Here is a 42,264-nt window from a genome sequence, read left to right as displayed (position 1 = left end):
AGATGTCAGCCTGACACGATAGGGGAGTGGCTCACGCCGCGGCTCCAGGCTCCCTCCCTGGTAGGCGGTGTGGTGGGCGGGAGGGGACAGGGCACATGAGGTGGGAAGAGATGGGCGAGACGCCCCGGGAGGACAGGCGCGGAGGCAGGGACGGCGGTGGTGTGAAGGCGTCCCCCGGTCGCTCCTCCCTGGTGGCCGTGCTGGCGGAGAAGCCCTCCGTGGCGCGCGACATCGCGCGGGTGCTGGGGGCGAACGAGCGCGGTGAGGGCTGGCTGCGCGGCAACGGCTACGTGGTGACGTGGGCCATTGGGCACCTGGTGGGGCTGGCGCAGCCCCATGAGATTCGCGCGGACTGGAAGAAGTGGAGCCGCGCGCTGCTGCCCATGCTCCCGGCGGACTGGCCGCTGGTCGTCTCCAAGGAGACGCGCAGCCAGTTCGAGGTGGTGAAGCAGGTGCTCAACGCGCCGGAGGTGTCCTCGGTGGTGTGCGCCACGGACGCGGGGCGCGAGGGCGAGCTCATCTTCCGGTACATCTACGACGCGGCGAAGTGCCGCAAGCCGGTCCAGCGGCTGTGGGTGTCGTCGCTGACGGAGCGGGCCATCCAGGACGGCTTCCGCCGGCTCGCGGACGGCCGTGAATACGAAGCGCTGGCCGCCGCGGCCATGGGGCGCAGCCGGGCGGACTGGCTGGTGGGGATGAACCTGTCGCGCCTGTACACGCTGGCGCACGGGGGGCATGGAGAGATGCTGAGCGTGGGCCGGGTGCAGACGCCCACGCTGGCCATGGTGGTGGAGCGCGAGCTGGCCATCCGCGACTTCGTGCCGCGTGACTACCTGGAGGTCGTGGCCACCTTCGCGCCCAAAGCCAAGGGTGTGCCGCCGGACGCGCGGTACCAGGGCACGTGGTTCCGCTCGGGGCCGGAGGGCAAGCCCCTGGCGCCCCCGGGCTTCGAGGGCGTGCGCGAGGCGCGGCGGCTGGACGCGAACGGGGTGGAGGCGCAGGCCGTCATCGACCGCGTGCGCTCCGGCCGGGCCGTCATCGAATCGCTGGAGTCGGAGGAGAAGAAGATGGCGCCTCCGCTCCTCTACGATTTGACGGAGCTGCAGCGGCACGCCAACCGGCTCCATGGCTTCAGCGCGCAGCGCACCCTGGAGGTGGCGCAGGCGCTCTACGAGAAGCACAAGCTGTTGAGCTATCCGCGCACCGCCAGCCGGCACCTGTCGCGCACGGTGGCGGACACGCTGCCGGAGGTGGTGAACGCCATCCGCGCGCCCTACGAGGAGGACCTGGCCGTCGGCACGGGGGCCCGGGCGCTGGGCAAGCGCTACGTGGATGACGCGAAGGTGACGGACCACCACGCCATCATCCCCACGCCCACGTCGCCGGGCGGGGTGCGGCTGTCTCCGGACGAGCAGCGCGTCTATGACCTGGTGTGCCGGCGCCTGCTCCAGGCGTGGCACGAGGACCATGTCTGGCGTGTCACCACGGTCATCACCGCGGTGACGTCGCCAGGGGCGCCGCCGGTGGTGGACCGCTTCCAGAGCACGGGCACCCAGGTGGAGCGGGTGGGCTGGAAGGTGCTGGACATTGGCGGCGGGCAGAAGGCGCCGCGGCTGAAGTCGGAGGGGCGCAAGGGCGAAGACGCGGAGCGGGAGCCGGACGACGAGCCCCAGACGCTGCCGCCGGGGTTGGCGCGCGCGCAGCCGCAGTCGGTGGAGGACGTGGAGGCGGTGAAGAAGCGCACGCGTCCGCCCCCGCGCTTCACGGATGCGACGCTGCTGACGGCCATGGAGTCGGCGGGGCGGGCGCTGGATGAGAAGGAGCTCGCGGACGCGATGCGCGAGACGGGCCTGGGGACTCCCGCCACCCGCGCGGCCATCATCGAGGTGCTGCTGGACCGCGAGTACCTGCGCCGCCGGGGCAAGGTGATGGAGGCCACGGAGAAGGGCATCCATCTCATCCAGGTGGTGCACCCGGATGTGAAGACGCCGGCCATGACGGGCCAGTGGGAGGCGTGGCTCCAGCGCATCGAGCGCGGTGAGGGTCAGCTCGATGCATTCATTCGCGGCATCGAGGCGTATGTCATCGAGGTGGTGGGCCATGGCGCCACCGCGCCGCAACGGCCTCTGCGCGACGAGGTCGTGGGGGCGCCACCTGGAGCGGGTTGGGGGCAGGGCGGCGCGGCGCAGGTGGCGGGAGCGGGAAGTTCGTTTGCTTCACACGGCGCTGGCGCGGGAGCGCGTGGCCCTGGCGGGCAGGCTGCGTTCGCGGGGGCCCCTGCCGAGCGCCTTGCGGATGCTTCGTCGGGGCGTGGACGGCAGGTGGCGTTCGCGGATTCGTCTGCCGAGCGCCTTGCGGATGCTGTGCCGGGACAGGGCCGCCAGGGAGCGTTCGCGGAGGCTCCGGAGCCGCTCTTCGGGACGCGGCGGAGCAGGACTTCGGGCTCCGTGGGTCGCTCGGAGCCGCGTGACGAGCCTCCGTCCTCCGCCATGTCACCGGGCGGTGGACCGGCCTCACGTCTTCCGCGAGCGGACGGCGCGGGCTGGAACGCTGGGGCCTGGGGGGACGCTGGCGCCGCCCGTGCTCCCGTGAACCGTGCGCGGACCACGGCGTCCGCTGCGTCCTCCGGGCAGCGGCCGGAGCGCATGCGGCGCGCGCCGACGGCGCCCGAGGCGCTGCGTCCGCTGCTGAAGGAGGCGTTCGGCTTCTCGGAGTTCCGGCCGTACCAGGAGGCGGTGTGCCGCGCGGCCACCGCGGGAGAGGACCTGCTGCTCGTGATGCCCACGGGCGCGGGCAAGTCCCTCTGCTACCAGTTACCGGGCCTGGCGCGCGCGGGCACCACGCTGGTGGTGAGTCCGCTCATCGCGCTGATGGAGGACCAGGTGGCGCGGCTCCAGTCGCTCGGCTTCGCGGCGGACCGCATCCACTCCGGCAGAGACAGGGCCATGTCGCGGCAGGTGTGCGCGGACTACCTGGAGGACCGGCTCGACTTCCTGTTCATCGCGCCCGAGCGGCTCGGCGTCCCGGGCTTCGTGGAGTTCCTGGCGCGCCGCACGCCCGCGCTCATCGCGGTGGACGAGGCCCACTGCATCTCCCAGTGGGGACACGACTTCCGCCCGGACTACCGGCTCCTGGGCGCCCGCCTGCCCCTGCTGCGTCCCGCGCCCGTCGTGGCCCTCACCGCCACCGCCACGCCGGACGTGCAGCGCGACATCGTCCAGCAGCTCGGCCTGCACGGCCCCGGGGGCAAGGCGCGCACCTTCATTCACGGCTTCCGTCGCACCAACATCGCCATCGAGGTGCGTGAGCTGAATCCCAGCGCGCGCGGCGACGCCATCCAGGCCTTGCTCCAGGATGAGGAGAACCGGCCCGCGATTGTCTACGCGGCCACGCGCAAGCACGCCGAGCAGTTCGCTGACCTGCTCGCGGGCGAGTTCACCGCCGCCGCGTACCATGCGGGCCTCCAGCCCTCGGAGAGAGACCGGGTGCAGGCCGAGTTCCTCCGGGGCTCGCTGGAGGTCATCGTGGCCACCACGGCGTTTGGCATGGGCATCGACAAGCCAGACGTGCGCACCGTCATCCACGCGGCGCTCCCCGCCAGCCTGGAGGGCTACTACCAGGAGCTGGGCCGCGCGGGCCGTGATGGAAAGCCGTCGCGCGCGGTGCTGCTGCACTCGTACATCGACCGGCGCACGCACGAGTTCTTCCACCGGCGGGACTACCCGGAGGCGTACGTGCTGGAGCGGCTGTTCCAGTCCACGGCGCCGCAGCTCGAGCCCAAGGCCGTGCTCCAGGGCCGCGTGCGAGGCGACCCCGAGGTCTTCGACAAGGCGCTGGAGCAGCTCTGGATTCACGGCGGCGTCGTCATGACGCCCGACGAGACGGTGATGCGCGGGCGGCCGAACTGGTCCGCGGCGTACTCCGCGCAGCGTGAGCGCAAGCTGCTGCACCTGGAGCAGATGGGGCGCTACGCGGAGGCCCATGGCTGCCGCATGAAGCAGCTCGTGGGGCACTTCGGTGACACCCAGGATTCGGGCGAGCCGTGTGGCCTGTGCGACGTCTGCGCGCCGGAGGCCTGCGCCACGCTGCGCTTCGCCGAGCCGACCTCCGCGGAGCGGCACGGGCTGGAGCGCATCCTGGAGTCGCTCCAGGAGCGGGACGGACAGGCCACCGGACGGCTCCACCGTGAGCTGTTCGGAGAGGCCCTGCCTCGGCGCGACTTCGAGCGATTGGTGGGCGGACTGGTGCGCGCCGGGCTGACGCGCCTGGCGGTGGACTCGTTCGACAAGGACGGGCAGGTCATCTCGTTCCAGCGTCTGGCCCTGACGGACGCGGGCCGGCGCACGCGCGCGGTGGACCCCCAGCAGGTGCTCCTGCCAATACCCTTGGAGAAGGCCGCCAAGCGCAAGCGGGGCAAGGGCGCGGAGGCGGGCGCCGCGAAGCGGTCCTCGGGCAAGAAGCGCACGGTCCGCGCCAATGGCGGGGCCACGACGCGGCGCACGGCCGAGCCTTCTGCGAAGATGGTGGAGGCCTTGAAGGCCTGGCGGCTCGCGGAGGCTCGCAAGCGGCGCGTGCCCGCCTTCCGCATCCTCACCGACCGGGTGCTGGAGGCCATTGCGTCGGCCTGTCCGGAGAATGGCTCGGAGCTGATGGCCATCCACGGGGTGGGGCCCTCCCTCACGGAGCGCTACGGCGCGCAGATTCTTTCCCTGGTGGCGCGCAGGAGCTGAGCCCGGAAGCCCGCGCATGAGGCGGCGTCCTTCCCACGAAGGGAAGGGCGCTTCTTCCCGCGCGCCACGCCGATGCCATGGCAAGGCCGCGGGGCGGGGCGCAAGGGACCGCGTCCACACGCCCGCAGGAACGGGCAGCGTGCGTCCAGGCAACGAATCTTCTTCACCGCGCTGGCGGGCAGTGCAGGCGGCGTCCGCCCATCGCCACGTTGGTCCGACCAAACCGGCGGACTTGCGAGCGGACGCAGGATGAAGAGGGGGCACGCGATGGACCTGGGCTTCGAGACGATTGGAAACGCCACGCTCATCTGCCACGACCACGGTCCGGTGCTGGTGACCGACCCGTGGACGGACGGCAGCGCGTACTTCGGGAGCTGGACGCTGTCGCATGAGATTCCGGCGGCGCAGCGCGCGGCCATCCAGGCCTGCCCCTACGTGTGGCTGTCCCATGGCCACCCGGACCACTTGAGCATGGAGTCGCTGGACGTGCTGCGCGCGCGCACGCTGCTGGTGCCCAACCACTTCGGCAACCGCATGCGCGATGACCTGCGCGAACAGGGCTTCAATGTGCATGTGCTGGTGGACCGGGTGTGGACGCAGCTGTCACCGCGCATCCGCGTCATGTGCCTGCCGGACGTGAATCAGGACGCCGTCCTGCTGGTGGACATGGACGGGCGGCTGCTGGTCAACCTCAACGACGCGGGGGACCGCGGGGCCGGCCGCTTCGTGCGCAAGGTGGTCAGCGGGTATCAGGAGTCGTACCTCCTGGCGCTGTCCGGGTATGGCGACGCGGACATGATGAACTTCTTCACCGAGGACGGGCAGCGCATCGCGCCCCACGCCGCGGCGAAGACGCCCGTGGGGCGGACCATTGCCCGGCAGGCGGAGTTCTACGGGGCGCGCTACTTCATCCCCTTCAGCTCCATGCACAAGTACCAGCGGGCCGACAGCCGCTGGGCCTCCGAGTACACCACCCGGCTGGAGGACTACGGCCGGGGCTTCGAGTCGCGCACCTGCTCGTTGCTGCCCGCGTTCATCCGCCACGACTTCATCCGCGGTCAGACAGAGCGCATCCAGCCTCCGGAGCGCGTCTTGCGCCCGGTGGACCCCAAGGCCTTCGGGGACGACTGGAGCGAGCCGCTGGACGCGGACGAGGTGAAGACGCTCACCACCTACTTCCTTGGCGTGGAGCACCTGGGGCGCACGCTCGACTTCCTGCGCTTCCGCGTGGGCGGCCGGGAGCACGTCGTCACGTTCCAGAAGCGCCGCTTCCACCGGGGCATCACCTTCGAGGTGCCGCGCGGCTCGCTGATGACGGCCGTGCGCTATCAGGTCTTCGACGACCTGCTCATCGGCAACTTCATGAAGACGACGCTGCACGGCGACTTCGGCGCGGGGCGGCTCTACCCGGACTTCAGTCCCTACGTGGCCAAGTACGCGGACAACGGGCAGGCGCGCACGCGCAACGAGCTGCGGACCTACTTCGCGGACTACCGCAGGCGCGACCCGCTGGGCTTCCTGCGCGCCCAGGTGGAGACGCATTGCGTGCGGCCCCTGCAGACGCAGTCCGCGGAGCTGCTGCGCGCCTTGTTGCCCCAGGACTCACGGGGCTTCCGCGCCGCCAAGGAGACCTTCTGGCGCGTCCGCCGCGCCCTGCTCTAAAGGTACGGCGACAGCAGCCGCGCCAGCCCATCCCGCAGGCGGATGGGCAGGGCGCGCGCGTCCACCTGCTCCAACGTGAGGGGCCGCGCGTCGCGCAGCCGCGCGGCCACCACGCCCTCCAGCTGCGTGGCCAGGGCGGCGTCGTAGCACTCCACGTTGAACTCGAAGTTGAGCCGCAGCGAGCGCGGGTCCCAGTTGGCCGAGCCGATGAGCGACCACACGCCGTCCACCACCAGCAGCTTCGTGTGGTCGAAGGGCGGGGCGGTGAGGAAGATGCGGCAGCCCGGCCGCAGCACCTGCCACAGCTGCGCCCAGGTGGCCCACTGCACCAGCGGGAGGTTGCCCTTCTGGGGGAGGAGGATGTCCACCTGGACGCCGCGCAGCGCCGCCACGCTCAGCGCGGTGATGAGGACCGTGTCCGGCAGGAAGTAGGGCGTGACGATGCGCACCGACGTCCGCGCGGTGGCCAGGGCCCCCAGCAGCACCGTGCGCAGCGTCTCCAGGTCCTCGTCCGGGCCGTCCGCGATGCCCCGCGCGAGCACGGTGCCCGCTTCGGTGAGCGGCGGGAACCAGGCCTCGCCCGTCAGCCGCTCGCGCGTGGTGAAGGCCCAGTCCTCCGCGAAGGTCTCCTGGAGCTGGCCCACCAGGGGGCCTTCGACGCGGAAGTGCAGGTCCACCGCGGCGTGCTCGCCGGGCCAGAAGGCCTCGCGGATGTTCATGCCGCCCGTGAAGCCCACGCGCCCGTCCACCACCAGCAGCTTGCGGTGGTTGCGCAGGTTGGCGAAGGGCAGCCGGTAGGGCATCAGCGATGGCAGGAAGCGCGCGGCGCGGACGCCCGCGCGCCGCAGCCGGCCCAGGATGGGCGGCCACGTGTAGCGCGAGCCCACCGCGTCCACCAACACCCGCACCTCCACGCCCCGCTTCACCGCCGCCCCCAGCGCCTCCACGAAGCGCCGGCCCGCCACGTCATTGTCGAAGATGTAGCTGCACAGCGACAGCGTCGTACGCGCCGCGTCAATCGCCTCCAGCATGGCCGGGTAGGCGTCCCGGCGGGACTCCAGCACGGTGACGCGGTTGCCCGGCAGCAGCGGCCGGCCCACCACCGCGTCCCCCAGCCGCACCAGGGGAGCCAGGGGGGCGGCCTCGGGGTGGTGGACGCTCACCGTCTCCGCCTTCATGGGCGCCACCTGGGGCGACAGCGGGAAGCGGCCAGGCGCCTGTTTCAGCATCAACGAACGCGCCCGCCGCCGGATGCGGTTGATGCCCAGCAGCAGGTACAGCACCCCGCCCAGCACCGGCACCAGCCACGCCAGCCCCACCCACCCCGCCGCGGCCCGCACGTCCCGCTTGTGCAGCACCGCGTGGGCGCTGGCCACCGTGCTGATGAGCACCGTCAGCGCCGCCACCACGTGGGGCCAGGCCACCTCCAACCACGCGGGGATGTCGAACAGGTGCATGGCGAACGGCGGGGTCCTCCCGCTTCCGCCTATCACGCCCGCCTGGTACGCGCAGTCCTCCGCGCCCCAGGGCGTCGGGAATCAACGCCCCCGCGGCCGTTGCCCCCCTGTGTGTCGGCGCTGAAGGAATCCCACCCCACTGCGGTGAAGGGGTTGACGCAGGATGTCTGGGAATGCATTTTGCCAATGTCTGGCATTTTGCAATGGGGGCTTCTCCTCGGGCGCAGCGGACCTGACCCACGGGGCAGGTGACCGATAACCAGACAGCGCTGTCTGGTTTGTGTGCGGCTCCCTCGAAAGAGGCGATTCCTCCGTGAGGACGCCACGTTGCCGGGCGCGGCGTCAGGAGTGTTTACGTTGTTTGACTTCAAACTTGGAAGGTCGTCGTTCCATGTAATGCCGTGAAGTCTTGCTTTGTCCTCTGGGCGTCAGCTTGGCGCGGCGGTTGCTCATGGGCGGAGCGCTCCAGGCCGCGGCTGGCGGAATCGCCGGGCGGCCGGTGCGTCCCCCGAAGTAGGCGTCAGAGGAAACCCCAAGATGCTCAAGTTCCGCTCCGTTGCGCTGGTGGCTGGTGTGGCCCTTCTCGGTTCCGCGTGTGGTGGCCCGGAGGCCTCCGAATCCGAGCAGCCGAAGATGACGTGGGAGGAGTTCCGGGCCTCGGTGTACGAGGACCCCGAGGGCAAGCTGATTTTCGACGGCGACATGGCGCTGGACAGCGAGGAGGAGCTGCGGGCCTTCTTCGACAACAGCGTCGCGGCGGAGACGGGCACCAGCCGGGGCGGCCTGGCCGTCTACAACACCAGCTCCAGCAAGTCCCCCACCGGTGACGTGAAGTGGAGCGCCACCCAGGCGCGGAACCTCACGTACTGCGTCAGCAGCACCTTCTCTGGCAACAAGTCGAAGGTGGTGACGGCGATGAACAGCGCCACGGCGGCCTGGGAGGCCACCGCGAACGTCAACTTCACCCACGTGACGGCGCAGGACACGGCCTGCACCGCTTCGAACAACAACGTGCTCTTCGACGTGCGTCCGGTGAACTCGGGCGGCCAGTACCTGGCGCGCGCCTTCTTCCCGAACTCGGGGCGCTCGGGCCGCAACGTGCTGGTGGACAACTCCGCCTTCGGCAACATCTCCCCCTGGACGCTGACGGGCATCATGCGCCACGAGCTGGGCCACGTGCTGGGCTTCCGCCACGAGCACACCCGCTCGACGGGCAGCGGCTGCTACGAGGACAACGCGTGGCGCGCGCTGACGACGACGTATGACCGCGCGTCCGTCATGCACTACCCGCAGTGCGCGGGCACCCAGACGGGTGACCTGGTGCTCACCACCCTGGACAAGCAGGGCGCTCGCGCGCTGTACCCGTAGTCCCACGATGCAGGACCGTCCCCCTGGCCGCGCCGTGAGGCCCGGTCAGGAGGGGCGCGCTGGCTGGAGGGCACCCCTTGCTCGGGCGGGTGCCTTCCGGCCTCATCGCGTTCGCGCGGGGCCCGCCGTCAGGACGGCGCGCCGACGCCCTGCTCCTCGGCCGCGTGGGCCGACTCGAAGTAGATGAGCGTCTTCACGTGGTCCGCGTCCTCGATGTCGAGGCACTCCAGTTCGCCGCTCTCGCTCTCGTCCGCGTAGATGTGGTCGGGCTTGAGGATGCGGTGGGTGACCTCTCCGCCCGGCCGGCCGACGATGATTTCCACGGACCCCTTGTCGCTCCCCTTCGGCTCGAGGGCGATCTCCACCAGCGGCAGCCTGCCGGCGAGCGGCTGGTCACCGAAGTCGGCGCTCTCCGTCTCGATGCGCACCCAGTGGTCGCGCTCCAGGTTGCTCAGCAAGGCCAGGTAGTCCCCCCAGCCTTCCTTGGGTATCTCCCGAGTGTGGTGCATGTGTCTGCCCTCCAGATTCCGTTGCCCAGCAAAACCGTAAGGCTTGTGCGTGCGGGGTGTGGAACGGGCCTGCTCCCCTGGCACGTCACCACACGCCGCGGCCGGGCGCCGGGTCCGCTGACCGGAGGCAGCGTGGCTATGCGAGCCGGGCCTGGACCTCGCCGGCCTCCAGCGTCAGCCGGAGCGTGCCGTCGTTGCCCTGGTGGCCAAAGTGCTCGTAGGCGGCCCGCTCCAGCAAGGGAGCGAGCGTGGTGCGCAGCCCTCGCGCGCCTGTCTCCCGCTTGAGCGCGCGGGCGACGACGAACTCCCGCACGTCGGGTGCCACCTGCAGGCGCAGCCCTTCTTGTTCGAACTCCCGCTCGTAGGCACGCAGCACGTTGTGCTGGAGGATGTCGCCCAGGGTGGCCGCGTCCAGGGGCGAGAAGGAGACCAGCCGGTTGAAGCGGCCGATGAGCTCCGGGATGAAGCCGTAGCGCGCGAAGGCGGTGGTCTGTTCCAGCTGCTCCTCCGTCACCCGCGTGGCGATGCTCTCCGCTCGCGCCGGGAGGGGTTCGCGGCCGAAGCCCAGGTGCTCGCTCCGCGCCAGCCCCTCCGCGGTGGCGCCCAGGCCGCTGAAGGCGCCGCAGGCGATGAAGGTGACGCAGGCCAGCTCCATGGTGTCGGGCCGCTGGCGGCTGGTGAAGCCGAAGTCGGGCGGGAAGTCCGCGCTGGGGGCGGACAGCATGTGCAGCAGGCCGCGCTGCACGCCGAAGCCGCTGACGTCCTTCGTGGTCTGCTGGCCAGCGAAGCGGCTGTCGGAGCGGCTGGTGGCGAGCTTGTCGAACTCGTCCATGCACACCACGCCGCAGCCGGCCCAGGCCGCGTCCCGGTCCGCGGCCTCGTACAGGCGCGACAGCAGCGTGCTCACGTCGTCACCCACGTAGCCCGTTTCGGAGAACTGCGTGGCGTCCGCCAGCACGGTGGGCACGGCGAGGATTTCGCGGAACAGCAGCTCCACGAGGAACGTCTTCCCCGAGCCGGTGGGCCCCAGGAAGAGGCAGTTCTCCCGCATGCCCGGCTCGGGGGCGAGCCCCTCCAGGTGCAGGTGGCGGATGCGGCGCAGGTGCCGGTATGCCAGCACGCACGCCGCGCGGCGCGCCTCATGCTGCCCCCGGTAGCCCAGGTCCGACAGCCGCTCGTCGATTTCGCGGGGAGAGAGGAGTTCGATGGCGGCGACGCGCGCGCGCACGTCCTCGTCGGGCGATTCGGGCAGCGGCTCCAGACCAGGGCGGGTGATGCTCATTCCAGGGGACTCCAAGCAGGGGCGGGTGGCGCCGGAGGGCGCATCATCCTGGCGGTGGGCGGGGCCGACAAGGCGGGCCGCGCGCCCGCGCACGGCCGGCTTCGCGCCCGGGGTGTCGTCGCGAACACCGTCGGCCGGTCCCCATTCCTTCCGGGCACCATGCCTGCCCGTGAACATCCGCCGCCAGGCGGTCGCGTCCGGCCGCACGGAGTGCTCCTCAAGGACAGGGGTGACGCATTAAAGGACTCGCCCATGGGTCCAGCGGATGAGTCTTTGGCAGCGCGGTCGAAGGCCCCTCTCTTGGGGGCGTGGGTGGAGGCGGACGGGCAGGTGCGGTGGCGGGTCTGGGCGCCTGGCCACCAGCGCGTGGAGGTGGTGCTGCACGACGCGCAAGGCAACCCCGGCCGCGTCCTGCCGATGACGCCGGAGCCCGGCGACTGCTTCGGCGCGGTGCTGGAGGGACAGGGCGCCGGGCTTCGCTACAAGCTGCGCGTGGACGGCGAGGGCCCCTTCCCGGACCCGTGGTCGCGCTCGCAGCCCCAGGGCGTGCATGGACCGTCCGAGGTGGTGGCGGCCGACTTCGCCTGGACGGACGCGGGCTGGAAGGGCGTGGCGCCCCAGGCGCTGGTCCTCTACGAAGTGCACGTGGGCACGGCCACGCCCGAAGGCACCTTCGAGGCGCTCATCCCGCGGCTGGCCGGCCTCAAGGAGCTGGGCATCACCGCGCTGGAGCTGATGCCGGTGGCGTCCTTCCCGGGGCGGCGCAACTGGGGCTACGACGGCGTGAACCTGTTCGCGCCCCTGCGGGACTACGGCGGCCCGGAGGGGCTGCGCCGGCTGGTGGACGCCGCGCACGCGCACGGGCTCGCGGTGCTGATGGACGCCGTCTACAACCACTTCGGACCGGATGGGAACTACCTGCGGGTGTACTCACCGCACTACTTCACCGGCCGCCACCACACGCCGTGGGGCGACGCGGTGAACTACGACGGTGAAGGCAGCGCCCACGCGCGGACCCAGGTGCTGGCCAACGTGGAGATGTGGATTGCCGACTACCACCTGGACGGCCTGCGCCTGGACGCCGCGCACGCCATCATCGACGAAGGCACGCCGCACCTGCTCACCGAAATCGCCGCGCGCGCGCGGGCCTGCGCCCCGGGCCGGCAGGTGCATGTCATCGCCGAGGACGAGCGCAACGAGCGGCGCCTGCTGCGCCCCGCGTCGGAGGGCGGCCTGGGGCTGGACGGCGTGTGGGCGGATGACTTCCACCACCAGCTGCGCCGCGCCTTCGCGGGCGACAGCGAGGGCTACTACCAGGACTACACGGGCAGCACGGAGGACCTGGCGCGCACGCTGAACCAGGGCTGGTTCTACGAAGGGCAGGTGTCGAAGAACCTGGGCCACGCGCGGGGCACGAAGGCGGAGGGGCTTGCGCCCTGGCGCTTCGTCCACTGCATCCAGAACCATGACCAGGTGGGCAACCGTGCCTTCGGCGAGCGGCTGGGGCACGACGTGAGCCCCGCGGCCTTCCGCGCCATGAGCGGCCTGCTGCTGCTGTCTCCCTACACGCCCCTGCTCTTCATGGGGCAGGAGTGGAACGCCAGCACGCCCTTTCTCTACTTCACCGAGCACAACGCGGAGCTGGGCAAGCTCGTCACGGAAGGGCGGCGCAAGGAGTTCGCCGGCTTCGCGCGCTTCGCGGGCGCGGAGGTGCCGGACCCGCAGGCGGAGGACACCTTCACCCGCTCCCGCTTGGACTGGGCGGAGGCGGAGAAGCCAGGGCATGCGGGCGTGCGAGCGCTCTACCGGGAGCTGCTCCGGCTGCGCGCATCGGAGCCCGCCCTGCGCGAGACGGGCCGGGGCTCCTATGCGGCCCGCGCCCTGGGGCCGGACGCCCTGGTGCTCGAGCGGCGTGGGGGCGGCCAGCGCCTGCAGGTGGTGCTCAGCCTGCGCGGCGCGCTGGAGCATCTGGTGCCCGCCGGCTCGGAGCTGGTGCTGTGGACCGAAGATGCTTGCTTCGGCGGCTCCGAAAAATTGCAGCCACTGAAGACAGACACCGTGCGGCTGAAGGGTTCGGCTCTGGCTGTGATAAGACTTCCCGCAAAAGACTGAGAAACGTGCGGTGTTTCATCGCGCGTTTCACTGCAGGGCGAGCGGGCATGGCTGAAAACATGCTCAAGAAATGCCGTGGGAATTCCATATCGACTCAAAGGGTATTGGGGCCCGCAGTCCGTCGTTGAGTCGGTAACACCTCTGGCCGCTCCTGGAAGAAGCCTCCGCGCGTAGGTGCGGGTGCTTGCTTCCGGGCGGCCAGGGAATGGAAGTCCACGCGCCGCGGGGGGAACGCGGCGCTCCGGAGGGGCTCTTGGCCGCTCCGAGGTGCCGCGCGAGCTCGCGGCCTCACATGAGGTAGTCACTTGAATCGACAGCACTCGACTTCGTCCCGGGGGGGATGGAAGCGCTTCCGCACGTCTGTCACCGCGTTCTCGCTGGCCGTCGGCGCGTTCGCGACGCCCGCGCTGGCCGCTGGAGGCTTCGTCACCGCCACCGCCAGCTCCTACGACGGACCCACCCCACCCGCCATGGCGGTTGATGGCAACAGCGCCACGCGCTGGTCGGCCTTGGGCGCGGGCCAGTGGATTCGCGCCGACATGGGCTCGGTGAAGCCGCTGAACGGCCTGGATATCGCCTGGTTCCGTGGCAACGAGCGCATCAACCTCTTCGACATCTCCACGTCGACGGATGGGACCACGTTCACCCGCGTCTTCGTGGGCATCTCCTCCGGGAAGTCGATTGGCTTCGAGCGCGTCACCTTCCCCACGGTGAACGCCCGCTACGTGCGCGTCACCTTCTACGGCAGCACCCAGACGACCTGGGGCAGCATCACGGACATGGTGGCCCTCTCCGGCGCCACCGTCCCGGAGCCCGAGCCCGAGCCGGAGCCCGAGCCGGAGCCGGAGCCCGAGCCGGAGCCCGAGCCCACGCCCACCCAGGACAAGTTCGGCGTGACGATGCTCTACCCGACCAAGTCGGGCGGCGAGCAGTGGTTCCTGGCGGACAACGCGACGTCCGACAAGCGCTTCGACCCGCAGAACACCATCAGCCGCAACTCGGACGGCTCCTGGAAGATGAAGAACAGCAAGGTGCGCATGTCCGTCTTCACCTCCACGGGCTACAGCGCGTCCAAGATTCCGACCTATGACCGCGACGTGCTGGCCAGCCGCGGCTACATGCAGGCGGCGAACGACTGGCGGAACGTGGAGATGACGGGCTTCATCAAGGTCAACTCCGTGTCCGACAACTCGGACAACTTCGCCTGGTACGCGCGCGGCGGGAAGCACAACGACAACCACTCTGGCTGCGAGGGCAGCGCCTACAAGGGCTCGCTGCATTATGACGGCCGGGTGCGCTGGCAGAAGGAGACGTGGCACGTCTCGTACGACCAGGCGTCGTACAAGTCCGGCACGTCCGCGCTCCGCGGGCGCTGGGTGGGCTTCAAGTCGGTGATGCGCAACACCAAGGTCAACGGCAAGGACGCCGTGCGCCTGGAGATGTACCTCAACGAGAACGCCGACAAGGTCACCTGGAAGAAGGTCTACGACATGGTGGACTCGGGCGGCTGGGGTGGCGACGCCAGCCACTGCGGCGGCGCGGTGAACGCCATGCCCATCAGCTGGGGCGGCCCCATCGCGGTGTTCCGCTGGGACAGCGCCACCGACGTGGACTTCAAGTGGCTGTCCGTGCGCGAAATCCCCGCGGAGCAGTGAGCGGCTGACGGCGGCTGACGCCTGCCCCGGCGCTCCCAGGAGCGCCGGGGCGGGGCGTTTTCAGCTCCTGTGGTGGATTCCCCCTGTCGACAGGGGCCCCTCTCCCGTGTTCTGGATTCGGTCCGACATGGCCATGAACGTCCAGACCGCCACCGACACGTCCGACCGCATCTGGGAGCAGGAAATCCTCCCCGCGCTCGAGCGCTACATCCGCATCCCCAACAAGTCGCCCGCCTTCGACCCGGACTGGGTCCGCGCTGGCCACATGGAGGCCGCCGTCCAGCTCGTCGCGGACTGGTGCCGCGCGCAGGCCCAGCACCTGCCCGGCCTGGTGCTGGAGGTGGTGCGCCTCAAGGACGAGAAGGGCCGCGAGCGCACGCCGGTCATCTACATGGAGGTGCCCGGGACGAAGGGCGACGACACCGTCCTCTTGTACGGCCACCTGGACAAGCAGCCGGAGATGACGGGCTGGCGCGAGGGCCTGACGCCGTGGACGCCGGTGCGCGAGGGCGACAAGCTCTACGGGCGCGGCGGCGCGGATGACGGCTACTCCGCCTTCGCGTCGCTCACGGCCATCCGCTTGCTGCGCGAGCAGGGCCTGCCGCACGCGCGCTGCGTGGTGCTGATTGAGGCGTGCGAGGAGAGCGGCAGCTACGACCTGCCGGCCTACATCGAGGCGCTGGCGCCGCGCATCGGCAAGCCGTCGCTGGTGGTGTGTCTGGACTCCGGCTGCGCCAACTACGAGCAGCTGTGGATGACCACGTCGCTGCGCGGCATGGTGGCCGGCGACCTGCGGGTGGACGTGCTCACGGAGGGCGTGCACTCCGGGGACGCGAGCGGCGTCGTCCCGTCGTCCTTCCGCGTGCTGCGGCAGGTGCTGTCGCGCGTGGAGGAGGAGGACACGGGCAAGGTGCGGGTGGAGGCCCTGCACACCCAGATTCCGGAGGCGCGGCGCGAGCAGGCCCGCGCGGCGGCCAAGGTGCTAGGCGAGGAGGTCTTCACCAAGTTCCCCTGGGTGCCCGGCACCCGCCCCATGTCGGACGACGGCGCGGAGCTGGTGCTCAACCGGACGTGGCGTCCGGCGCTGTCCGTGACGGGCGTGGACGGCATGCCGGCGCTCAGCAGCGCGGGCAACGTGCTGCGGCCCTTCACCACGGTGAAGCTGTCCATGCGCATTCCGCCGCGCGTGGACCCCAAGGCGGCCATGGAGGCGCTGACGCAGGCGTTGGTGAAGGACCCGCCGTACGGCGCGAAGGTGACGTTCGAGGGTGAGAAGTCCAGCACCGGCTGGGACGCGCCGCCGCTGGCCTCCTGGCTGTCGAGCGCGGTGGAGTCCGCGTCCGCCACCTACTTCGGCCGGCCGGCCATGGCCATGGGCGAGGGCGGCACCATCCCCTTCATGGGCATGCTGGGCGAGCGCTTCCCGGAGGCGCAGTTCCTCATCACCGGCCTGCTGGGCCCGGGCAGCAACGCCCACGGCCCCAACGAGTTCCTCCACATCCCCACGGGCAAGAAGCTCACCTGCTGCGTGGCCAGCGTCATCGCCGACCACTTCAAGCGGTAGGCGGCTCGCGCCGGGCCCGCTTCCCACGCTGGGGAGCGGGCGGCGCGTCCAGCGCCTCGTCGGTGAGGCGCACGGCGCGGCGGTTCCAGGAGAACGTCAGGCGCTTGCCCGTCTCCGGCCAGTCGAAGGACACCGCGCCCGTGCGGCCGTCCTTCTCCAATGACAGACGCACGCCCCACTGGGGCGCCTCCTGGACGCGGTGGCGCACGTCCTGGGCCACGGCGTCCACCGCGTCCCGCAGGGCCACGCCCAGGTTCATCAGGCCGAGCTGCTCTCCGCTCAGGATGTGGGGGGCGGGAGGCGGCGTGGACTCCAGGAACTGCTGCTCGCCCACGGGCCGGAAGGCCGTGGACGTGGGCGGCGCGTCCATCATCAGCAGGGGGCCGCCGTCCGCCTTGCGGAAGAAGTACGGCACGTCATAGCGGGCCAGCTGCTCGCGCTCCTCCGGGCTGAAGCGGTCCAGGTGGACGCCCACCGGACTGTGCTCGTAGTTCCCATGGAACAGCGTGGTGATGCCGCCCGACAGGGGCAGCCCCACGCGCCGCCAGAGCTCGGAGAAGAAGGCCCGCTCCCGGGACCAGAGCCCGAAGCCAGGGGCGTGCAGCAGGGAGATGATGAGCGCGTAGCGGCGTGTCCCCAGCGCGTCCGCGAGCCGCGTGTCGTAGCCGTCCAGCGAGCCGTCGGTGTCGCGGGGAAGCCACGGCCCGAGCTGGACGGGCTGCCCCTGGTTGACGGTGAACTGGACGTCCGTGCGCGCCTCGAGCGCCGTGGGCGGCTCCATGGCGCCGCGTGAGGCCCCGAGCGCCGCGTCGAACACGTCCGCCTCCATGAAGGGACTGACGCCTGGTAGCGCACCGGCCGCTGGTTCCAGTAGCGCGTGACGAAGGTGTCCCAGTCGAACCGTCGCTGGATGTCGATGCGGGCCATGCGTCAGGCCTCCTTCGAGGGCACGCGCTCGATGCCGCGCAGCGCATGAAGGGTCTCCAGCAGGGTCCGCACCTGCTCGCGCTGGGCCGCGCCTCGCCCCAGGCCGCACAGGGCGCCCACCCGCACGGGGACGCCCGGCGCCAGCCGTGGCACGCGCGTGCGTCCCCGCGTCCCGGGATATGCGCGCCCTGGGCCTCCAGGAGCTTCACCGCCAGCGCCTTCACGGCCTCCAGGGGCTCACCGCCGCGCACCGGAATCCACAGCCGCAGCGCCAGCGCGCCCTCGTCGCTCGCCTCCTCCTGTCAGACGTGGGACGGCGCATACAGCACGTCCCCGGCCTGGGCCTCCACCGTCCGGGCCTTGCGGGCGTCCTTCGTCCACTGGCGCGCGCGCAGCCGCCCGTGGAGCACCGCGGTGAAGCGGGCATGGTGCTCCCGGCGCGCGGCGCCCTGCGGCGGCTCGCCGAAGCGGCCCAGCCACAGGTCGCTGACAATGGGCAGCGCGGGGACACCGACCTGGGCCAGCACGCCGTCGACGAAGGCGCGCACGCGCTCCCACTGCGCGTAGTCCAGCATGAGCGGCTGCTCCACGAAGCACGGGAAGCCGCGCGCCGCACCGAGCTTTCGGCTGACGCGCTGGAGCTATGCGGTGGTGTCCGCGTCCTTCTCCCCGGGCAGGAGCGTGCCGGGCGCGCGCAGGCGGGCGGTGTCCGCGAAGAAGCGCACGTCGGGCAGGGCGCGGAAGCGCGTGCCGAGGCGGAAGGGCGCGCTGACAGAGACGAGCCCCTGGAAGGCCTGCTCGGGGGAGATCAGCGGAGCGCCCAGCCGCAGCCGCGTAGGGGTTCGCTCCCAGTGTCTGCTCGCGAAGCGGGCCCAGTCGGGGGCATGTCGCATGGGCATCGATTCCACCATCGGCGTCTGACGGCAGGTCCTTCGCCGTGCGGTTGTTCTGCTAGGACGCAGCGCTGCCCACCACCGGAAAGGTCAGGTCCGACGATGAAGCTCTATTTCAACCCCCGAAGCCGCGCCGTCATTGCCAAGTGGATGCTGGATGAGTGCGGCGCGCAGTATGAAATCGTCCCCGTCGACTTCGAGAAGAAGGAAAACAAGTCGCCTGAGTTCTTGAAGATCAACCCCGCTGGGAAATTGCCAGCCTTGGTGGATGGCGACACGCGGCTGTTCGAGGGCGCGGCCATCTGCCTCTACCTGGCGGAGAAGTTCCCGGACGCGCGGCTCGCGCCCCAGCCGGGTGACCCGGACCGGGGGCGCTACCTGTCGTTGATGGTGTACTCCACGTCGCAGCTGGAGCCCGCCATGGGCGACCACCTGATGAAGTTGCCCACGGGGCCCTCGCGGGGCTGGACGGACTTCGAGACGGTGCTGAACGTCATCGAGGGCGAGCTGGGCCAGGGCCCCTACCTGTTCGGTGAGCGCTTCACCGCGGCGGACGTGATGATTGGCTCGATGTTCATCTGGATGCGCATCTTCGGGAGCCGGACGGGGCGTCCCGCGCTGGAGGCCTACGTCGAACGGCTGCTGGCCCGCCCCAAGGGCATGAAGCTGGGCTGAGCGGCGCCTTCGCGCGAGGCCGAAGGCCCGGACCTTCCGCTGTGGGACGTGTCCGGGCCTCCTGGCGGCCCATGGGGCCGGTGCGTCAGTCCAGAACGCCGATGGTCTTCGCGCGCGTGACGGAGCTGCCCACGCTGACGTAGCCCTGGTACCAGGACGTGTCCTTCGTCCCCAGCTTGTCCTGCTGGAGGTGGGCGTGGGGCCCGGTGGAGTTGCCGGTGCCGCCGATGTTGCCCACCTGGCAGCGGTCACACGTGCGGTTGCGGGAGTCCGCCGTCTTGATGAAGTGCCACTGGCGGAACGTCCAGCCGCTCTTCCAGACGTGGCGCGCCTCGTTCTGGTTGCCGCTGCCGCTGCCGTAGCAGACGACGCCGCTGGTGCGGATGGTCACCGCCCAGTAGACGGAGCCGACCACGCCCGTCTCCGCGCCCCAGTAGTTGCACCGGCCACCGCTGCCGATGTCCACCGCGCCGTGGAAGGTGCCGCTGCTGTAGCGGGTCAGGGCCGTCACGGAGCCCGTGTGGGTGCCCTTGACGGTGTGCGCCGTCACGGACGCGGGGATGAGCGCCACCGCGGCCAACGCCGCCAGTGAGGACTTCCAGGTGCTGCTATGCATGAGGTGTTCCTTTCAGTGGACTGCCTGTCACGGAGCCTGCTGCAACCGCTGCTTCTCCCTCAGGAGCAGGCTCCACTCCTGAAGGCCCATGCCGAGTACCTGAATCCACGCGTCGGCCTCCCGCGCCAGGCGCGGGTCCATGTCCCGCAGGCGCTGGAGGTCGGCGATCGCGCCGTCGAAGCCGAGCTGGGCCACGCTCTGGAGCAGCGCCTTGCGCACGCCTTCGTCCGGCTCCTCGCGATACATGGCGAGCAGCGACTCGCGGGCTTCCTGCATCTGCTCCGCCGGGACGCCCCCCAGCGCGTTGACGGCGGCCTTGCGCACGCTCGCGTCGTCGCTGCGCAGCAGGGAGGTGATTCGCTCCGCGGACTCCGCGCTGATTTTCTCCGTGGAGAGGTTGTCCAGGATGCGCGCCGTCACCTCGGGGTCCGAGGAGGCCACCGCGGCCGTCACCGCCGTGTCGGCCGCCGGGCCGTACTGGCCGGCGTACACGTGCGCGTTGTCCTCGATGAGGTTGGTCGCCGCCTCCTGGCGCACCTGGGGGGACTCGTCCCGCACCATGCGCTCGTACAAGTCGCCCGTGCGCTCCAGCGCGCCGGTGCGCCGCATGGCCCGCAGCGTGGCGGCGCGGATGGACGGGTCCGCGTCCTGCAACGCGCGCTGGGCCACCACGTCCATGGCCTGGGGGTCCGCTTCTCGCTCCGCGCGGGCCACCAGCGCCGCCGCCAGGTGCTCGGCCATGACGGGGTCCGTCTCCCGCGCGAAGGCGTCGCGCAGCTCCGCGTCCGGCAGCGTGACGGCGGCCTCGCGCAGCAGGGTGCGCAGGTAGCGCTGGTAGGACGGCGAGCCGGCCCCCAGCCCGCGTCGGAGGTCATCCATCAACCCGCGCACGGAGCAGGTGCTGGCTCGGAGCGCGGGCTGCGCGTCGGCGGAGGCCGCGTGCGCGCCGGTGGCCAGCAGGGGGAAGAGGGGAAGCGTGAGCAGCAGGCAGAGGCGTTTCATGGGAGCTCCCGTGCTCAGTCGTGACCGACGAGGCAGCCGAAGGGGTCCTGGTCGGGCAGGCTGTTCCAGAGCCGGACGAAGTCGTGGAGCCCGCTCGCGTAGAGCTGCTCGAAAATCTGGTAGAGCGGCTGGAAGCGCGGGTCGGTCATCGCCATGTTGGCCATGACAGGCAGGGCCTCGCGGCCGGAGGCGCGCGCGGCGAAGCGGAAGAGGGCCCACCGCACGCACGTCTCCTGCTCCCGGGCGAAGGCCTGGGCGAACAGCTCCAGCACCTCCTGGGGGTCCCCGGAGATGGAGAGGTTGTGCGCGGCGGCCTCGCGCCCGTCCGGGCTGCCCTCCTGCGTGAGCACCTTCGCGTACTGCGCGCGGGTCTGCTCATCCAGCACGGGCGTGGCGTGCATGGGCGTGGACAGCGCCAGGTAGCGAATCTGCTCATCGGGGGACTCAGTGCCGATGGTGAGCAGCGCGTCCATGTACGGCGCGGCGTTGCCCTTCGCCTCGAAGTCGCGCTTCATGACGCGGGCGATGGTGCGCGTGGCGGCCCAGCCCGCCTCGCCGGAGACGGGGTCCTTCGCGAAGGACGTCAGCGTGTCCAGCGCCGCCGGCTCGAAGCGCTTCTGCGTGTCCAGCGCGGCCAGCAGGCCCGCGCGCCGTCCGCCGTCGAGCGTGGCGTCCATGCCCTGCGCCAGGAGCTGGGTGGCCACCTGGGCGTGGTGTACCGCCTCCGAGCCGCGCAGCGCCGTCAGGAGGACGTTGAACTCGTCAGGCCCCGCGGTGCGCGCCCAGGACAGCACCTCGCTCGCGCGGCCCGGGTCCTGGCCAATCAGCTCCGTGAGGCGCTCCGTCAGGTAGTCCGCGACCAGCGAATCCCCCGACGCGAGCAGCGGCGCGGCCCACGCGCGGAAGTTCTCCAGCGTCACCGCCGCGTCGAAGCGCTCCAGCTCGCGCCAGCACACGGCCTCATCGAAGCGAGGGGGCGGCGGCTCTTCGTCCTGTGTCCCACCCGCGCCCGCGCGCCCGCCGTGGCCACGCCCACCGGCTGCGCCCTTCCGGGACGCCGCGGCGGCGCCGGCTTCGGCGTCGGAGGACTCGCCATCGCCGCCGCGCGACGACAGCAGCGCCACGCCTCCCACGAGCAAGGCCGCGCCCGCGAGCCACGCCAGCGCCTTGGGCACGCGACGGCCCGGAGCGCCCGGGGCGGGAGCGGCGGAACGGTGGATGGATTCTGGGGTCATGGCGCCTGGGCCTGTGAGGGGGTCCACTCCCCCTGAGGGCCCGGCGCGCGCGCCGTCTCAGAAAATCATTTCGCGCGGATTTTCCCGCGCGAGGCTCAGCGGCCCGTCTTGATGCCCAGGCCGCCGCCCTGGCCGGAGTGGGTGGACCGCTTCGTCCCGGCGGCCGGAGTGGCCGTGACGGGCTTGCCGCCTCCGGAGCGCCGCAGCTCCAGCCGCAGCTCCTCGTCCGTGGCGGACACCTGCCGCGTCACGGGCTCGTAGCCGTTGAGGGCCAGCGTCACCGACACCGGGGCGGCTCCGGCCTCCAGCGCCAGGCGCAGCGGCGTCTCTCCACGCGCCTCTCCGTTGACGCTCACCTGGGCCCCGGGGGGCTCGGTGATGACGGGCAGCTCCACGTGGCGCGCCGCCGCAATGTCGATGCGCGTCGGCGGCGCGTCGGGCGCGATTTCCGGCTGGTGTGGCACGGCCACCTCCACCGGCGGCCGGACCGGCGTGGCGTCCGCGGGCGAGCGGAAGAAGACGATGCCCACGCCCGCGATGAGCAGGCCCAGCCCCGCGGTGGCCACCGGCAGCCAGGGGATGCGCCGGGGCGGCTCGGGGGGAGGACGGGCCAGGGGGGCGGTGTCTCGCGTCTTTTCTTGCGGCGGCGGCGGCGCGACCGCGGCGGCGTGCCGCGAGCGCGTTCCGGGGCCGCCATGGGGCGAGCCGCGCATGGCCTTCGACGCGGAGGAGCGCCCGGCGGGCCCCAGCACGCCCGGCACGCCGCTGAGCGACGAGTTGGAGCGCGAGTCCAGGTCCGCGTCCTCCGCGAGCTGGTCCAGCTTCGCCGGGTCCGTCTCATGGGCGATGCGGTCCGCGTAGAGCTCCCGCAGGAAGGCGGACAGGTGCGCGCTGCTGGAGGGCAGCCGCAGGTTGAGCGTGTAGTCCTCCAGCGCCAGCCGGAAGGCGCCGCAGTCCGGGTAGCGCTGGTCCGGCGAGGGCGCCAGCGCCTTGAGCACCACCTCGTCCAGGCCCGGCGGCAGGCGCGGGTTGAGCTGCGACGGCCGCGGCACCTGGCAGTCCTTCACCAGCCGCAGCGTCATCATGTCCGACTCGCCCTTGAAGAGGCGCTTGCCGGTGAGCAGCTCCCACATGACGACGCCCAGCGCGAACAAGTCGCTGCGCGCGTCAATGGAGAGCCCGCTGGCCTGCTCCGGGGACATGTACGGGTACTTGCCCTTGAGGACGCCGGTGGCCGTGTTCTGGCTGCTGGTGGCCGCCTTCGCCACGCCGAAGTCGATGACCTTCACCCCGCCGTCGAAGCCGACCAGGATGTTCTGCGGCGACACGTCGCGGTGCACCAGCCGCAGCGGCTTGCCCTGGGCGTCGCGCGCCTGGTGCGCGTAGTCCAGCCCGGCGGCCGCGTCCGCGATGATGCGGAGGATGAGCCCCACCGGCAGCGGCTTGCCCTGCGCGCGGGACGTCTTGTCCAGGCGGCGCACGTCGTCGCCCTGCACGTACTCCATCGCCAGGCAGTGGCGCCCCTCAATCTCTGTCAGGTCGAGGATGGTGATGAGGTTCGGGTGCGTCAGGCGCGCGACGAGCCCCGCCTCATCCAGGAACATGGCGAGGAACTCATCGTCCTCCGCGAGGTGGGGAAGGATGAGCTTGAGGACGACAAGTCGCTCGAACCCCGTCCCATGTTCGCGGGCCAGGAACACCTGCCCCATTCCCCCAGAGGCAATCTTGCGCAGCAGCTCGTACTTACCGAATGGCACAGCCATGTGTGCTCGACAGGATATCGCCCTTTCTTACCCCGTGGGAATTGCTCAGTCGCGAATTACCCCACAAGGTTGGAGGCAAGCAGGCAGGCAGGCGTGGGGCGCCTGCCCGGCTCCCAGGGGACTCAGGCCTTCATCTTGTAGCCAGAGCGCAGCACGGCGTAGGTGAGCGCGGTGGCCACCACGGCGACGGCGAAGAGGATGCTCCCTCCGCCCAGGGGCGAATAGATGCTGCGGCCGAGCATCCCGTAGCGCAGCCCCTCCACCATGTAGACCATGGGGTTGAAGAGGCTGACGGTGTCCCAGGGCGCGGGCAGCTCGCGCACGGAGTAGAAGACGCCGCCCAGGAAGGTGAGGGGCAGCATGACGAAGGTGGGGAAGAAGTTGATCTGCTCGAACTTCTCCGCCCACACCGCCGCGAGCAGGCCCAGCACGCTGAAGACGTAGGATGACAGGACGAGGAAGTACACGGCCACGCCCGCGTGCTCCAGGCTGAAGCCGGTGAAGAAGGTGGCCACGGCCCAGGTGAGCAGGCCCACCACGAGCCCGCGCACCATGGCGCCGCCGATGAAGCCCGCCATCAGCTCACCGGGGCCCAGCGGGGCCACCAGCAGGTCCACCACGGTGCCCTGAATCTTGGTGATGAACAGCGACGAGGAGCTGTTGAGGAAGGCGTTGTTGGCGATGCCGAGGAACACGAGCCCCGGCACGATGAAGTGCAGGTACGGCAGGCCCTCCACCGTCTGGACGCGGCTCGACATGGAGACGCCGAAGACGATGAAATACAGCGTGGTGCTGATGAGGGGCGACAGGACGGTTTGCCCCGGCACTCGCATGAAGCGCCGGACCTCCTTCGCCAGAAGGGTCTTCATCCCAAGGACGTTCATGATGAGGGCTCAGGCGGCCTGCTGGGGGCGGCCACGGAGGATTTCGATGAGCACGTCCTCCATGCGAGAGCGGCGCGTCTCCACGTCGGAGATGAGCTGCCCTTCGGCGTAGAGGGCGCGGAGCAGCTCGCCGGACGGGGCGCAGCCGTCGCGCTCCACGTAGGTGAGGGTGCGGCCGTCCTCGCTGAGGCGGGCGGCGAAGCGCTTGCCGGCCTCGGACAGGCCCGGCTGCGGCTGCTCGAAGGTGATGATGACGCGGCGCTCGCCGAAGCGGCGCAGCAGGGTGGCCTTGTCCTCCACCATGAGGAGGCGGCCCTCGTTGATGATGCCCACGCGGTCGGCCAGCTCCTCGGCCTCTTCCAGGTAGTGCGTGGTGAGGACGATGGTGGTGCCCTCCGAGGCGAGCTTGCGCACGTAGGTCCACAAGTCGCGGCGCAGCTCCACGTCCACGCCGGCGGTGGGCTCGTCGAGGAAGACGAGGCGGGGCTTGTGCACCAGCGCCTTGGCGATGAGCAGCCGGCGCTTCATGCCGCCGGACAGCGCGCGCGTGTACGCGTCCTTCTTCGCGTGCAGGTTGAGGGCGGTGAGCACCTCGTCGATGCGCGCCTCGTCCGCGGGGCGGCCGTAGAAGCCCAGCTGGATGCGCAGGGACTCGGCCACGGTGAAGAAGGGGTCGAAGTTGATCTCCTGCGGCACCAGCCCGATGTCGTAGCGCGGGCCCACCGGGTCCTGGTCCAGGTCCTTGCCGAAGACGCGGATGCTGCCGGAGGACTTCTTCACCAGGCCGCAGACGCTGCCAATCATCGTCGTCTTGCCCGCGCCGTTGGGGCCCAGCAAGGCGAAGATTTCCCCGGGACGGATGGCGAGGTCCACGGTGTGAAGTGCCGTGAACTCTCCGTAACGCTTGGAGAGTCCCTGGAGTTCGAGAGCGGGGGCGGACATGGCGCGCATCCTGTAACACCTTCGATGCCGCTTCGCTTGCCTTGTGTGCCCCGGTGGTGTGCGCCTCAGGGGTTGGGGTCGCAGATGAAGCTCAGCGTGGATGTCGCCGTGGCACCCAGGCTGTCGGTGACCTGTAGTTGAACCGTGGGGAACGTGTTCACGGTGCAGATGCCCCGACCCTGCCCGGTTGTGGCCTGGGTGAAGCTGGCCATGGTGAGAGTAAGGCTCGACCACAGGAATGAGTAGGGGGGCGTGCCGCCGCTGCCGCTGCCACCACAGATGAACCGGAGCATGGCGGTGTTGCCGCAGAAGGAGATGCTCGCGCTCAGTGGCGTTGTCAGCGCTCGCGCTGTCTCCGCGGTGACGGAGGCCGAGTCCGGCTGCTCGGTGAAGTCCTCCCCGGGGCCTCCGCACGCTGCCAGGGCAAGAGGGGGCCCGCATGCAAGGCAGTCACGCGCCGCGTCGTCCTCTAGAGGTCACTCCTGCATGGCGACTTCCTGGAGGGTGCCTCCTCCGACGCGGTAGACGGCGAACGCATCTGTGCCCTGGTCGAGGCTGGCGAGGCACCGCACGCGTGACTGCTGACCGTTGGGATGCTGGACGGTGTTGGCGTAGCGCCGGTGCAGGTGGCCACAGAGGACCAGTTGGGGCCGGAGCGCGTCCACCAGCAGCCGTGCGTACTCGTTGCCGACGAGTTCGGGGTTCGCGCTTCGGCGCAGACCCTCGAAGTGAGCGGCCTCCTCGGGCGGGATGATGCCGGCGGGCCAGTCATGCAGCAGGAGCACGTCCGCGTGTCCGAGCGCGAGGACTCGCTCGACGTCCTGCTCGTTGAAGAAGGTGAAGTCCTTGTTGGAGACGTCGCCCATCGACGCCAACGGTGGGCGGGGCCTGGTGAAGGTGTCCTCGCGGTGGATGCCGGACAGGCCCGCCACGCGCAGGCCGTTCAGTTCCACCGCGCCGGTTCGCCCGAGGTAGTGGCAATGCGGCGCCAGTGCGGCACCCTCGGGGTGCAGGTCGAGGTGGCCGTAGGGCTCGTGGTTCCCTCCGATGAAGTAGAGGGGCCAGGGGAAGCGCCGCCGCCGCTGGTGATAGTCCGCGAAGTCGCCCAGGTGCCGGTATTTCATCGGCGCTGCCATGGTGTCCAGGTCGGCGTCATGACGGTGGGGCTCGAAGTCGCCTACCTGGAGCACGAAGTCGAGCGGCCGGCGACTGCGTTCCTCCCAGGCGGTGAGGTGACTCACCATCCGGTTCAGGTGTCCGTGGACGTCGCCCACCACGGCGAAGAAGAACGTCAGGGGGGAGGACATGGCGGTTTCCGTTCCGGTTCAGGCGTGAGTCGCGGGCGCGGACGGCGGTGATGCTTCGGGCCTGACGAGGGCGCTGCGCGGGGCCTTCTTAGAGGGCACCGGCGAGCCTCGCGCGCAGGCGCCGGAGTCCTTCGTCGATGCGGTCCACCGTTACTCCGCCGTAGCTCAGCACCCAGCCATGGCGGGTGGGTGCCCCGGCGAAGTACCCGGAGAGCGCTTCGATGCCGACGCCCGCGTCACGGGCTCGCCGCGTGAGTTCCCGCTCCAGCCGGGCGCCGCCTCGCGTGAAGGTGACGCACAGATGAAGGCCGGCGACGGAGGGCAGTTGCTCGAAGGCGTCTCCGAAGTGGTGGCGGAGCTTCTCCGACAGCCGCGTGTGCCGCTGCTCGTATTCGCGCCGCGTCTTTCGCAGGTGCCGGGCCAGTGAGCCCGTGTCGATGAATCGCGCGAGCGCCGCCGCGCCCAGTCGAGCAGGGCCCTGCGACGCGCGGGCGACATCACGATGCCCAGCGGGAACTGGTGAGACGGCGTGACGTAGACGAGGCGCGTGTCGTCCGGCAGCGCCTGCACGTCAATCCCCTCCGCGTCGACCGGCACCGGTACGACACGGGCTCCGAGCGACTGGAACAGGAGGCGTGCGGGCGGGTAGCCGGGTTCCTCCACGGCGACGCGGTCTCCGGGCTCCAACAGCACGCGTCCCGCCAGGTCCAGCGCCTGCTGCGCGCCATGCGTGATGAGCACGTCCGACGCTTCGGCGCGAACGCGCCGGGAGACACCCACGTGGCGGGCCACGGCCTCACGCAGCTCGGGGTGGCCGGCCGGGTCCGTGTATGCGGCTGTCGTCGCGGCGACGCGCAGGTGTCGAGCGAGAAGCCGATGCCAGGCTTCGAATGTGAACAACGCGGTGTCGGGGATGCCGACGCGAAAGTCATACGGCGCAGGGGGCTCGGCGGAAGGAGGAACGCGGAGCTCGCTCCAGACGGTGCGCGGACGCAGCTTCACACCGCGCGCCGTCGCCTCGCGCGCACCTCGCTCCCGGGGCGCGTTCTGGACGAAACTGCCGGCGCGTCCTCGGCCCACGAGCAGGCCTTCGGCGCTCAGCCATTCGTAGGCCACGCCCACCGTGTTGCGCGAGACGCCCAGCCGCTGGGCCAGTTCCCGCGATGGCGGAACCTGCTCGCCGTCTCTCAGCCGCCCGTCCAGAATCCGAGCGCGCAGTCCTCGGTAGATTTGTCCCGCGACGTCTCTGCGCTCCTGGAGGTCGACGTGAAGGTCCATGCCGGGAACCCCTCTAGTTTGGCCCAATGAGATTCGTCAATTTTGGACCGGTGGAAGGGCCAGTGAAGGCGCAACCTGACGGACATGAACGACACGTCCTTGTCCGCTGTGTCCTCGCGTCCGGTCGACCCCGAGCGCATGCCCTGGATTTCCATGGGCCCCGCGGGGCTCTCCTTCAATCCGCTGCGCTTCTTCCGGGAAGGCTCCGGCTGGATGTACCTCTTTCGCCTGGAGCCCGGCACCGTCGTCCCCCGGCACCGCCACACCGGCGAGGTGCACGGCTTCAACCTCTCTGGGAGTCGTGAGTTGCTCGACACGGGGGAGGTGATTGGCCCCGGTGGCTACGTCTACGAGCCGCCCGGAAATGTCGACAGCTGGCGGGTGACGGGCGACGCGCCCGCGGTCCTGCTCATCACCGTGCGCGGAGCCATCGAATACCTGACGGCGGATGGCCAGGTCTCCAAGCGCGTCACGTCCGAGGACCGGCTCCAGACCTACCGCCGCTGGTGCGAGGCGAACAGCGCGCCGTTCCTGGCCACGCTCGAGTGACCCTATGCTGACGCGGTGAAGACCCGGCACCTCAAGCCCGTGCTCCTGGCCCTGACCGCGGCGGGAGTGGCCATCCCCTACGAGGCCTTCGTGCCCTTCGTCATGGAGCACGGGCTGGATGTGCCACTGCTCGTCGCGCAGGCCGCGGCCAACCGCATCAGCGCGTTCGCATGGCTGGACGTCGGGGTGTCCGCGGTCGGTTGCTGCGCATCGTGCGCGTCACGAAGGTCTCCAGCCATGCGACGCGGGACGGCGCGACGGATGATGACCGCATCGCCGCCGCGCGGGCCAAGGGGCTCGCTCCCGACGTCTGGGTCCCGCCGCATGTCTTTCTTGAGGACGCGGTGGGAACGAGCGGCGGGAAGCTCGTCTCGATGCAGGCGTTCGCGCTCCGCGGCCATGTGCGGTCCGCGGATGGTACCGGCGCGTCGGACCCCAAGGCGCGGGGAACGATTCTCCAGAACGTACAGGTGGTGAAGAGCGCCGCGTCGGCGATTCGCACCGCCGTCGTGAGCGAACTCGGCCCCAACATGCTCGCCCGCGAGGCGGTGGCGGAGCTCACGAAGGCGCGGCAGCAGAAGAAGATGGATGCCGTCATGGAGCAGGCCGGCATCAAACCCGAGGACGACACCAACACCCGGCTGCGGAAGTTGCTTGGCATGGAGCCGCCGGAGCAGGCCGCCACGACGGAGTAGGCCAACGGGGCCCGGTGACACCGTTCGCTTTTCCACGACTGCTGGAGGGGCCAGCCGCTCGCCCCCTGGGCGGGCCCAGGGGGGGACGGCTCGTTCCGGGCTGCCCCTGGCTGCCGGGGCCAGTCGTTCGAGCCCCACGGGGTTGGGGGACGCTCTCACCTTGAGTGCGCTGTTGCACCCTGGTATCCGCAGAGCCCCTCACTCCGCCTCAAAGCAGGAAGGCCCAGATGGCCCAGAATTTCATCTTCACGATGCAGGACCTGCGCAAGGTCAAGAACAGCAAGGAGATCCTCAAGGGCATCTACCTCTCGTTCTTCCCCGGCGCGAAGATTGGCGTCATCGGCCCCAACGGCTCCGGCAAGTCGACGCTGCTGCGCATCATGGCGGGCGTGGACACGGAGTTCTTCGGGGTCGCTAAGCCGGACCCCAGCGCCAAGGTCGGCTACCTGGCGCAGGAGCCGCAGCTCGACACCTCGCTCGACGTGAAGGGCAACGTGGAGCTGGGCCTGAAGGAGATTCGCGGCACACTGGACCGCTTCAACGAGGTCAGCGCGAAGTTCGCCGAGCCCATGAGCGACGCGGAGATGGAGAAGCTGCTGGCCGAGCAGGGCCGGCTGCAGGACGCCATCGACGCGGTGAACGGCTGGGAGCTGGACCGCACCATCGAGATGGCCATGGACGCGCTGCGCCTGCCTCCGGGCGACGCGGACGTGACGAAGCTGTCCGGTGGTGAGAAGCGCCGCGTGGCGCTGTGCCGCATCCTGCTGGAGAAGCCGGACCTGCTCCTCCTGGACGAGCCCACCAACCACCTGGACGCGGAGAGCGTCGCGTGGCTGGAGCAGGCGCTCAAGGAGTACAAGGGCACCATCGTCTGCATCACCCACGACCGGTACTTCCTGGACAACGCGGCCGAATGGATTCTGGAGCTGGACCGCGGCGAGGGCGTGCCCTGGAAGGGCAACTACTCCAGCTGGCTGGAGCAGAAGCAGAAGCGCCTGGAGCTGGAGGAGAAGTCGGAGAGCCACCGCCAGAAGACGCTCAAGCGCGAACTGGAGTGGGTGCGCGCCTCCCCCAAGGCCCGTCAGGCCAAGAGCAAGGCGCGTATCGCGGCCTACGAGGAGCTGCTCAACCAGTCGCAGGACAAGCGCGACGCGACGGGCGAGGTCATCATTCCGCCCGGGCCGCCGCTGGGCGGGCTCGTCATCGAAGCCAAGGGGCTGCGCAAGGCCTACGGCGACCGGCTGCTCATTGACGACCTGAGCTTCAAGCTGCCGCCGGGTGGCATCGTGGGCGTCATCGGTCCCAATGGCGCGGGCAAGACGACGCTGTTCCGGATGATGACGGGCGTGGAGTCACCGGACGCGGGCGAGCTGCGCATCGGCGAGACGGTGAAGCTGGCCTACGTGGACCAGAGCCGCGACGCGCTGGACGGCGAGAACTCCGTGTTCCAGGAGGTGAGCGGCGGGCTGGACCACCTGGACCTGGGCAAGGCGGGGCAGGTGCCCAGCCGCGCGTACCTGGCGGGCTTCGCCTTCAAGGGCCAGGACCAGCAGAAGCGGGTGAAGGACCTGTCCGGCGGTGAGCGCAACCGCGCGCACCTGGCGAAGATGCTCAAGAGCGGCGGCAACCTGCTGCTGCTCGACGAGCCCACCAACGACCTGGACGTGGAGACGCTGCGCAGCCTGGAGGACGCGCTGCTGAGCTTCGCGGGCTGCGCGGTGGTCATCAGCCACGACCGCTGGTTCCTGGACCGCATCGCCACGCACATCCTCGCGTTCGAGGGCGACAGCAAGGCGTTCTTCTTCGAGGGCAACTTCGAGGACTACGAGGCGGACAAGAAGAAGCGCCTGGGCCCCGAGGCCCTGGCGCCGCACCGCATCCGCTACCGCCCGATTACGAAGAGCTGAGCCGCTGCATGCCTGGAGCCACCGTACCGTGAGGTGCGGTGGCTCCACGGTCCCTCAGCAGATGTCGAGGCAGTCCACCGTGTAGAACGGCGTCACGTCCTCGGTGTTGTAGCAATCCGGGTTCGCGCAGGAGCAGTGCAGCGTCATCACGTACTCCGTGAGCGCCTCGTCGTTGTAATACGTGTACGTACAGGCCAGATTGAATGACTCGGCCTCGGCGACGGGCGTGTAGCCCAGGCCGCCGACGACAATCCCTGCGGGAACCGCCAGCACCGCGACCGCCATGAGCAGCTTCTTCATGTCTCTCTCCTGTGTCAGGGCCGGTACTCCCAGTGCCAGGGCTCGGACGGGACGGTGCGCACGAAGCCGTAGTTCTTCGCGTTGTTGGCCATCCACCGGTACGTCGAGGTGCCCGTGCCGCCCGTGTTGATGTCCACCGCGATGCCGCCCTGGTGGTTGGAGTAGCCCGGAGGCGCGGCCAGGTTGCCCGTGCCGTTCTTGTACGCGCGGTACAGCGCCTCCTGCTCCGACATGCTGCGGAAGCCGCTGTTCACCTTCAGGGTGATGCCCTGCGCCCGCGCCGCCGCGTGCATGCGGTTGAACGCCGCCGCCGCGTCCGAGCGCATCTCCTTGCCGTTGGGGACGGCCGAGAGCGAAATCTGCCGCGGCTGCCCGTTCACATAGCCCGTGACGACCCGGCCACCGCCACCGCCCGGGTTGGTGACGGGGCCCTGCACGTTGATGCCCAGCTTGTCCCACGTCTTGGGCCCGACGATGCCGTCCGCCACCAGCCCGCGGGACTGCTGGAAGGCCTTCACCGCCGCCTGTGTCTTCGGACCGAACACGCCGTCCGCCGTGCCTGACTTGAAGCCCAGCACGTTGAGCCGCTGCTGGAGCGCACGCACCGGCTCGCCCCGCGCGCCATTGCGCAGCGTGGGACCCGAGCCGCCCGCTCCGCCCGCCGAGTTGAGCGCGCTCCACGTCTTGGGACCGACGACGCCGTCCACCTGGAGCCCGCGCGCCCGCTGGAAGGCCTGCACCGCCGCCTGTGTCTTGGGGCCGAACACGCCGTCCGCGGCGCCCGGATTGAAGCCCGCCGCCTTGAGCTTGTTCTGGAGCTGCGTCACGGCCGCGCCGCGCGCGCCACTGCGCAGCGTGGGCGAGGCAGAACGGGACGCGCTGCTGGACGCAGCAGCGGAGGTGCGGGCAATGGCTACCATGGGGGGCTCTTCCCTGAGAAGAAGAATGGAGTTGGACCCATTTTCCAAACCGCTCAAAGAAAGTTGCCTGGGATTCCGTCAAATCCGCGTGTCAATCCATGCGCGCGCTCAGGGTTGAGCTGCATTTCATGGCGCGACGGAAACGTTGCGCCAAGGTGACCGCGGGCAGACGGGACTCGTGGCATTCATTACCGCGAAAATCTTCCGCCTTGGACGTCTGGTTTGCCATTAGTCGACACGGGGTGTGATGGAGTCCCACGTTGGGTGTCCAGGTCGCACCCTTGGTGTGGAGCCCCACGGGCAAACCCCAGGTCTCCAACTCGGCGGCCGATCAGGCTCCGGGGAAACGCCGGTGAGGGCCGTTTCATAGAGAAAATCTCAGGTTCCTGAAGGAACAACCTTGGGAAGTGCCCCGCCGGCAGGCTGTTCTAGTGCGGTCGGGACAATAAGTGGCCGACGAAGCTTGCATTCGTCCCGCGCTGCTGAATGTTGTCCCCAAGGTTTTTTCTAGGGAGAGAGAGCGTCATGAAGGGAAGCTTCGCCAAGCGCATCACACTGTTCGTACTGACCAACCTCGCGGTGGTCGCGATGCTGGCGATCGTCGGGCAGCTCATCGGGGTGGAGAACCTGCTCGCCCGCCGCGGGGTGGGGCTGAACCTGCCGGGCCTGCTCATCATGGCGGCGGTGATGGGCTTCGGCGGCGCCATCTTCTCGCTGCTCATCTCCAAGTGGATGGCGAAGTGGAGCACGGGGGCGAAGGTCATCACGTCGCCGCGCTCGGAGGATGAGCGCTGGCTGGTGGAGACGGTGCACCGGCTGGCCCGCGACGCGGGCATCGGCATGCCCGAGGTGGCCATCTACGACAGCCCGGACATGAACGCCTTCGCCACGGGAGCCAAGCGCAACAGCGCCCTGGTCGCGGTGTCCACCGGCCTGCTCCATGGCATGAAGCGGGACGAGGTGGAGGCCGTGCTCGGCCACGAGGTGGCCCACGTGGCCAACGGTGACATGGTGACGCTCACGCTGCTGCAGGGCGTGCTCAACACCTTCGTCATCTTCCTCAGCCGCGTGGTGGGCTTCTTCGTGGACCGCTTCCTCAGCCGCTCCGAGGATGGCGAGGAGAGCGGCGGCTCGGGGCCGGCCTACTTCCTCACCAGCATCGTGCTCCAAATCGTGTTCGGTATCGGCGCCAGCATGATTGTCGCCTGGTACAGCCGCCGGCGTGAGTTCCGCGCGGATGACGGCGGCGCGCAGCTGGTGGACCCTGGCGCCATGGCGCGGGCGCTGAACCGGCTGCGCATGCAGCAGGGCGAGCCGGCCATGCTGCCGTCCAACATGCAGGCGTTCGGCATCCGGGGCGGCGGGATGATGGCGCTCTTCTCCAGCCACCCGCCGCTGGAGCTGCGCATCCAGCGCCTGATGGACGGCAGCTGGAAGCGCTGACGCGAGCGCGGCGGTGACACCGGCGCATGTCACGAATGGGTGACATGCGCCGGGCCGTTCTGTGACACCGCGAAGCGGGCCGTGACGGTGAGGCAACAACCCGGGCCCGCGCGTTGCGGCGGTGCATTCCGTCCTGTAACGGGAGCGCAAACTCGAGCCCTGGCGCGCTTTCGCGCACTGCTGGCAGTTCCGTGCCGTCATGACCCCCACTGCTTCGTTCCGCGCTGCTCTCCAGGTCTTGTTGTCCGGCTCCATGCTGCTCCTGGCGCCCCTTGCCCACGCGCGGCAGGACGAAGCCGCGGCCCCGTCCGCCACCGAGCCGCCCCCCGCTTCCACGCCGACGCCGGTCCCCGAGGCCGCGCTGCCCGAGCCGGAGGCGAAGCCCGAGGCTGAGAAGAAGGCGCAGGCCTGGTACGAGCGCATCCGCATCCGGGGCTACACGCAGGTCCGCTACAACCGGCTGCCCAGCTTCCGGGTGAATGACGCCCTGGTGAACGACCAGGGCGACCGGTTCCTCGGCAAGAACACCGGCTTTGGCATCCGGCGCGCGCGCCTGGTGCTGTTCGGTGACGTCCACGACCGCGTGTCCATCTACCTCCAGCCGGACTTCGCGTCGGTCATCGGAGACCAGTACAACGTCACCCTCATGCGGGACTGGTACGCGGACATCTTCCTGGACGCGAAGAAGGAGTTCCGGCTGCGCGTGGGCCAGTCCAAGGTGCCCTTCGGCTTCGAGAACCTCCAGTCCAGCCAGAACCGCCTCGCGCTGGACCGCAATGACGGCATCAACAGCGCGCTCAAGGACGAGCGCGACCTGGGCGTCTTCTTCTACTGGGCGCCCACCGAAATCCGGAGGCGCTTCAAGTTCCTCGTCGACAACAACCTGAAGGGCTCGGGCGACTACGGCGTGGTCGGCTTCGGCGTCTTCAACGGCCAGACGGCCAACCGCGCCGAGCGCAATGACACGCCGCACGGGGTCGTCCGCGTCACCTGGCCCTTCCTGTTCGGCGCGCAGTACGTGGAGGCGGGCGTGGGTGGCTACTACGGCCGCTTCGACCTCAATGCCTCGCCGCGTGACGGCGTGCCCTACGCGCTCGCCCGGGGCTCCGACATGGTGGACGCGCGCGGCATCGTCAGCCTGGTCATCTACCCGCAGCCGCTGGGCTTCCAGGCCGAGTTCAACCTGGGCCGCGGCCCCTCGGTGGGCGAGGGGCCCGTCGATGGCCTGCTCATCGACAGCCGCCAGCTCCGGGGCGGCTATGCGCAGCTCATGTACAAGCTGGACGGCGTGCTGGGCGTGTCCCTCATCCCCTACATCCGGGGCACCCTCTATGACGGCGGCAAGAAGTTCGAGACGAACGCGCCGCTCTATGACGTGCGGGAGCTGGAGCTGGGCGCCGAGTGGCAAATCAACAAGGCCCTGGAGCTGACGGGCACCTACCTCATCTCCGACCGCACCTCGTCCCGCTTCCCGTATCTCCAGCAGCAGGGACACGTGACGCGCGTTCAGCTCCAGTTCAATTATTGAGCAACTCAGGATGCCGCCGCGGGGTGTCAGTCATAACCCCTCGGCTGGTGCGTTGCGTCAGGGTTTGTTCAGAAATACTGGACTTGAACGCTGAGGCTGTTGTTTCGCGGCTTGCGCAACTTTCGGACATTGATCCGGAAAATCATGGAGGCGTCTGACTTACTTCGCCCCCCATGGAGCCGTCGATGACTGGTAGCAACTCCTATCGAATCCGTCAGGGAGATACGCTCAGCGCCATTGCCCGGCGCAACAACACCAGCGTGGATGCGCTGGCGCGAGCCAACAACATCCAGAACCCGGACCGCATCCAGGCGGGCAGGACGCTCGTCATCCCGGGCGCCAACGACGGCTTCGAGGCCAACGCGCCTCGCCCGATGCCGCGCCCGGCCAACCTCCCGACGGGGACGTCACAGAACGGTGACAGCTTTGAGCCTGGCTCCGCGCAGGGCACCGTGGCGCAGGGCGTCACGCCGGCGGGCACGGCGGGGGTGTCTGGTACCCAGAATGGCTATCGCAACATCGACCTGACGGCCTTCCGCCAGGGCGGGTCCAACTCCGAGTCCGCCATTGTCGTTGGCACCTCGGAAGGCAACCGCACGCCGAACGGTGGCTTCACGGCGAGCTACGGGGGCCACACCGACCCGGGCAATGCCAAGCACAACCGCGGCTCGTTCTCCTATCAGGGTGGCGGCGCGAACTCGCCGTCGCACGCGGACGAAATCTGGAACCGTGAGCTGGGCCGCGTCACGCCGCAGTACCAGCGCGCCGCCGAGCGCGCGGGCCTGGACCCGAACAACGCGCTGCTGGCCTCCACCTTCTACGATTTGCACACGCAGTCGCCTCGCGCGGCGCAGAACTTCCTCAACCGCGAGCTGCCCAGGCTGGCGCAGGACCCGCGGGGCGTGACGCCCGAGGCGCTGGTCGACGCGCGCGTGAATGCATTCCGCACGGACAACGGGCAGATCAGCGCCTCCGGCTTCAACCACGACGAGCAGCGCCTGCGCGCCGACCAGACGCGGCGTGAGACGGCGCTGGTCCGGGCCCTGGACGCGCGCGGCTACCGCGACGGCGGTGGCGCTGTCGAGAACGTACCCATTCCGCGCCCGCGCCCGGAGAACCTCACGGCCGGCGCCACCGAGCTGCCCGCCGAGGTCCCCATCCCGCGCCCGCGCCCGGAGCACCTCCAGGCCTCCAACACCACCGAGGGCGCGACGCCCACCGACCTGAACGACACGGCCGAAATCGCGCCCGCGGCGGACCGCCCGGCGGTGCAGACGGCCACGCCGTGGGTCAGCCAGTACAACGCGGCGAGGGTGGAGCGCGCCGGTGACAAGGCCTGCTTCCGCGCCGCGGTGGTGATGGCCGCGGGCGCCGGGGCCACCGTCACGGGGCCGGACAACCGCATCCAGGTGGCCACGGGCGATGACCCGAACGGCGGCGTCACGGTGGACGCCGCGGCGGCGCGCCGGGGCCGTGAGTACATCGATGGCCAGCTCGACGCGGGCAAGCCCGTCGTCGTGGGCGTGGACCACCGCTCTGGCCGGAACTCGGACAACGTGGACGGCATCACCGACCACTTCGTGGTGATTACGGGCCGCGGCACGGACGAGCAGGGCCGCACGTACTACACGTTCCACGACCCGGCGACGAACCACGAGCAGCGCGGCGCGGACTCCAACCCGAACAACCGCTTCTACGTGGACCAGGACACCGGCAACCTCTACCGGGAGGGCCCCACCACGGGCAACGTCGTCCAGCGGCACTTCGAAGTGTCGATGGTCCGGCCGAACGCCTAGTCGTTCCGCCAGGTGACGGGCGGGGAGCGGGGAGGCCCTGATTCCAGGCGCAGCCGGGGCGGGAAGGAGTGACTCCCCGCCTCTGCGCGTTCAGCCAGGAACTGGGCGCGGGCGCGCGGCGCGTTATGGTCGCCCGTGCCCCGAGGAGCCATGAACTTCGTCTTCATCTCCCCCCACTTCCCTCCGCATTACTTCCACTTCATCTCCGCGCTGCGGGAGCGGGGCGTCACGGTCCTGGGCATCGGTGACGCGTCCTACGAGTCGCTCCGCCCCGAGCTGAAGGAGTCCCTGCGCGAGTACTTCTTCGTCCCCAGCCTCATGGACGAGGAGGCGCTCACCCGCGCGGCGGGCTACCTCACGTGGCGGCACGGCCGCATCCACCGCATCGACTCGCTCAACGAGTCCTGGCTGGAGGTGGAGGCGCGCCTGCGGGGGGACTTCAACGTGCCGGGCCTGCAGCCCGCGGACATCCACCGGCTGCGCTCCAAGTCCGGCATGGCGGAGGTGTTCCACGAAGCGGGCGTGCCGCACCCGGACCTCATCCGCGTCCGGGACGCCGCGCAGGTGAAGGCGTTCGCCGCGCGCGTGGGCTACCCGCTGGTGCTCAAGCCGGACGTGGGCGTGGGCGCCGCCAACACCTTCAAGGTGGCCAGCGACGCGGAGGTGGACGCGGCCCTGTCCCATCCGCTGCCCACCACCTACGTGGCGCAGCCCTTCGTGCGCGGCACCATCGTCACCTACGACGGCATCGTGGACCGGCACGGCGTCATCGTCTTCAGCCTCAGTCACGAGTACAGCGACGGCGGCATGGAGACGGTGATGGAGCAGCGCGACATCTCCTTCTGGAGCCACAAGGAGATTCCCCCCGCGCTGGACGTGCTGGGCCGGCAGGTGGTGGCCGCCTTCGGGCTGCGCGAGCGCTGGTTCCACCTGGAGTTCTTCCGGCTGCAGGATGGCCGCTTCATGGTGCTGGAGGCCAACCTGCGGCCGCCCGGCGGCTTCATGGTGGACATGATGAACTACACGTGTGACATCGACGTGTACCGGCTCTGGGCGCGGGTGGTGACGGGCGACCCGGTGGCGGACTTTCGCTTCACGCCGCGCTACCACGTCTGTCACAGCGCGCGCCGCAAGTCCCGCCGCTACCGGCACCCGCACGCGGACGTGGAGGCGAAGCTGGGCAGCTCGCTCATCCTCCACCGCGAGCTGCCGAGCATCTACCACAGCCTCCTGGGCGAGGAGATGTACCTCACCCGCCACGCGGACATGGACGCCCTGCGGGACACGGTGCGCTTCATCCAGGACAAGGCCTGACGCGCGCGCTCAGCGCTCCGTCCAGGTGAGCTGGTAGGTGGTGCTGTCCGCGTCCTCGCGCAGGCGCGTCACGCGGGGGGACTCGGCGCCGCCCACGCGCAGCAGGGCTTCGAAGAGCGCCTCCGCGTAGCCGGGCGCGTTCAGCCGCGAGTTCATCCGCATGGCGTAGGTGGTGGGGCCCTGCTCCGTGAGCTCCACCTCCGTGTAGTTGTCGGTGGCGCGCAGCGTCTGCGGCAGGCGCTGCACCAGTCGGCGGGGGCCCAGGAGCCGCATGACGCCATACACCGCGCGGCCCACGACGGTGCGCCCGTAGCCCTGCACGTGGCGCTCGGCGAGCTGGCGGAAGGCGTCCTCCCGGGGCAGGCCCGGAAACGTCTCTTCGACGATGACGTCCAGGCACTTCTCCCACAGGAGCACCGGGTAGCCCGGCAGCAGCGGCCGGTCCAGGTCGATGCCGGCCTGCCGCAGCCGGTGCTTGAGGCGGGGCGACACGCCGCCGCGCAGCCCGTGCTCGAGCAGGCCCTCCACCACCTGGACGTAGACGAGCCGCTGCTCCAGGGGAACCGCCCCGCGGTGCTTCATGTGCGGCGCCTCACCCCAGCAGCCAGCGCATGGCGGAGGGCAGCCGCCGCTGCCAGTCCCGCTCGTGGTGCCCGCCGTGTGGATCCAACACCAGCGCCAGCTCGTGGTCCGCGTAGCCCAGGTGCTTGAGGTGCTCGTAGAAGGCGCGCGTGGATTCGCCGTAGTAGACGGGCACGCCGCTGGCGTCCGTGTACTCGTGGGCGCCCGCGTCCAGGTAGATGCGCGTCCAGCGGCGGCTGTGCGCCGTCCATGCGCCGAAGAGCTGGTTGGCGCCCCACGTCACGGTGGGAGACAGGGCGCCAATCCGGCCGAACACCTCCGGATGGCGGCACCCGAGGTAGAGCGAAATCAGGCCGCCCAGCGACGAGCCCATGGCGCCCGTCCACCGCGGCTCCGGCCGGGTGCGGTAGGTGCGGTCCACCAGCGGCTTGAGGTGCTCCACCAGGAAGCGGGAGTAGGCCTCGCCGCGCGCGTGAATCGGGCTGCGCGGTTCATTCCACGGCGAATAGTCGTGCACGCGCCCCTCGCCCGAATCCACGGCGACGATGAGCCACGGCTCCAGGCTTCCCTCGCCCACGCCGTGCTCCAACGCGACGTTGGCGCACCAGGTCTCGAAGAGGGCGGATTCGGGGTGGGCGAACACGTTCTGCCCGTCGTGCATGTACAGCACGGGGAACCGATGGCCTGGCATCGCATCGTATGCGTGGGGGGTATAGACGCGCACGGTGCGCGCGAAGCCCTCCTGGGGGGAGGGGAAGTCTCGGACGATGTGGACGTGGCCCATGGGAACCGGGAGCCAGCATACCTGGAGGCGGTGACAGGGCGGAAAGCGCTGGCCTCGGGGATGCACAGGCGGCGGGCGGAGCGCGGGGTGCTCCCAATCCACTCGAAAAGCAGTTTAATCTGGAGTTCCCTCATGGAGCTGGAACACCCGCATCTGGCAGTCCTCCTGCTCACCACCGAGAGCGACGTGCGCGAGGCGCGCGAGGCCTTGGATGGCAGCGAGGAGTCACGCCTTCGTTACGTCGCCGCCCAGAGCCGCGCGGAGGCCGCGTACTTCCTGGCGTGGGACCTGCTGGAGGTCGACCCGCGCATGGGCCGGGCCTGACGCGCGCGTCCCGCCTTTGGACGGCGCGTCCGCGTGCCGGACGGCCCGCGCGCAGGGCGCTGCTGTAGGGAATCGTGGTCCCGGATGTGCACAAGGCGCGGCGCGTGCGTCGGGTGCTCTGGGTGGGATGGTGTTTGGGGTGGTGGCTGGCGGGCGCGCTGCCCGTGCATGCCGCGCCGTATGAAGTGGAGCCCGAGTCCGTGGGCGCGCAGGACCTGCTCGCGCTCGTGGAAGAGGGCGCCATCTCCGCCGAGACGCTCTCCGCGCTGCTGGCCCTGCGGCGGACGGGCGTGGACCTGGGGCTGGCGTCGCGTGCCTCGCTCTACGGCTTGCCGGGGCTGACGTACTCGGACGTGGATGTGCTGCTGCGCTCTCGGGGAGGAGACAGCGCCGCGGGTGGCGCGTTGACGGAGGCTGCGTCGCGGCGGCTCGCGCCGTTCCTGGACGTGCGGACGCCGGGGCGGCTGTCGGGCGACGCGCGGTTGATGATGGCCTTCGCGGCGTCGGATGGACTGCCGCCACCGCTGGCGTTGCAGGTCCGCGCGGGAGGGTTCGCGGGGCTTCGGGTGGGGCTGCTGACGTCGCTGGCCCGGCGGACGTTGGAGCCTCCGCGGCGGGAGGCGCGGCGGCGTGCCTTCGTGGTGGAGGCGCCCGGGACTTCCGTCATGCTGCCCAAGCTGTACGTGCAGTGGACGGGAGCGCGCGCGTCGCTGCTGGCCGGGACGTACCGGCTGGGCTTCGGACAGCGGCTCACGCTGGACACCACGGCGCTGCCGTCGCCTGACGGCTTCCTGCCTGACGACAACCTGCGTCCTCCGGCGGGCTTGGAGCGCGCGTGTCTGGTGGGCGGGGCGGGTTGCGAGCCCGAGCAACGCCTGTCGGACGTCACCCCGGACTTCCGCTGGGACGAGGGCTTCCGGGGCATCGCGGGCACGGTGCGAGGCCCGCTGGGGACGGGGGCCGCGCTTTCGCTCACCGGCTTCGGCTCGTATCAGTCCCGTGCGCTGGCGCGGCATGCGGTGTTGGACCGCGCGCTGTGTCCGTCGTCTGTCCGTGGGGTGTGCAAGGCCCCTGACGTCTGGGTGCGGGTGGCGGAGGGCCGGTGGGAGAAGCTCACGGCGCGGACGCTGCCGGGGATGTTCCAGGAGCTGGCGGGCGGTGGCAACGCGACGCTGGCGCTGTCGTCGCGGAGCCATGTCGGGCTCACCGGTTGGATGGCTCGGCCCGCGTGGGGGCAGGAAGGGGCGCAGCTCGACTTCCAGCCCACCGCCCGCTATCCGGCGGGCGGTGCCTTTGGCGCCTTCGGGCTCGACGCCGCGTGGGGGCGTGGCGCGCTGGACGTCTTCTTCGAAGGCACTCGCAGCTTCGATGCCGCGCCGGGGGGGGGCGGGGATTTCGGTGCGGTGCAGCGCACCGTGCTGTCAGGGGCGTCGCGCGAGCTGGAGCTGTCGCTGCGCTACTACGGGCGCGGCTTCGCCAACCCCTACAGCGGCGCGCCGTCAGGCCCGGATGCGCTGGAAGGCCTGCGCGTCCGCAATGAGCTGGGCGCCCGGCTGCGCTACCTCCACCGTGACGAAGGCGCGTGGCGGCTGCGGGGGCAGGTGGACGCCTGGACGCTGCCCGCGGATGGGGCGGCGGCTGGGAGCGCGGGCACGTTGCACGCCCGCGCCTCGGTGCGCGGGGATCTTCAGGTGCGGCCCTGGCTGCGGCCCTCGCTGCAGGTGGAGCTGCGCGACAATGGCGTGGGCGGAATGGGGGCGTGCGCGGATGGCTCGCTCTCCGAGCAAGAGGTGGCGGACCTGTGCGCCAGCGCGCGGTACGGCGTCACCGCCCGGGTGCGCTCCGACGTCGCGAAGGGGCTGACGGTTTCGCTCCAGTACGGACATGCGCGCGTACAGGCGCCCGAGACGAAGGGACTCCGTTACGACGCGCAGGCCGTGCTGGATGTCCGTGCCCAGCCGCTCGCGTCGCTGAAGTTGCATGGGCGGTTGGTGTGGAAGGACCAGGACCTCTCCGAGCGCAGCCGGCTCCAGCAGGAGCTGCGGACCGCGCTGGACGTCGCGTGGAGGGTGTCGAGCGCCGTGTCCGCCCGGGGCCGGTACGCGTGGGTGCTCGACTTGAAGGACGCGCGCGTGGCGCGTGTGCCGCCCGACCCGCCGCGCCACCTCTTCCACCTGGAGTTGGAGACGCGCTTTTGACGAAGTTGAACGTGAAGGGGCAGGGCATGAAGGGCTGGGGCACTGTCTCTTATACACAGCTGA

The 42,264-nt window shown here is 70.3% G+C and carries 36 protein-coding genes and 1 pseudogene; 17 read left to right on the top strand and 20 right to left on the bottom strand.

What is annotated here, in order from left to right; all coding sequences use genetic code 11:
• Positions 1 to 95 precede the first annotated feature (95 nt).
• Both HV826_RS28740 and HV826_RS28735 read left to right on the top strand, forming a co-directional pair.
• Complete coding sequence (locus tag HV826_RS28740; protein WP_255217469.1) at positions 96 to 4,730, top strand: DNA topoisomerase 3; 4,635 nt, start codon at positions 96 to 98, stop codon at positions 4,728 to 4,730.
• A 249-nt stretch (positions 4,731 to 4,979) separates the two neighbouring features.
• Positions 4,980 to 6,392 carry an MBL fold metallo-hydrolase gene (locus tag HV826_RS28735; protein ID WP_255217468.1) on the top strand — a complete coding sequence of 471 codons (1,413 nt, stop codon included), beginning with the start codon at positions 4,980 to 4,982 and terminating at the stop codon, positions 6,390 to 6,392.
• Here HV826_RS28735 and HV826_RS28730 read toward each other — a convergent pair.
• Positions 6,389 to 7,849: a phosphatidylserine/phosphatidylglycerophosphate/cardiolipin synthase family protein gene (locus HV826_RS28730; RefSeq protein ID WP_176420158.1), complete on the bottom strand. Its 1,461-nt coding sequence runs from the start codon at positions 7,847 to 7,849 to the stop codon at positions 6,389 to 6,391. The genes HV826_RS28735 and HV826_RS28730 overlap by 4 nt on opposite strands.
• A 537-nt stretch (positions 7,850 to 8,386) precedes the next feature.
• Between HV826_RS28730 and HV826_RS28725 the strand changes: the two genes are divergently transcribed.
• A complete protein-coding gene (locus HV826_RS28725) occupies positions 8,387 to 9,217 on the top strand; it encodes a M57 family metalloprotease (RefSeq protein ID WP_176420157.1) in 831 nt (276 codons plus the stop codon).
• A gap of 128 nt (positions 9,218 to 9,345) precedes the next feature.
• Here the strand turns inward: HV826_RS28725 and HV826_RS28720 are convergent, their stop codons facing one another.
• Both HV826_RS28720 and HV826_RS28715 read right to left on the bottom strand, forming a co-directional pair.
• A complete protein-coding gene (locus HV826_RS28720) occupies positions 9,346 to 9,726 on the bottom strand; it encodes a DUF5335 family protein (RefSeq protein WP_176420156.1) in 381 nt (126 codons plus the stop codon).
• A 136-nt stretch (positions 9,727 to 9,862) separates the two neighbouring features.
• Complete coding sequence (locus tag HV826_RS28715) at positions 9,863 to 11,008, bottom strand: AAA family ATPase (RefSeq protein ID WP_176420155.1); 1,146 nt, start codon at positions 11,006 to 11,008, stop codon at positions 9,863 to 9,865.
• A 252-nt stretch (positions 11,009 to 11,260) separates the two neighbouring features.
• Here HV826_RS28715 and treZ point away from each other — a divergent pair, with 252 nt between their 5' ends.
• From treZ to HV826_RS28700, 3 genes are all read left to right on the top strand, one after another.
• Positions 11,261 to 13,120 carry a malto-oligosyltrehalose trehalohydrolase gene (gene treZ / locus HV826_RS28710; RefSeq protein ID WP_176420154.1) on the top strand — a complete coding sequence of 620 codons (1,860 nt, stop codon included), beginning with the start codon at positions 11,261 to 11,263 and terminating at the stop codon, positions 13,118 to 13,120.
• A 305-nt stretch (positions 13,121 to 13,425) separates the two neighbouring features.
• Positions 13,426 to 14,775, top strand: a complete 1,350-nt coding sequence (locus HV826_RS28705; RefSeq protein ID WP_176420153.1) for a discoidin domain-containing protein — start codon at positions 13,426 to 13,428, stop codon at positions 14,773 to 14,775.
• A gap of 127 nt (positions 14,776 to 14,902) precedes the next feature.
• The gene (locus tag HV826_RS28700; RefSeq protein ID WP_176420152.1) at positions 14,903 to 16,339 is read left to right on the top strand and encodes a M20 family metallopeptidase; all 1,437 of its coding nucleotides are present in this window, start codon (positions 14,903 to 14,905) and stop codon (positions 16,337 to 16,339) included.
• Here HV826_RS28700 and HV826_RS37540 read toward each other — a convergent pair.
• The 4 genes from HV826_RS37540 to HV826_RS37525 form a co-directional block, all read right to left on the bottom strand.
• Positions 16,329 to 17,168 carry a hypothetical protein gene (locus tag HV826_RS37540; protein WP_255217467.1) on the bottom strand — a complete coding sequence of 280 codons (840 nt, stop codon included), beginning with the start codon at positions 17,166 to 17,168 and terminating at the stop codon, positions 16,329 to 16,331. The two genes, HV826_RS28700 and HV826_RS37540, sit on opposite strands and share 11 nt — an antisense overlap.
• 101 nt (positions 17,169 to 17,269) lie before the next feature.
• Positions 17,270 to 17,419, bottom strand: a complete 150-nt coding sequence (locus HV826_RS37535; protein ID WP_255208490.1) for a hypothetical protein — start codon at positions 17,417 to 17,419, stop codon at positions 17,270 to 17,272.
• A 149-nt stretch (positions 17,420 to 17,568) separates the two neighbouring features.
• On the bottom strand, positions 17,569 to 17,841 hold the full coding sequence (locus HV826_RS37530; RefSeq protein WP_255217466.1) for a hypothetical protein: 273 nt from the start codon (positions 17,839 to 17,841) through the stop codon (positions 17,569 to 17,571).
• Positions 17,842 to 17,907: 66 nt separating this feature from the next.
• Positions 17,908 to 18,159, bottom strand: coding sequence for a hypothetical protein (locus HV826_RS37525; RefSeq protein ID WP_255217465.1), 252 nt, complete (start codon positions 18,157 to 18,159; stop codon positions 17,908 to 17,910).
• Between the two features lie 102 nt (positions 18,160 to 18,261).
• On the opposite strand from HV826_RS37525, the gene HV826_RS28680 reads away from it, so the two are divergent.
• Positions 18,262 to 18,834 carry a glutathione S-transferase family protein gene (locus HV826_RS28680; RefSeq protein ID WP_176420151.1) on the top strand — a complete coding sequence of 191 codons (573 nt, stop codon included), beginning with the start codon at positions 18,262 to 18,264 and terminating at the stop codon, positions 18,832 to 18,834.
• An 85-nt stretch (positions 18,835 to 18,919) separates the two neighbouring features.
• On the opposite strand, the gene HV826_RS28675 is transcribed toward HV826_RS28680, so the two are convergent.
• The 9 genes from HV826_RS28675 to HV826_RS28635 form a co-directional block, all read right to left on the bottom strand.
• On the bottom strand, positions 18,920 to 19,450 hold the full coding sequence (locus tag HV826_RS28675) for a hypothetical protein (RefSeq protein WP_176420150.1): 531 nt from the start codon (positions 19,448 to 19,450) through the stop codon (positions 18,920 to 18,922).
• A gap of 27 nt (positions 19,451 to 19,477) precedes the next feature.
• Positions 19,478 to 20,452 (bottom strand): HEAT repeat domain-containing protein, encoded by a 975-nt coding sequence (locus HV826_RS28670; RefSeq protein ID WP_176420149.1) that lies wholly within the window; start codon positions 20,450 to 20,452, stop codon positions 19,478 to 19,480.
• 14 nt (positions 20,453 to 20,466) lie between these two features.
• Positions 20,467 to 21,687 carry a hypothetical protein gene (locus tag HV826_RS28665; protein ID WP_217917906.1) on the bottom strand — a complete coding sequence of 407 codons (1,221 nt, stop codon included), beginning with the start codon at positions 21,685 to 21,687 and terminating at the stop codon, positions 20,467 to 20,469.
• 95 nt (positions 21,688 to 21,782) lie between these two features.
• Positions 21,783 to 23,450: a serine/threonine-protein kinase gene (locus HV826_RS28660; RefSeq protein WP_176420147.1), complete on the bottom strand. Its 1,668-nt coding sequence runs from the start codon at positions 23,448 to 23,450 to the stop codon at positions 21,783 to 21,785.
• Between the two features lie 122 nt (positions 23,451 to 23,572).
• Positions 23,573 to 24,319: an ABC transporter permease gene (locus HV826_RS28655; RefSeq protein WP_255208406.1), complete on the bottom strand. Its 747-nt coding sequence runs from the start codon at positions 24,317 to 24,319 to the stop codon at positions 23,573 to 23,575.
• Between the two features lie 24 nt (positions 24,320 to 24,343).
• Complete coding sequence (locus HV826_RS28650) at positions 24,344 to 25,276, bottom strand: ABC transporter ATP-binding protein (RefSeq protein WP_176420146.1); 933 nt, start codon at positions 25,274 to 25,276, stop codon at positions 24,344 to 24,346.
• A 65-nt stretch (positions 25,277 to 25,341) separates the two neighbouring features.
• On the bottom strand, positions 25,342 to 25,569 hold the full coding sequence (locus HV826_RS28645) for a hypothetical protein (protein ID WP_176420145.1): 228 nt from the start codon (positions 25,567 to 25,569) through the stop codon (positions 25,342 to 25,344).
• A gap of 183 nt (positions 25,570 to 25,752) precedes the next feature.
• Entirely contained in the window at positions 25,753 to 26,583 is an 831-nt protein-coding gene (locus HV826_RS28640) for a metallophosphoesterase (protein ID WP_176420144.1), read from the bottom strand.
• A gap of 165 nt (positions 26,584 to 26,748) precedes the next feature.
• Positions 26,749 to 27,861 carry a PLP-dependent aminotransferase family protein gene (locus HV826_RS28635; RefSeq protein ID WP_407938441.1) on the bottom strand — a complete coding sequence of 371 codons (1,113 nt, stop codon included), beginning with the start codon at positions 27,859 to 27,861 and terminating at the stop codon, positions 26,749 to 26,751.
• Between the two features lie 84 nt (positions 27,862 to 27,945).
• Here HV826_RS28635 and HV826_RS28630 point away from each other — a divergent pair, with 84 nt between their 5' ends.
• The 4 genes and pseudogenes from HV826_RS28630 (at position 27,946) to ettA (ending at position 31,012) form a co-directional block, all read left to right on the top strand.
• The gene (locus HV826_RS28630; RefSeq protein ID WP_176420143.1) at positions 27,946 to 28,410 is read left to right on the top strand and encodes a cupin domain-containing protein; all 465 of its coding nucleotides are present in this window, start codon (positions 27,946 to 27,948) and stop codon (positions 28,408 to 28,410) included.
• Positions 28,411 to 28,425: 15 nt separating this feature from the next.
• A pseudogene (locus tag HV826_RS38295) lies at positions 28,426 to 28,557 on the top strand (hypothetical protein); the annotation flags it as partial.
• Positions 28,558 to 28,580: 23 nt separating this feature from the next.
• Entirely contained in the window at positions 28,581 to 29,105 is a 525-nt protein-coding gene (locus tag HV826_RS28620; protein WP_176420133.1) for a hypothetical protein, read from the top strand.
• A 227-nt stretch (positions 29,106 to 29,332) separates the two neighbouring features.
• Entirely contained in the window at positions 29,333 to 31,012 is a 1,680-nt protein-coding gene (ettA, locus tag HV826_RS28615) for an energy-dependent translational throttle protein EttA (protein ID WP_176420142.1), read from the top strand.
• Between the two features lie 54 nt (positions 31,013 to 31,066).
• On the opposite strand, the gene HV826_RS28610 is transcribed toward ettA, so the two are convergent.
• Both HV826_RS28610 and HV826_RS28605 read right to left on the bottom strand, forming a co-directional pair.
• Positions 31,067 to 31,312 carry a hypothetical protein gene (locus HV826_RS28610; protein WP_176420141.1) on the bottom strand — a complete coding sequence of 82 codons (246 nt, stop codon included), beginning with the start codon at positions 31,310 to 31,312 and terminating at the stop codon, positions 31,067 to 31,069.
• 14 nt (positions 31,313 to 31,326) lie between these two features.
• Positions 31,327 to 32,232, bottom strand: coding sequence for a peptidoglycan-binding protein (locus tag HV826_RS28605; protein ID WP_176420140.1), 906 nt, complete (start codon positions 32,230 to 32,232; stop codon positions 31,327 to 31,329).
• A gap of 525 nt (positions 32,233 to 32,757) precedes the next feature.
• Here HV826_RS28605 and htpX point away from each other — a divergent pair.
• The 4 genes from htpX (at position 32,758) to HV826_RS28585 (ending at position 38,313) form a co-directional block, all read left to right on the top strand.
• Positions 32,758 to 33,675, top strand: coding sequence for a protease HtpX (gene htpX / locus HV826_RS28600; RefSeq protein ID WP_176420139.1), 918 nt, complete (start codon positions 32,758 to 32,760; stop codon positions 33,673 to 33,675).
• A gap of 199 nt (positions 33,676 to 33,874) precedes the next feature.
• Positions 33,875 to 35,203, top strand: coding sequence for a porin (locus HV826_RS28595; protein ID WP_176420138.1), 1,329 nt, complete (start codon positions 33,875 to 33,877; stop codon positions 35,201 to 35,203).
• Between the two features lie 185 nt (positions 35,204 to 35,388).
• Positions 35,389 to 36,999 (top strand): LysM peptidoglycan-binding domain-containing protein, encoded by a 1,611-nt coding sequence (locus HV826_RS28590; RefSeq protein ID WP_255217464.1) that lies wholly within the window; start codon positions 35,389 to 35,391, stop codon positions 36,997 to 36,999.
• A gap of 150 nt (positions 37,000 to 37,149) precedes the next feature.
• Entirely contained in the window at positions 37,150 to 38,313 is a 1,164-nt protein-coding gene (locus tag HV826_RS28585; RefSeq protein ID WP_176420136.1) for an acetyl-CoA carboxylase biotin carboxylase subunit family protein, read from the top strand.
• Between the two features lie 9 nt (positions 38,314 to 38,322).
• Here HV826_RS28585 and HV826_RS28580 read toward each other — a convergent pair whose 3' ends face one another.
• Both HV826_RS28580 and HV826_RS28575 read right to left on the bottom strand, forming a co-directional pair.
• Positions 38,323 to 38,895 carry a DUF2378 family protein gene (locus HV826_RS28580; RefSeq protein ID WP_176420135.1) on the bottom strand — a complete coding sequence of 191 codons (573 nt, stop codon included), beginning with the start codon at positions 38,893 to 38,895 and terminating at the stop codon, positions 38,323 to 38,325.
• A 10-nt stretch (positions 38,896 to 38,905) separates the two neighbouring features.
• Complete coding sequence (locus HV826_RS28575; protein WP_163782777.1) at positions 38,906 to 39,679, bottom strand: alpha/beta hydrolase; 774 nt, start codon at positions 39,677 to 39,679, stop codon at positions 38,906 to 38,908.
• A gap of 132 nt (positions 39,680 to 39,811) precedes the next feature.
• Between HV826_RS28575 and HV826_RS28570 the strand changes: the two genes are divergently transcribed.
• Positions 39,812 to 40,003 (top strand): hypothetical protein, encoded by a 192-nt coding sequence (locus HV826_RS28570; protein ID WP_176412612.1) that lies wholly within the window; start codon positions 39,812 to 39,814, stop codon positions 40,001 to 40,003.
• Positions 40,004 to 40,077: 74 nt separating this feature from the next.
• Positions 40,078 to 42,201, top strand: a complete 2,124-nt coding sequence (locus HV826_RS28565; protein ID WP_176420134.1) for a hypothetical protein — start codon at positions 40,078 to 40,080, stop codon at positions 42,199 to 42,201.
• Positions 42,202 to 42,264: the final 63 nt, after the last annotated feature.

Source organism: Myxococcus sp. AM010, from assembly GCF_013372585.1.
Taxonomy (GTDB): Bacteria; Myxococcota; Myxococcia; order Myxococcales; family Myxococcaceae; genus Myxococcus; species Myxococcus vastator.
The sequence above is the reverse complement of the archived record's forward strand: the minus strand, read 5'-3'. Positions and strand labels throughout refer to the sequence as shown.

Bases quoted from the DNA above. Each gene is read 5' to 3' on its own strand.
- HV826_RS28620 (WP_176420133.1), top strand. From the start codon at position 28,581: ATGGCTGGACGTCGGGGTGTCCGCGGTCGGTTGCTGCGCATCGTGCGC.
- treZ (WP_176420154.1), top strand. From the start codon at position 11,261: ATGGGTCCAGCGGATGAGTCTTTGGCAGCGCGGTCGAAGGCCCCTCTC.
- HV826_RS28655 (WP_255208406.1), bottom strand. From the start codon at position 24,319: ATGAAGACCCTTCTGGCGAAGGAGGTCCGGCGCTTCATGCGAGTGCCG.
- HV826_RS28610 (WP_176420141.1), bottom strand. From the start codon at position 31,312: ATGAAGAAGCTGCTCATGGCGGTCGCGGTGCTGGCGGTTCCCGCAGGG.
- ettA (WP_176420142.1), top strand. From the start codon at position 29,333: ATGGCCCAGAATTTCATCTTCACGATGCAGGACCTGCGCAAGGTCAAG.
- HV826_RS28630 (WP_176420143.1), top strand. From the start codon at position 27,946: ATGAACGACACGTCCTTGTCCGCTGTGTCCTCGCGTCCGGTCGACCCC.
- HV826_RS28735 (WP_255217468.1), top strand. From the start codon at position 4,980: ATGAAGAGGGGGCACGCGATGGACCTGGGCTTCGAGACGATTGGAAAC.
- HV826_RS28675 (WP_176420150.1), bottom strand. From the start codon at position 19,450: ATGCATAGCAGCACCTGGAAGTCCTCACTGGCGGCGTTGGCCGCGGTG.
- HV826_RS37530 (WP_255217466.1), bottom strand. From the start codon at position 17,841: ATGCTGGACTACGCGCAGTGGGAGCGCGTGCGCGCCTTCGTCGACGGC.
- HV826_RS28605 (WP_176420140.1), bottom strand. From the start codon at position 32,232: ATGGTAGCCATTGCCCGCACCTCCGCTGCTGCGTCCAGCAGCGCGTCC.
- HV826_RS28570 (WP_176412612.1), top strand. From the start codon at position 39,812: ATGGAGCTGGAACACCCGCATCTGGCAGTCCTCCTGCTCACCACCGAG.
- HV826_RS28680 (WP_176420151.1), top strand. From the start codon at position 18,262: ATGAAGCTCTATTTCAACCCCCGAAGCCGCGCCGTCATTGCCAAGTGG.
- HV826_RS28650 (WP_176420146.1), bottom strand. From the start codon at position 25,276: ATGTCCGCCCCCGCTCTCGAACTCCAGGGACTCTCCAAGCGTTACGGA.
- HV826_RS28660 (WP_176420147.1), bottom strand. From the start codon at position 23,450: ATGGCTGTGCCATTCGGTAAGTACGAGCTGCTGCGCAAGATTGCCTCT.
- HV826_RS28595 (WP_176420138.1), top strand. From the start codon at position 33,875: ATGACCCCCACTGCTTCGTTCCGCGCTGCTCTCCAGGTCTTGTTGTCC.
- HV826_RS28585 (WP_176420136.1), top strand. From the start codon at position 37,150: ATGAACTTCGTCTTCATCTCCCCCCACTTCCCTCCGCATTACTTCCAC.
- HV826_RS28645 (WP_176420145.1), bottom strand. From the start codon at position 25,569: ATGCTCCGGTTCATCTGTGGTGGCAGCGGCAGCGGCGGCACGCCCCCC.
- HV826_RS28590 (WP_255217464.1), top strand. From the start codon at position 35,389: ATGACTGGTAGCAACTCCTATCGAATCCGTCAGGGAGATACGCTCAGC.
- HV826_RS28700 (WP_176420152.1), top strand. From the start codon at position 14,903: ATGGCCATGAACGTCCAGACCGCCACCGACACGTCCGACCGCATCTGG.
- HV826_RS28635 (WP_407938441.1), bottom strand. From the start codon at position 27,861: ATGGACCTTCACGTCGACCTCCAGGAGCGCAGAGACGTCGCGGGACAA.
- HV826_RS37525 (WP_255217465.1), bottom strand. From the start codon at position 18,159: ATGCGACATGCCCCCGACTGGGCCCGCTTCGCGAGCAGACACTGGGAG.
- HV826_RS28575 (WP_163782777.1), bottom strand. From the start codon at position 39,679: ATGGGCCACGTCCACATCGTCCGAGACTTCCCCTCCCCCCAGGAGGGC.
- HV826_RS28715 (WP_176420155.1), bottom strand. From the start codon at position 11,008: ATGAGCATCACCCGCCCTGGTCTGGAGCCGCTGCCCGAATCGCCCGAC.
- HV826_RS28725 (WP_176420157.1), top strand. From the start codon at position 8,387: ATGCTCAAGTTCCGCTCCGTTGCGCTGGTGGCTGGTGTGGCCCTTCTC.
- HV826_RS28640 (WP_176420144.1), bottom strand. From the start codon at position 26,583: ATGTCCTCCCCCCTGACGTTCTTCTTCGCCGTGGTGGGCGACGTCCAC.
- HV826_RS28720 (WP_176420156.1), bottom strand. From the start codon at position 9,726: ATGCACCACACTCGGGAGATACCCAAGGAAGGCTGGGGGGACTACCTG.
- HV826_RS28670 (WP_176420149.1), bottom strand. From the start codon at position 20,452: ATGAAACGCCTCTGCCTGCTGCTCACGCTTCCCCTCTTCCCCCTGCTG.
- htpX (WP_176420139.1), top strand. From the start codon at position 32,758: ATGAAGGGAAGCTTCGCCAAGCGCATCACACTGTTCGTACTGACCAAC.
- HV826_RS28665 (WP_217917906.1), bottom strand. From the start codon at position 21,687: ATGACCCCAGAATCCATCCACCGTTCCGCCGCTCCCGCCCCGGGCGCT.
- HV826_RS28730 (WP_176420158.1), bottom strand. From the start codon at position 7,849: ATGCACCTGTTCGACATCCCCGCGTGGTTGGAGGTGGCCTGGCCCCAC.
- HV826_RS37540 (WP_255217467.1), bottom strand. From the start codon at position 17,168: ATGGAGGCGGACGTGTTCGACGCGGCGCTCGGGGCCTCACGCGGCGCC.
- HV826_RS28740 (WP_255217469.1), top strand. From the start codon at position 96: ATGAGGTGGGAAGAGATGGGCGAGACGCCCCGGGAGGACAGGCGCGGA.
- HV826_RS28580 (WP_176420135.1), bottom strand. From the start codon at position 38,895: ATGAAGCACCGCGGGGCGGTTCCCCTGGAGCAGCGGCTCGTCTACGTC.